Origin of the sequence: Candidatus Syntrophosphaera sp. (assembly GCA_019429425.1) — a bacterium.
Taxonomy (GTDB): domain Bacteria; phylum Cloacimonadota; class Cloacimonadia; order Cloacimonadales; family Cloacimonadaceae; genus Syntrophosphaera.
The window spans coordinates 1-44635 of record JAHYIU010000009.1 but is presented as its reverse complement, the minus strand read 5'-3'; the positions used below and the strand labels follow the sequence as shown (position 1 = coordinate 44635).

The 44635-nt window shown below is 55.0% G+C and carries 40 protein-coding genes and 1 riboswitch; of the genes, 15 read left to right on the top strand and 25 right to left on the bottom strand.

The genetic code is table 11. The features are described from left to right. Positions 1 to 798, top strand: a 798-nt coding sequence (locus tag K0B87_02065) for a T9SS type A sorting domain-containing protein (GenBank protein MBW6513522.1), incomplete at its 5' end; no start/stop codon positions are given. 168 nt (positions 799 to 966) lie between these two features. Here K0B87_02065 and K0B87_02060 read toward each other — a convergent pair. The 4 genes from K0B87_02060 to K0B87_02045 form a co-directional block, all read right to left on the bottom strand. Next, complete coding sequence (locus K0B87_02060) at positions 967 to 1182, bottom strand: hypothetical protein (GenBank protein ID MBW6513521.1); 216 nt, start codon at positions 1180 to 1182, stop codon at positions 967 to 969. 160 nt (positions 1183 to 1342) lie between these two features. Further along, on the bottom strand, positions 1343 to 2167 hold the full coding sequence (locus tag K0B87_02055; GenBank protein ID MBW6513520.1) for a hypothetical protein: 825 nt from the start codon (positions 2165 to 2167) through the stop codon (positions 1343 to 1345). Positions 2168 to 2350: 183 nt separating this feature from the next. Then, positions 2351 to 3820 (bottom strand): catalase, encoded by a 1470-nt coding sequence (locus K0B87_02050; GenBank protein MBW6513519.1) that lies wholly within the window; start codon positions 3818 to 3820, stop codon positions 2351 to 2353. A 1-nt stretch (position 3821) separates the two neighbouring features. Next, on the bottom strand, positions 3822 to 4328 hold the full coding sequence (locus tag K0B87_02045; GenBank protein ID MBW6513518.1) for a transcriptional repressor: 507 nt from the start codon (positions 4326 to 4328) through the stop codon (positions 3822 to 3824). Between the two features lie 191 nt (positions 4329 to 4519). Beyond that, positions 4520 to 4617, top strand: a riboswitch (TPP riboswitch). Positions 4618 to 4678: 61 nt separating this feature from the next. Here K0B87_02045 and K0B87_02040 point away from each other — a divergent pair. The 5 genes from K0B87_02040 to K0B87_02020 are packed head-to-tail and all read left to right on the top strand — an operon-like array spanning position 4679 to position 8706. Continuing rightward, positions 4679 to 5464: a sulfide-dependent adenosine diphosphate thiazole synthase gene (locus K0B87_02040; GenBank protein MBW6513517.1), complete on the top strand. Its 786-nt coding sequence runs from the start codon at positions 4679 to 4681 to the stop codon at positions 5462 to 5464. Continuing rightward, positions 5457 to 6110, top strand: coding sequence for a thiamine phosphate synthase (thiE, locus tag K0B87_02035; GenBank protein ID MBW6513516.1), 654 nt, complete (start codon positions 5457 to 5459; stop codon positions 6108 to 6110). The genes K0B87_02040 and thiE overlap by 8 nt, the downstream gene beginning before the upstream one ends. After that, entirely contained in the window at positions 6107 to 7393 is a 1287-nt protein-coding gene (thiC, locus tag K0B87_02030; protein ID MBW6513515.1) for a phosphomethylpyrimidine synthase ThiC, read from the top strand. The genes thiE and thiC overlap by 4 nt, the downstream gene beginning before the upstream one ends. Beyond that, the gene (locus K0B87_02025; protein ID MBW6513514.1) at positions 7380 to 8135 is read left to right on the top strand and encodes a bifunctional hydroxymethylpyrimidine kinase/phosphomethylpyrimidine kinase; all 756 of its coding nucleotides are present in this window, start codon (positions 7380 to 7382) and stop codon (positions 8133 to 8135) included. Before thiC ends, K0B87_02025 begins: the two co-directional genes overlap by 14 nt. A gap of 40 nt (positions 8136 to 8175) precedes the next feature. Continuing rightward, the gene (locus K0B87_02020) at positions 8176 to 8706 is read left to right on the top strand and encodes an NUDIX hydrolase (GenBank protein ID MBW6513513.1); all 531 of its coding nucleotides are present in this window, start codon (positions 8176 to 8178) and stop codon (positions 8704 to 8706) included. An 11-nt stretch (positions 8707 to 8717) separates the two neighbouring features. Here K0B87_02020 and K0B87_02015 read toward each other — a convergent pair whose 3' ends face one another. Next, positions 8718 to 10856 carry a hypothetical protein gene (locus tag K0B87_02015; GenBank protein MBW6513512.1) on the bottom strand — a complete coding sequence of 713 codons (2139 nt, stop codon included), beginning with the start codon at positions 10854 to 10856 and terminating at the stop codon, positions 8718 to 8720. A gap of 263 nt (positions 10857 to 11119) precedes the next feature. Between K0B87_02015 and K0B87_02010 the strand changes: the two genes are divergently transcribed. After that, positions 11120 to 12094, top strand: a complete 975-nt coding sequence (locus tag K0B87_02010) for a sel1 repeat family protein (protein ID MBW6513511.1) — start codon at positions 11120 to 11122, stop codon at positions 12092 to 12094. A gap of 20 nt (positions 12095 to 12114) precedes the next feature. On the opposite strand, the gene K0B87_02005 is transcribed toward K0B87_02010, so the two are convergent. From K0B87_02005 to K0B87_01950, 12 genes are all read right to left on the bottom strand, one after another. Next, positions 12115 to 12411, bottom strand: a complete 297-nt coding sequence (locus tag K0B87_02005) for an MGMT family protein (GenBank protein ID MBW6513510.1) — start codon at positions 12409 to 12411, stop codon at positions 12115 to 12117. Positions 12412 to 12417: 6 nt separating this feature from the next. After that, complete coding sequence (locus K0B87_02000) at positions 12418 to 13026, bottom strand: DUF975 family protein (GenBank protein MBW6513509.1); 609 nt, start codon at positions 13024 to 13026, stop codon at positions 12418 to 12420. A gap of 167 nt (positions 13027 to 13193) precedes the next feature. Further along, positions 13194 to 13895: a class I SAM-dependent methyltransferase gene (locus K0B87_01995; protein ID MBW6513508.1), complete on the bottom strand. Its 702-nt coding sequence runs from the start codon at positions 13893 to 13895 to the stop codon at positions 13194 to 13196. Between the two features lie 110 nt (positions 13896 to 14005). Continuing rightward, a complete protein-coding gene (locus K0B87_01990; GenBank protein ID MBW6513507.1) occupies positions 14006 to 15322 on the bottom strand; it encodes a T9SS type A sorting domain-containing protein in 1317 nt (438 codons plus the stop codon). Positions 15323 to 16186: 864 nt separating this feature from the next. Further along, positions 16187 to 17476, bottom strand: coding sequence for a bifunctional folylpolyglutamate synthase/dihydrofolate synthase (locus tag K0B87_01985; GenBank protein ID MBW6513506.1), 1290 nt, complete (start codon positions 17474 to 17476; stop codon positions 16187 to 16189). A 135-nt stretch (positions 17477 to 17611) separates the two neighbouring features. Beyond that, complete coding sequence (locus K0B87_01980) at positions 17612 to 18271, bottom strand: hypothetical protein (GenBank protein ID MBW6513505.1); 660 nt, start codon at positions 18269 to 18271, stop codon at positions 17612 to 17614. 54 nt (positions 18272 to 18325) lie between these two features. Further along, the gene (locus tag K0B87_01975) at positions 18326 to 18847 is read right to left on the bottom strand and encodes a transglycosylase SLT domain-containing protein (protein ID MBW6513504.1); all 522 of its coding nucleotides are present in this window, start codon (positions 18845 to 18847) and stop codon (positions 18326 to 18328) included. A gap of 7 nt (positions 18848 to 18854) precedes the next feature. Beyond that, positions 18855 to 19340 (bottom strand): ferritin family protein, encoded by a 486-nt coding sequence (locus K0B87_01970; protein ID MBW6513503.1) that lies wholly within the window; start codon positions 19338 to 19340, stop codon positions 18855 to 18857. Between the two features lie 113 nt (positions 19341 to 19453). Further along, positions 19454 to 20074, bottom strand: coding sequence for a helix-turn-helix domain-containing protein (locus K0B87_01965; protein ID MBW6513502.1), 621 nt, complete (start codon positions 20072 to 20074; stop codon positions 19454 to 19456). Continuing rightward, entirely contained in the window at positions 20062 to 20838 is a 777-nt protein-coding gene (dapF, locus tag K0B87_01960; GenBank protein ID MBW6513501.1) for a diaminopimelate epimerase, read from the bottom strand. Before dapF ends, K0B87_01965 begins: the two co-directional genes overlap by 13 nt. Beyond that, positions 20832 to 21572 carry a 4-hydroxy-tetrahydrodipicolinate reductase gene (gene dapB / locus K0B87_01955; protein ID MBW6513500.1) on the bottom strand — a complete coding sequence of 247 codons (741 nt, stop codon included), beginning with the start codon at positions 21570 to 21572 and terminating at the stop codon, positions 20832 to 20834. Before dapB ends, dapF begins: the two co-directional genes overlap by 7 nt. A 9-nt stretch (positions 21573 to 21581) precedes the next feature. Continuing rightward, complete coding sequence (locus K0B87_01950; GenBank protein ID MBW6513499.1) at positions 21582 to 22706, bottom strand: M20/M25/M40 family metallo-hydrolase; 1125 nt, start codon at positions 22704 to 22706, stop codon at positions 21582 to 21584. A gap of 188 nt (positions 22707 to 22894) precedes the next feature. On the opposite strand from K0B87_01950, the gene K0B87_01945 reads away from it, so the two are divergent. Together K0B87_01945 and K0B87_01940 are read left to right on the top strand one after the other, a co-directional pair. Continuing rightward, positions 22895 to 25327 carry an FAD-dependent oxidoreductase gene (locus tag K0B87_01945; GenBank protein ID MBW6513498.1) on the top strand — a complete coding sequence of 811 codons (2433 nt, stop codon included), beginning with the start codon at positions 22895 to 22897 and terminating at the stop codon, positions 25325 to 25327. Positions 25328 to 25459: 132 nt separating this feature from the next. Then, entirely contained in the window at positions 25460 to 26203 is a 744-nt protein-coding gene (locus K0B87_01940; protein MBW6513497.1) for a transporter substrate-binding domain-containing protein, read from the top strand. A gap of 705 nt (positions 26204 to 26908) precedes the next feature. On the opposite strand, the gene K0B87_01935 is transcribed toward K0B87_01940, so the two are convergent. The 4 genes from K0B87_01935 to K0B87_01920 all read right to left on the bottom strand — a co-directional run bounded on the left by K0B87_01935 (position 26909) and on the right by K0B87_01920 (position 29832). After that, entirely contained in the window at positions 26909 to 27520 is a 612-nt protein-coding gene (locus K0B87_01935; GenBank protein MBW6513496.1) for a hypothetical protein, read from the bottom strand. Positions 27521 to 27604: 84 nt separating this feature from the next. After that, on the bottom strand, positions 27605 to 28228 hold the full coding sequence (locus tag K0B87_01930; protein MBW6513495.1) for an iron-sulfur cluster assembly scaffold protein: 624 nt from the start codon (positions 28226 to 28228) through the stop codon (positions 27605 to 27607). Further along, on the bottom strand, positions 28229 to 29422 hold the full coding sequence (locus K0B87_01925) for a cysteine desulfurase (protein MBW6513494.1): 1194 nt from the start codon (positions 29420 to 29422) through the stop codon (positions 28229 to 28231). It abuts the gene before it with no gap. After that, a complete protein-coding gene (locus tag K0B87_01920; protein MBW6513493.1) occupies positions 29419 to 29832 on the bottom strand; it encodes an Rrf2 family transcriptional regulator in 414 nt (137 codons plus the stop codon). Before K0B87_01920 ends, K0B87_01925 begins: the two co-directional genes overlap by 4 nt. A gap of 130 nt (positions 29833 to 29962) precedes the next feature. Here K0B87_01920 and K0B87_01915 point away from each other — a divergent pair, with 130 nt between their 5' ends. From K0B87_01915 to K0B87_01890, 6 genes are all read left to right on the top strand, one after another. Further along, positions 29963 to 30739, top strand: coding sequence for an ABC transporter ATP-binding protein (locus K0B87_01915; protein MBW6513492.1), 777 nt, complete (start codon positions 29963 to 29965; stop codon positions 30737 to 30739). After that, complete coding sequence (locus K0B87_01910) at positions 30736 to 32883, top strand: TonB-dependent receptor (protein MBW6513491.1); 2148 nt, start codon at positions 30736 to 30738, stop codon at positions 32881 to 32883. The genes K0B87_01915 and K0B87_01910 overlap by 4 nt, the downstream gene beginning before the upstream one ends. A gap of 111 nt (positions 32884 to 32994) precedes the next feature. Further along, complete coding sequence (locus K0B87_01905) at positions 32995 to 34095, top strand: Nif3-like dinuclear metal center hexameric protein (protein MBW6513490.1); 1101 nt, start codon at positions 32995 to 32997, stop codon at positions 34093 to 34095. A gap of 928 nt (positions 34096 to 35023) precedes the next feature. Then, a complete protein-coding gene (locus tag K0B87_01900) occupies positions 35024 to 36313 on the top strand; it encodes a T9SS type A sorting domain-containing protein (GenBank protein ID MBW6513489.1) in 1290 nt (429 codons plus the stop codon). A 159-nt stretch (positions 36314 to 36472) separates the two neighbouring features. Beyond that, on the top strand, positions 36473 to 38974 hold the full coding sequence (locus K0B87_01895) for a glycogen/starch/alpha-glucan phosphorylase (protein ID MBW6513488.1): 2502 nt from the start codon (positions 36473 to 36475) through the stop codon (positions 38972 to 38974). Between the two features lie 18 nt (positions 38975 to 38992). After that, positions 38993 to 40639: a lamin tail domain-containing protein gene (locus tag K0B87_01890; protein ID MBW6513487.1), complete on the top strand. Its 1647-nt coding sequence runs from the start codon at positions 38993 to 38995 to the stop codon at positions 40637 to 40639. A gap of 329 nt (positions 40640 to 40968) precedes the next feature. Here K0B87_01890 and K0B87_01885 read toward each other — a convergent pair whose 3' ends face one another. From K0B87_01885 to K0B87_01870, 4 genes are all read right to left on the bottom strand, one after another. Further along, positions 40969 to 41913: an IS3 family transposase gene (locus tag K0B87_01885; protein ID MBW6513486.1), complete on the bottom strand. Its 945-nt coding sequence runs from the start codon at positions 41911 to 41913 to the stop codon at positions 40969 to 40971. A gap of 2 nt (positions 41914 to 41915) precedes the next feature. Continuing rightward, complete coding sequence (locus tag K0B87_01880; GenBank protein ID MBW6513485.1) at positions 41916 to 42311, bottom strand: hypothetical protein; 396 nt, start codon at positions 42309 to 42311, stop codon at positions 41916 to 41918. Between the two features lie 45 nt (positions 42312 to 42356). Further along, positions 42357 to 44063 carry an SBBP repeat-containing protein gene (locus K0B87_01875; GenBank protein MBW6513484.1) on the bottom strand — a complete coding sequence of 569 codons (1707 nt, stop codon included), beginning with the start codon at positions 44061 to 44063 and terminating at the stop codon, positions 42357 to 42359. A 15-nt stretch (positions 44064 to 44078) separates the two neighbouring features. Continuing rightward, on the bottom strand, positions 44079 to 44635 hold a 557-nt coding region (locus K0B87_01870), incomplete at its 5' end, for a phosphohydrolase (protein MBW6513483.1).

Genomic DNA, 44635 nt, shown 5'->3' with positions numbered 1-44635 from the left:
CTAAAGGTCTTTTTTGGGGGGGGGGTAGTCTTTGATAATATATGCGATGCAACTTACGGAGAATTTGACACTTATATTATTCTAAGACTCATCATGGGAGATTTTAACAATGATTCTTTCGATGATTTGGCTTATTTTGAAGGTAATGAATTTTGTATATGTTGGGGATCTGATACTGCTGATCTGGAGTTTGAACTATGGCACACAACACCCCCAACCAATATCCTGTCCACATACTATGCCAGATTCAATAATAGCAGTTACTTGTGTTATGGTGCCCCCCAACTCGAGATTTTCAATTTCTTCCGCTGGGATAATATGGATGGATTAGTATTGGATTATATAATCAATGAAGATTACAACCCTAACGCGTCAACACAATTATCTTACTTCTTGGGGGATGTTAATGGCGACGGACACGGCGAGATCCTTCTCTCAAACCGCACAAGCAGCCCGTTGGTATTCAAAGTGTTCACAACAGAATATAATGGTAATTCCACAGATGATAATGTCATTACCTGTCCTGTGCAGCTTTTTACCTATCCCAATCCTTTTAATCAAAGCCTTTCATTGACTTATGAATTGAAAGAGCCAGGCATGATCGGGATTTCTGTTTTCAACATCAAGGGACAATTAGTAGCAAAGCTTGATGATGGCCAAAGGGGGGCAGGGCAATACTCTGTCAACTGGAATGGTAAAGATAATAGGGGTAATAAGCTACCTTCAGGAGTCTATCTCATTAAGCTAAGACTTGGTGAGAGGATTATAACATGTAAAAAAGTAACGTTATGTTACTGAACAAAAAGGAGGAAAAAATGAGACGCATGATTATCTTTCTTGCTATCTGGGCATTGGGACTACTTCTATCAGCTTAAGGCTCAAGGTGATACCATTACCAAGAAGATGATCATGGTAAAATAGTATCAAATGGCAATAAAAAAGCCCGGGGAAATACCCCGGGCTTTTCTATTGGATAATGGTTCCAATAATTTGATCTATCCGAGCCTGAAGATCTAGGGTTAGCGCTAAAGCTGTAACCATCAGGCAATGATGGATGGGATCGGCAAGGGTTTTGCCCTTTCGGTCTTTAAGGTATTTATGCAGCACCTGATAACCGCCAATGTGATAGTTCCACAACTCCGGGGTGATGCCCTCAAAGTATTTATCTTGGTTGATCTGCACAGTCTGGCCCCCCTTATCATTACGGTGTCAATACGGACTCATTACGGACAAAGTCCGTAATGAGTCCGTATTGACACCGTAATGATAAGGGGGGCGATGGCTGGGCCGATAGATCGATTTGTGCCCGGAAGCCTCATTAAATCAGGCAAAAAGAGGATTTTCAGAAGCGATCGCCAGGTTTTGCGCCTGTCTGCGGATCCGGGGCCTCCATCGCGTTAGAACAGAAATGTTGCCTTGATAAAGGGCAGGGCGACAAAGCTTCCCAAATCGTAGCCCACAGGACGGAATCCGCCCAAGTCCCAACTGATCTTGGCCCCCTTGAAACGCAAACCGAGGCCAAAATCTGTGCGGTATCGCCTTCTCCGGCATACAGATAGAACTCTCCGATGGCGGCCACGCGCTTGGATAGGTCCGCAATACCGCCGAGGCCGAACACAAATCCTCCTTCGAGGATGTCTTCATACTCTCCAAAGGGCTTGCTAACCGAAAAATGCAGGCTGCGGTGGGGATCGCCGATGCTCAGCACATGGCCGATATTGGCAATCCGCACTTCCACATCCGGAGTGAATGACCCGTAAAAGGCGGCCTGGATGCCATCTTTGCGCAAGTAGTTGATCTTGCCCCCGAGGGTGAAGGAGCGGAGCAGGTCAAAAGTGATGGGAAAGACCGTTCCCGCGCTGAGGTGGATGCGGTCCGTGGGGGCATAGGTGTACTGTAGGATCAGCAACTCGAAACTGGTGAGGGCTGAAGTACCCCGGGGCATTGTATAGGCCGTGGGCATCACGAACAGGGCCTGGTCCGCGGATAGATATTGGGGATCGGCTTTGATGCTGTCTGCCTCTCCCTTTTGATACATATTCTGCACATACTCATCATCGCTGTCGATGTTTCCTTCAGCTTCCTGGACATCAGCTGGACCGGACTGAGCTGAAAGGAATGCCAGGCACAGCGTCAGAATGCTCAATACAAGACAGGTTTTAGACATTTGAACCTCCCCACCGGGTCAAGTTTAACCCGATAAGGAAACTCTAATCCCAAAAATACTTATAGCAACCATGATTACGACCAATCAATCCCCTGTTGCAGATCCCGAAACACAATGAAGAAAGGCCGGATGTGGCTTTTAATACCGGATCCGGCCTCGAGTAGGTTCTTAGAAGTTTGGCTGTCAGTCGATCTCCACCTCGCTCATCGGGATGCCGCTGGCTTTGGCGACCCCTTCGCCATAGGCGGGATCAACCTTGTAGCAATTTACTATGTGGCGGATCTTGATCTCCTTGGGCGCGTCGCCCATGTTGCGGGCCGTATTGTCATAGAGGGCCTGTTTCTGCTCCGCGTTCATCAGGTTGAAGAGGTCGCGGGTCTGGCTGTAGTAGTCGTTGTCGTCCGCGTGGAAATCATAGCGGTCAGCATCTCCTTCCAGCGGATAGGGCGGTTCCTTGAAATCGGGCTGGTCCTGCCATTCGCCATAGCTGTTGGGATCGTATCCTGTTGTGCTGCCGTAGTTTCCATCCAGGCGCAGGGCGCCGTCGCGGTGGAAACTATGCGCTTCAACGCGGGGTTTGTTGACAGGGATCTGATGGTGGTTGACTCCCAGGCGGTAGCGCTGCGCGTCGCCATAGGAGAAAAGGCGCGCCTGCAGCATGCGGTCTGGCGAATAGCCGATGCCGGGAACGATGTTGGCAGGGGTGAAAGCAGCCTGTTCCACATCCTGGAAGTAGTTCTCCGGATTGCGGTTAAGCTCCAGCACGCCGACCTCGATCAGGGGCCATTTCTTCTTGGTCCAGATCTTGGTAACGTCGAACGGATTGTAGGGCAGCTGTTTGGCCTCTTCCTCCGTCATTACCTGGATGGACAGGGTCCAGCGGGGAAAATCGCCTTTCTCGATGCTGTCGAAGAGATCGCGCTGATGGCTTTCGCGGTCTTTGCCAACCAGGGCCTCAGCTTCGGCGTCGGTGAGGTTTTTTATGCCCTGCTGGGTTTTGAAGTGGAATTTGACCCACACCCTGTGGTTTTCCTTGTCATACATGGCGAATGTGTGGCAGCCGTAACCGTTCATGTGCCTGTAGGACAAGGGTATGCCACGATCGCTCATCGTGATGGTGACCTGGTGGATCGCCTCGGGCAGGGAACTCCAGAAGTCCCAGTTGTTCCTGGCACTGCGCAGGTTGGTCTTGGGATCGCGCTTAACGGCGTGGTTCAATCCGGGAAACCTCAGCGGGTCGCGGAAAAAGAACACCGGAGTGTTGTTGCCCACGATGTCCCAGTTCCCTTCCTCGGTGTAAAACTTGACGGCAAAGCCGCGGATGTCGCGTTCCGCGTCGGCGGCGCCGCGTTCTCCGGCCACTGTGGAAAAGCGTACGAACAGTTCTGTCTTTTTTCCGATCTCGGAAAAGATCTTCGCTTTGGTGTATTTGCTGATGTCATGGGTGACGGTGAAGGTCCCGAAAGCGCCGGAGCCTTTCGCGTGCATGCGGCGTTCGGGAATGACCTCACGGTCGAAATGGGCCAGCTTTTCCACCAGCCATACGTCTTCCATCAAGAGCGGGCCGCGCTTTCCGGCAGTCTTGATGTCGTTGTTGTCCGCCACCGGGGCACCGGACACATGGGTGAGTTTTTTCTTCTTCGTGTCGTCCATGTTATGCTCCTTGTCTGGTTTTTGGTTGTTTATGTTTTGTTTGTCTGGATTTAGGGTCTGAGTTTTCCTGTTTTAGGCAGTCCGTGCAGATGCCCCGGACCTCCACATGCAGCGATTCCGCGCGGCCGAGGTCCAATGCTTGGGGCGGGAAGGATAGCGCGTCGAGTTCCGCGTTGGTGAAATCGCGCACCGCCCCGCAGCTCAGGCAGGTGAAATGATGGTGCTGATCGAGGTTGGCATCGAACCGCGCGTGTTCCCGCCAGGGATCGACGGTGCTGATCAAACCGAGATCGGCCAGCAGCCGGAGAGTGCGGTACACCGTGTCCAGAGAGATCATGGGAAAGCTGCGGCTCAGTTTGCGATGTATTTCCTCCGCGCCGGGATGTTCCTCACTGCCGGCCAGGATCTTAAATATCGCCAGGCGCTGGGGTGTGAGGCGTATTCCAGCACTTTTTGCAGCCTCTTTGAGTTGGTTAATGCGTTGATGCAAAACATGTTGGTTAATCATGGCAAATCCTATGTGATAATCATTATTATATAGGAAATACTAATGCATAGCGTCCCAGTGGCAAGAGTTTTTGGGCTGGAACCGTTCAGGCATTAACTGCAGCATGTCAGAAGACCGCAGGGCCTCGTTCAGTACTTTCATTCCCCCGGTCATTTTTCCGGTTGACAGGAAACTGGCCGGGTTAAAAATTGACCTTCATACAGGGGTGCTGGAGATGATCCGGCTGAGAAAATACCCTTCGAACCTGATCCGGATAATGCCGGCGTAGGAAAGCAAACAAGCTCGCGACCGACCTCTCTTCGAAGGAACTATCAATCTCACCCCCCTGAAAAGAATAAAGGGGTGATATCATGGAACACCAGATTTCCAGTGCCATCGCCAAGGGATGGTTTGACAAACTCGAAAGGCATCTTGCCTGCGACGTAGTGATCGTGGGAGCCGGACCCTCGGGACTGGTTTGCGCTTCCGAACTAGCCTCATCAGGAATCAACACCACCGTTATCGAAAGGAAACTCGCTCCGGGCGGAGGAATGTGGGGCGGAGCGATGTTCTTCAACCAGATCGTGATACCCTCCAAGGCCCTGCCGATCCTGGATCGGTATGGGATACGGCATCATGAGGCGGAAAACGGCCTCCACCTAGCGGACGCGGTTGAGGCAACCTCCGCTTTGATCTATAGGGCCGCTTCAGCCGGGGCCGCGATATTCACCGGGATTACTGCAGAAGACATCATAGTGGAGCAGAACCGCATCACGGGGGTGGTGATCAACTGGACCGCGGTAGCCAAAAACAAGATGCATGTGGATCCTCTGACCATTTCCGCCCAGGTCGTACTTGACGCGACCGGGCATTCCTGCGAGGTTGTGAGCATCCTCACCCAGAAAAACCACGTGGAACTGGAATATCCCTCTCGTTCGGTGGTCTACGAACGCTCGCTGAACGCGTCAGCCGGTGAACGGGCTTGCGTTGAATTCACCGGCCAGGTCTATCCGGGGCTCTTTGTCTGCGGCATGGCGGCCTGTGGGGTGAGCGGCAGCAACCGCATGGGGCCTATCTTTGGAGGCATGCTCCTATCCGGTATCAAGGCTGCGGAACTGATCCGCGGAAAGCTGCCCGAGGGGGAATCCCATGCGTGATTTCGGCCTCTATATCGTTGTCACCCAGCCTGTTATCGGCCATCTTCGTTTTACGGAGACCTGTGTCAAGGAGGAGGTCCCGATCCTGCAACTGAGGGAAAAGGACATGCCGGACCGGGAATTTCTGAAACTGGCACGCGGCATGAGAGAGATCATCCGCGGTTCCGGGACCTTGTTTTTCGTCAACGACAGGCCGGATATCGCCTTGCTGTCAGGGGCCGACGGTTTACACCTGGGACCTGAGGACCTGCCCTGGCAGGAAGTGGCAAAACTGATCAAGCCGGGTATGCTGCTCGGAGTATCCACTCACAGCCTGGAGCAGGCAAATCAACTGATGGCAGAGCGCCAGGCAGCAGCGGAAGGATTCAATCCCGACTACATGAGCTTCGGGCCGATCTTCTCCACCCCCGCCAAAGCTAAACCCGATCCCCCCGTGGGGACAGATAAGTTGGCTGAAGTTATTGCCCAGGCATCACTTCCCGTGGTCGCCATCGGTGGGATATTTCCAGAAAACCTTGGGGAAGTATTATCCTCCGGAGCCCGCAATATCTCTATGATTAGGCAATTTTCCCTTTGCCGGGACGAGGCTGAACTGGTGGACAATATCCGCATCATTAAAAGCATTCTGAAGGAGAACATATCATGACTCAGCTACAATCAGCCCAGGCAGGGGTCATAACGCCTCAACTGCTCGAGGTCGCCAGCCAGGAAAGCATCCAGGCAGAGAAATTGCTCGAACTGGTGGCCGCGGGAAAGGTGGTCATACCCTGCAATGTGAAACACAACCCACGTCCGACCGGGATCGGAAAACACCTTTCCACCAAGGTCAATGCCAATATCGGCACATCGGAACTGGACTGCGATTTCGGCAAAGAACTGGCCAAACTCAAGGCCGCGGAAAAATACGGAGCCCACAGCGTGATGGACCTTTCCACTGGTGGGGATCTGAATCGCATCCGCCGGGCCATGCTGGGGGAAACGGACCTGATCCTCGGCACGGTGCCCATCTACGCCGTCGCGACTGAACTGCAAAGGAAAAAGCTGGACATTACCAGCTTCGAGCCGGAAATGCTTTTTACTGAGATCGAACGCCAGGCCGAGCAGGGAGTTGATTTCATGACCGTTCACGCGGGAATCACCCAATGGTCCCTAAAACCTCATCTGAAAGGTAAAAGACTCCTGGGGATCGTGAGCCGGGGCGGCTCGCTCCTGAAAAGATGGATGCTCCATTCAGGCCAGGAAAATCCTCTCTATGAACAATATGACAGGCTTTTGGACATCTGCGCCAGATACGATGTCACGCTCAGCCTGGGAGACGGATTCCGCCCCGGGGCGATCGGCGATGCCACCGATCCCACCCAGATCTCGGAATTGCTGGTTCTGGGTGAATTGGTCGAACGCGCCTGGCAGCAAGGCGTCCAGGTGATGGTGGAGGGACCGGGGCACGTCCCGCTCAGGGATATCAAAGCCAATGTGGTCTTGGAAAAAAGGCTTTGCCGGGAGGCACCGTTCTACGTGCTGGGACCGCTCCCAACAGATTTTGCCTCCGGCTATGACCACATCAGCGGCGCGATCGGAGGTGCCATCGCGGCCTCGGCCGGCGCGGATTTCCTCTGCTACGTGACTCCCGCGGAACACCTCTGCCTCCCCGATCTGGAGGATGTCAAACAGGGTGTCATCGCCTCCCGCATCGCCGCCCATATCGCAGACATTGCCAAAGGCTGTCCCGGGGCCAAAGTGATCGATGACAGGATCGCCCAAGCCCGCAGGGACATGAACTGGAGCGAGGTTTTCCGGCTTAGCGTCGATCCGGAATTCGCACGGCAGCGCAAGGAAAGCACCTCATCCCAGGCAAACGATCATTGCAGCATGTGCGGTCTGCTGTGCGCGATCAGGACTGACCGGGAAAATCCCTGTGCGACCGAGTGAAATCCTGGCCATTTCCGCTCTGGACAGCTCCGGCGGGGCCGGGCTCAATCAGGATATCTGGGTTTGTTGCCTGTTCGGAAAGCAACTCCAGACATGTCTGACAGGGGTCACGATCCAGACCCCTGCAGGCGTAGTGGCCATCCATCCAGTCTGTGATACCCTTCTAAGTTCACAGATCGAGGGTGTCCTGAAAGATTCGGAATTTCGCCTGGTCAAGATCGGAGCTCTGTGCTCACCCACCCAGGTGGATGTTTTCCTCAAACTATTGCAGCGACCGAGGCCTTTCAAGGTCATCCTCGATCCGGTCCTTAAACCGAGCAGGGGATTGGAATTCATGGCAGACATAGATCTGGGGCGGTATATGAATCTGCTTGAGATAACTGATTTCATCTGTCCCAATCTAATCGAATTGGAAGCTCTCACTTCTACACGGCTGGACAACTTCAAATCAGCACTGAAGGCGGCGCGAAAACTGGCCATGGATGTTGGAATCAATGTTCTGCTCAAAGGTGGCCATGGAAAAGGCGAACCGATCAAGGAAGCCTTTGTCACTGCCGATAAAGTGGTCCTATCCACCCATCCCAGGCGGCCCTGGAAATACAGCCATGGCACGGGCTGCGCCTTTGCCTCCGCGTTCATGTGCTATCTGAGCGAAAATGTCCCTCCGGAAGAGGCTTTCCGGCTTGCCTCGCAATGGGTTGTGGATTTCTATGACCGCCTTAATGGTCTGCCGGAGATCTAAATGATTTGACAAATTTCTACCCGCGCCGAACTGTCAATTTATGGACAAACGCAAGATAAACTACTCGAATGTAAGGTTTTGCCTGCGCTGCGGCGGGCCCATGCAGATCAGAGCAGACCGCGAAGGCAAGATTCGCCCCGTCTGTCAGGCCTGCGGCTGGGTCTATTACAAGAATCCCATCCCAGCAGTGGCGGTTCTGGTCTTAAATGAACAAAACGAACTGCTGCTGGTGAAGCGCTTGTTTGAACCGAACGCGGGAGAATGGGCCCTGCCCAGCGGCTATATGGAGATCAATCTGAGCCCACAGGAGAACGCGATCGAGGAGATGCGCGAGGAAACAGGGCTGGAGGGTGAGGTCGACCACTTCATAGATTGGTACTTTGGCTACAGTCCGATCTATGAACGCGTGCTGAGCCTGGGTTTCAGGATGCGGATAAGAGGAGGAAAACTCCAGGCTGGGGATGACGCTTCGGAGGCAAAGTTCTTTCCTTTGGAAACACTACCGCGGGTCTGCTTTGCAGCGCACCGCAAGTTCATTCATCTGGAAACAGGGTTGGAACTGGAGTTTTAGCCCGTCCTTAATCACTTGCAGCACAGTGTCTTGAGCCAGCCCGTCCGACCGCTGGTGCTTACTTTCCAGAGCCAGACTCCGTTGGGCAAATCCGGGACTGCCAAAGAGTTTAGGTCGAGCACTATCTCTGGCCGCGCGGGGAAGTTCCATTCACCCACTTTCTGGCCCCGGAGGTTGAACAGGGTGATCTCTATACTGCCTTTGGGTTCGTCAATGCCGAAGCAGATCCGGTCAGTAAAGGGATTGGGCCAGGTCCGGACAAAACTGGGAACTGGGATTTGGAATTCTTCCTGCAGGGAAACCTGGCCGCCCGTGTAAACACTGATCCCGTCGTAATAATGGCCGATCCAAAGGCGGTTTGTGGCATCCACACACACATGTTTGCAGATATTGCTGGCCAGGCCGGAATTCTGCGAGCCGAAGACTGTCCAGGCTCCATCAGCATATCTGGCCAGTCCGCCATATTGGGTGGAGACCCACAAAGCACCCTCCAGTCCTGCGGCGAGGCCTGTGACGACATCATGCGGAAGGCTTGAATTATCCGTGTTGTAGACGGTCCACTCGTTTCCCGAGAGACAGGCCAAACCCTGACTGGTGCTGATCCAGTGGGCTCCGTTCAGATAGACCACTTCCGTGACCGCGTTCGAGGGTAGGCCGGAATTGCTGGTGTCATAAAGCGTCCAATTATCACCGGCGATCCTCACCAAACCCGATTCCGAGGCGGTATTGTAGGCTCCGACCCAAACCTGATCGAGTTCGTCCACACTCAGCGAGAGCAGGTAATTGGAGGGCAAAATGGAATTTGAGGTGTCCCAGGAAGTCCAGGTACCCCCATCCAGGCGGAACAATCCGTTGCGCTGGGTGGCGAGCCAAACCCGGTTCTGCGAATCGACTCCCACCGCGGCGGTCAGGTTGTTGGGCAGAGGTGAGTTGTCGGATGTGAATTGGGTGAATTCGTTGCCGTCATACTTGATCAGGCCGTCATAACGGGTTGCCAGCCAGAGGTTTCCACTCTGGTCCAAGGCCATATCCCAGATCTGATGGTAGGTCCCTGGAGTTTCCAAATAGCTCCAGTTTTCCCCGTCAAAGCGGTATAATCCGGCAAATCCGCCGATCCACTGGACTCCGTCGGCAGACTCGACCTGGCAGTACAAGGGGCTTGAAGGGAGGTTGCTATTGGAGGTGTTGATCACCTGCAAAACCCCACCCTGCAAGCGGTTCAGGCCCATGCTGCCGGGGAACCAGCTGGTGCTTTCGTCATCGAAGAAGATCTGATACACCGCGTTGGCGAGCATAGCGGAGTTTCCCGTGTTGTAATAATCCCAGTTCTGGCCGTCGAAGACGTTTAGGGCAGAATTGGTGCCGATCCAGACGCTGCCGTCCGGATGCAAGGCCAGGCTGTAAATGTCGGATCCCAGCAAGGGGGAATTGTTTGGGTGGTAATAGGTCCAGGTAGCATCGTCATAATAGTAAGCCCCAGCCGAGAAGGTGCCGATCCAGAGATGGTTGGCGGCGTCGAAGGCAATGGCGTTGACGGCGGTCCCGGGCAGGGCGGATTGGGGATGGTGGTAATAAGCACAGTCGTCCCCATCCCGGCAGACCAGCATTCCTGAAAGCGAAACCCAGTCGTAGGTGCTGAACCAGACCCGGCCAATGTTGTCCAGAGTCACGGATTCCGCATTGGGGGTGGTATTGGAGGTGTAATCCGTGTATTGGGTAAAGCTGGTTCCGTCAAAATGGACCAGGCCGCCCGCGTCGGTACCCAGCCAGATGTCATCGGCACCAGCGATGGCGAGGGAATTGATGGAGTTGTACATAAAGCCCAGGGGAAAGGACTGCCAGGTTTGGCCGTCGTATTTCCAGAGGGAAGTGTATTGTCCCCAGATCCAGATATTGCCAGCGGGATCGGCCTTCAGACCTCGGACATTGTTGAAGGGCAGGCCGGAATTCGCGTGGTTGAGATGGGTGAGACCCATAGTGTGGCGGTCGATCCGGACCAAACCTCCGCTGGTGGCGCACCAAAGCTGGTCTCCAACGCTGTCCACCGTGCGGGAAACTCGGCCGGGGGTGTAGTTCAACCAATCGGCGTATTGGGCGGACAGAGTGCAATAAGCTAGGAATAGCAAACAGAACAATGCTTCATTGCGCATCAAAGGTTCTCCTTCCGCGGCCCCATGAAAGGGCTGCCAGTCACTGTTAACCTATTTACCCCCCCCCGTTTTATGTCAAGCTATTCCCACACAAACTTGAGCGCGCCAGACAAGATTTCTTAGCCGAAGTTGCCCTAAATGAGACGATCAGTGCTTTTCCGCCAAGGTATACGAATACCAGGGTCTATTTTTCAAAACTTCCTTTTCTTTAGCTGGCATTTGATTATTATATATACAGCACCATTATAATGGGGAGGTGTAACATGCATTATATCATTCTATTAATGCTGTTTATTGTAAGCATGGAAATGCTGATGGGAGAACAGGTCTTCAACCGCGCCCTGATGCAGAAGGCAAAAAGCAACGACGCCGAGGCCCAGTACAATCTGGCGATGTGCTATGACACGGGATTGGGGGTTGGCAAGAGCAAGAAGGAAGCGCTCAAGTGGCTCCTTCTTTCCGCGGAAAAAAGGTATCCCCGGGCCCAGTACAACCTGGGATTGTTCTATTATCATGGTGACGGTGTCGAGCAGGACTATACCACGGCAGTGAAGTGGTTCAACTCCGCGGCGATTCAGGGAATGCCTGAAGCCCAGTACAGCCTGGGATTGTGTTATGCCCTGGGACAGGGCGTAGAGCAGGATTGTGGGATCGCCGTGCAGTGGTTCCGCCGTTCCGCGGAGCAGGGCTACACCAAGGCGCAGTACTGTTTGGGATGCTGCTACGACTTTGGCGAGGGGGTGGAGATCAACAAGGAGGAATCTGTCCGCTGGTACCGCCGCGCCGCCCAAGCCGGATACGCCAAGGCGCAGTACAGCTTGGCCTGCTGCTATGACTTTGGCGACGGAATGCCGCAGAACATTGAGGAAGCCTGTCGCTGGTACAGATCAGCCGCGGAGCAGGGCCACGCCGGAGCTCAATTCAACCTGGGAACCATCTACTACAACGGAGACGGGATGGAACGCGATCCTGCCGAAGCAGCGAAATGGTACCGGATGTCCGCGGAACAGGGTTTTGCCGATGCCCAGTACGTGCTCGGGAATTGCTACAACAATGGAGACGGCGTGGAACGCGACGATGCCGAGGCGATCTTCTGGTGGAAACTGGCCACCGCCAATGGACACGAATCCGCGGGCCACGCCTACGAAAAACTTAGCCGGGAACTCACAGAGGAAGAACTGGACCAGCTTCAGGCCAAAGCGGACAAATGGCAGGCCACTCATATGAGCCTGGATTAGGAGCGGACGGAAAGAAAGGATCAGACTCCGCAGCGCTCCAGATCCACCACCCGGGGTGACTTGAACCAAACTCCTTCCTGGAGGAGGAGTTCCTTTTGCAGCCTGCCGCCGGATTCGTCTGACAGGGCTATTTCGCCTGAGGAGCGCACGATCCGCCACCAGGGCAGGCCGTACTTTTCCGAGCAGCTGTGGAGTATCCGCGCCACCTGCCTTGCCCCGTTGGGGATCCCGGCCACTGCGGCGATCCTGGCATAGGTGGAAACCTGTCCTGACGGAACCGATTTCACCGCCTGGATGATGGCTGCGGTGCTGTTCATACGGGCCTAACTTGCGGGGATCGCCTCCTCGCCAAAGCTTTGCGCGGCCTCGCCTTTGATGCGCTGATAGAAGATCGCGCTGGCCATGGTGCAATAGGATGAAAGCAGCAGGAATCCCAGCCCGAAGGTGAGGACGCTGATCAGGAACCAGCCGATAAAGGAAAGCATCAGCATGAAATACTCGGTCTTATGCCCCTCCATCAGCTGCTTGCTTTTGCGCAGTGCATCCTGGGCCTCGATATTGGGGTCTTCCGCCATGATGAAAAAGGTCATGGAATAGCCGATGGCGGCGATGATCCCAGGCACGATCAGCAGCAGGCTCCACAAGAAGATGTATAATGACATTAGCAAATAGGCAACCAGGGTGCGGATGAAATCCTTGAACCCGTCGAACATCTCCTCCACCCGGAAATCCCCGCGGCGATAGAGTTTCAGGAAGATGGCGGAGATAGCCAGAGTGAACGGGCCTCCCGCGATCAGAGGCGCAATTCCGCCAATTCCCGTCATCCCCAAAATTGAATAGATCCCATACAAGATCAGCCAGATCAGGGCCAGATTCCACCATTTGTCTTTTAACAGTTCTCTCGCCTCCCGGCGAATTTCCTCATTGTTCATACTTCCTCCTCAGGAGTTTTTATTCTTTTTGCTGGGTTAACTTATGAGGATGCATCAATTTTCCAGTCGCCGCATCAGGGCATATCTTGTCTCAATTGTTGAATGGATACATTTTCACCGCAAGGCAGCCTGTCAAGAATAAACTGCCGCAAGGCAGGAGAATTCCATCACAGAGAGCAAAGAATTGCCAGATAGTTGTATTTGTCGCCGGTAATCCCGCAAATCCGGTCGCTGCCGCGCCAGAGCGGAAAAGGCAGCTGGCGGGTCAGCCGGTCCAGACGCAGATGGGACTGGAGTTTATGGGCAAAAAGTTCCGCCCGGAGCACTTTCATTCCGTTCTGGAGCACCAGGGCGGCCAGGGATTCCCGGTCGAAGCTGTGCAGATGGGCGTTGTGGGGAGTTTTTTGGTTGCAATGGATGCAGAGCGAATAGCGGATCTGTTCCTTGTAGGGAACCGTGAGCAGCAGCCTGCCGCCTGGTTTGAGCAGGTTTTTCCAGGCAGCCAAAGCGCGACCGGGATCGACCAAATGCTCCAATACTTCCAGTGCCACAACGAGGTCAAACTTTCCCTCGATGGCAGGGGGTTCCAAAGCGTCCGCCAGCCAGGTCTGGATCCGCCCGTCACTTTGTTTGATCCGGGCCAGATTCGCCTCGCTGAGGTCCATGGCGGTCACTTCCACGTCCCGGGAAGCTGCTTGCAAACTGAACCAGCCGTTTCCGCTGCCCACGTCCAAAACCCTCTCCCCTGGCTGGATCCGGGCCAAACGTAGGGTCATCCTGTCGCGTATGGCCTCGGTGGGGGTGAAATGGTAATCGGCCCAATAGTCAAATGTTTCCGCGTCAACGCGATAGTGTTCTTTATAATTCATCAAACCTCGCAAGCCCGCTTTCCGGGGACTTCAAAGCCCCGCGGTTTCAGGCCGGGCCTGATTAAATTATAAGCGGAAATACCGCCGGCGGTAACGTTTTCTTCCAGTCTCTATTTGAGCTTGAGGCACTTCGCGGTCTGGAAGTCCCGGCCGGAGCTGGCTTTGACGAGATAGATCCCCGCTCCAGCCTCATTACCGGCAGCGTCCAATCCGTCCCATTCCGTGGTTTGGCAGCCGGCGCAATTCCATTCCCGGATCTTTTGGCCTTTAAGGTTGTAGATCTGCACCCTGACAGGATCCTGCCCCTGGCTCCGCAGGCTGATGTTCAGCTTTCCGGAGAAGGGCGTCGGATACAGCCGCAGGGCCATTTCACCGGGTCCGGGAAGCACCGGATCCGCATTGGCCACATCCACAAAAGTCCATTCATACTGGTCCATCATGGTATTCACCCAGTTGCCGTTGTCCCATTCCCAGGTGAATTCCTGAAAGATCTCTTCAAAATAATAGTATAAATTAGTGAAACGCACGACCTCGACCCAATGATCCAAGTCCCACCAGGACAAGGTTTGCATGCTACAGAGGTCTTCTGCATTGTAGCTGTATTCATTACGTTCATTTTCCATCCAGCCCAGCCGCATCCAGTTGTATTCGGTCTCCTCCAGCGGCTTGGACGGATCGAGCATGTCCACGTCCTCGAAAGCGAACATCAGCGGCAGATATTGGGATATGTGGTGGATGAAAGTCAGGTTCGTGGAGGTGTCCGAGGAATGATAGCTCCGGACAAGCCGGTAATCGTTGATCCAACTGGTGGAATCCGCGGAAACCTGATCGATCTCCTCGATGATCCTGCCCTGGGTGTCGAACAGCATGTTTATCTTGCTGTAGGAATCGACCCCAGAACTACTATCCCAGCTCCAGGTATAGATGTTTTCGATCTGCGGGCCGTCATAGAGGACGTGAAAACGCGTTGAGGGTGACCACGTTTGGTCCACAAAGCTGAAGAAGTCCACATACATGTGGGTCAGCCAGTCCTGGTTGTTGTAGGTACTCGTAATGCGGACTCCGGGCACATACATATACCCTGTGTTATAGTACATGATGCCCTGCACGATGCGGCCCTGGGCGTTGTACTGATAACGGTTCACGGCCAGCTTGACCCATTCCTCCGCGCTGCTGTCGTATTCGAAGATCGAGATCGAATCCGGCATCGTCAGTTGGGTCCCGTAATCAAGCACGATCCGCATATAGGGATCATAAACGCTGCCGTAAACGTCGTTGGATGTGATCTGGGTTGGCACCCACATCCCGCGGCTGTCAGAAATAAAAGCCCTGGCCAGCTTGCTGGAGATGGCGGAGAGATCGAGATCCGCTCCCCATATGGCCAGCGGGAGCAGGATCAACAAAGAAAGGACCATGATCTTTTTCATAATATGCTCCTTTGTAATTGGCGACATTATTTACATATGCCAGTCCTCATGTCAAGGAATATTTTCACACCCGCCCCGGAGATTTTTACCCTTTCTGTCCTGCTCAAAGCCTGTTTTCGCCTCCATCTCTCTATAGTTATACCTAACATATATTTATGCCACTATTCGCCCTGCTTTCCCCCTTCCCGCCCCCCTTATCAATACGGTGTCAATACGGACTCATTACGGACAAAGTCCGTAGTGAGTCCGTATTGATAGCGTATTGATAAGGGGAGCCAAATGATCATTTTTTAGTGGGAATTGTATAGAGATTAGGAATTTTCAGATTTCTTTCAAAGTAAGTAGGTAAGCCCCGAAGGGAGCGACAGGTTATTGCGGTGGGTGCGGAACAATCGCTGTTGGTGCAACTACCTGGCTAAGATCCGTCGCCCTCCAGACTCAGGCAGTTGACAAACCCCGCCGCAGGTGGGGTGAAGGAACATAGGCGGTGGCTTTAGCCATCGCATTTTTAAGACCGACATGGCTGGAAAAACAGCCCCGCCCCTCCCCAAACACAGATCATATCTGTGTTTGGGGAGGGGCGGGGAATTACTGATAGAGACATTCAAACCCCGCAAATACCCGGGATAAATCCCCCCGCCTATTGTCCTGAACCGGTTAAAAACCGGTTTGTTAACAGACTGCGCCCTAAGGGTTTATCCGATGAAATGAGCTTGAGTAAGTATCAACGTTCGTGCACAAATAGGAGTCCCGGAGGGTGAGACAGAATAATCAGTCTCTGGCATGTTGCTGTGTCGCGCCCTCCGGGACTTAAAAAAGACCGGATGTCCGGTCCGAGGTGAAAACAAGACCTGCCAGGCAAGCTTATGGCTTGGAAGGATCAGGCTTGAAGCTGTTGAGGACCTCACCCACGGTATAGAGCGAACCGCCGCAGACGAGGATGTCCCGCTGCCCAAGCTCGCTGCGCGCGATCTGAAAGGCCTCCGCGACCGATCCCGCCGTAACGTAGGGCACGCCGTGCTTTTTGATCTGGGCGACCTGCTCTTCCAGGCTGGCGGCGCGGTCGGAGGTGTTTTGGGCCACGTAGACCCTTTCCGCTTTGCCGCAGAAAATTGCGATCATTTCTTTGTAATTCTTGTCTGCCAGGATGGAGATGAGGAAGCGGAAACGGCGGCTGGGATATAGTTTATGCAGGGTGGCCAGCAATGCTTGCACGCCCTGGACGTTGTGCGCGCCGTCGGCAATGATGAGCGGCTCAGAGCTCAAAACCTGCATCCTGCCTCGCCATTTGACATTCAAGAGAGCTTGTCTTATCTTGCGCGCCGAGACCTGCAGCCCGCGCCTTTTCGCGTGGAGCAGAAAGGCGGTGAGGGCCACGGCGACATTGGCGGCCTGGTGTTCGCCGATCAGGTTGGTGCGCAGGTTTTTATAGACGTGGCGCCCGAAACTGTAATCCAGCTCCAGACCTGTGATCCGCCTGGCCGCGATGCGCGCGTTAAAGTCTTTTCCGATGGCATAAAGAGGGGCCTGCAGTTCCCGGGCCCTGGCCATGATGACCTTTCGGGGGCCGGGTTCGATCCTGCCCAGCACGAGAGGTATCCCCGGCTTGGTGATGCCGGCTTTTTCAGCCGCGATCAGTTCCAGGGTGCCGCCCAGGGTCTTGACGTGGTCCAGGCCGATGGTGGTGATGGCGCAAACATCAGGATTGAAGAGGTTTGTGGCGTCGAGCCGGCCCCCCAGCCCAACCTCGATCACAGCGGTTTGGACCTGTTCCTCCTTGAACAATTGGAACGCGATGGCGGTGGTGATCTCAAAGAACGAGGCGTCCCACTTTTCAAACAGCTGCTCATAACGGTGAAAGGTCTCAAGGATCCGCTCGAAAGGCAGTTCCTGGCCATCGAGCCGGAAACGTTCCGTGTAATCGATCAGGTGGGGCGAGGTGTTCAGGCCGGTGTGCCATCCATGCGCCAGGCAGAGGGCCTCGAGGGTGGCGCAAACGCTTCCCTTGCCGTTGGTTCCGGCGATGTGGAATCCGCGCAGGGAGTTTTGGGGATCGCCCATCTCCTCAAGCAGGTTTCGCATCCGGTCCAGCTCGAGTTTCACGTTGCCGGAGTATTTGCGGTAGATGTGGTCCAGAAATTCCTGATATTGCATGCTGATCCTTGTTCGCGCTTATTTATCCGCGGTTCGCGGGCAGAGAAAAACCCCGCAAGAACGATGGCTTTTTGGCCAAGGTACCCTCAAGGCGCCATACCGTGCTTGCAGGGGTTTTTTAAAGACCGCGGGGTTTTAGAAGAATTCGTCTTCGGTGACCGGAGTTTCGCCGGTGACCTCGATCCTCATGCTCTTGTAGGCAGGATCGTCCATGCAGGCCTGAAATTCGGTCAGGGTGTTGTTCTTCCAGTAATCAAAATACTTCTGCATGAGCTCGGCTTTGAGCCGGGCGTTGTTTTTGGTGTTTTGGTCGATCTTGCCCAGGTCGTTGATCATCACGTTTTGCAGTTTGGAGATGCTCATGTTGTCATAGAAAGCCTTGTCCAGGATGTGTTTGGAAAACTGGCCGAGGTTCGGGCAGAGGGTCAGGATGCCGTTGTAATGCCGGGTTTCGCCCTCCATCACTTCGGTGACGTGCTTGCCGAAAACCTGGTAAGCGTCTTTGCTGCCTTGGGATTCGGGGCAGTATTTTTCCTCGGGAAGGTAGTAGGCCTTGCTGTCCGGTTTTCTGGAATTGCGCAGGACGTCCAGGTCCCCGGAGAAATCGGCCTGGCTGTCCAGCATATAGTCGTTTGCGGCCACCCAAATGTTTTTCATATTGGTGGTGCAGTCGTCCACGTTCTTTTCCGGATCGAGGTTAAACCTGCCGGAAAGGGCCAGGATGAAGATCAGGGCCAAGGCCAGGATGACGCTCACCACCCAGAAAAGTGTATTTCCCTGTTGTTTCTGCAACATGAGTAACTCCTGAAAGCTTAATGTTATCTAACTATTTCACGGTCTTGATTCCCGTCAAGCCTTTTTTGCGGCAGGCAGGATTTTATTGATGAAATGGTAGGTTTCCGGAACGTCGGAAAAGCGCTCGCGGTAATCCGCTTCCGGATCGATCTCGATGCCGCGCATGGCCCTGGCGACGTTGTTTTCGCCCCAATTGTAGGCTGCCAGGACCAGGCTCCAGTTGTCCGAGAATTGCTTTTGCAGATAGCGCAGATAACGGGCGGACATCCGCAGATTGTAGAAAGGCACGAAGAGCATGCCCCGCCTGTGTTTCACGTGGATGTATTGCGCGGTGGATTCCTTCACCTGGCCGAGCCCGATCGCGGCAGAAGGGGAAACGGCAAAGCTGCGGAAACGGCTTTCGGCATTGATCAGACGGTAGAAAATGCCGGGATCGAGTCCGTACCAGACCGCCACTCCGACCGTCATCAGCCGCACCGAGACGGGGTTGTAGACCAGGATCAGAAGCGCCAAAAGCAGGATCAGGGGAAGGTAGAATATCCTCCTGGCCCTGCCTTTGGATTTACGCGCGGGCATTTCGGGCTTAGGAAATGCTCTTCTTGTAATCGTTGAGTTTCAGGACGTGGGACACTTCCTCATTGATGATGCGCCTCAGGACTAGCAAGGCCCGGGGATTATTGATGCTGTCGCTGATGGCGTGGAAATAGAGCAGTGTGTCCTTTTCGAAGCTGATGGCCATGTCCAAAAGGCCGAAAATGTCCTTGGCCTCGGTGGCCTTGCGGATGGCGGAATCCTCGTCGTTGAAGATCCGGCTGTCCACGATCGTCTTCAGATATGCGGCCACCATCTCCCAATCTTGGGAAAGCTCGAGATTCTGCATGTCCGCGTCGTCCCTCAGGCTCAGAAAGGTCTTTTCGTGATTCAGTTCGGCGTCGCGCAAGTTTATCATCAAATCGCGGCTGGCGGGATCGAGGTCCGCCCTCTTGGTGGCTTCATGGTAATAGGCATAGCCGTTGCGCTCAATCTGCACGGCCATTTCAATGATCTCGTTAATTGAATATGCTGGCATTATTTCCTCCAGATTAGTTTGAATTTTTGGTTTTAAGATATTATGTTTAAAATCTGCCCATTGTCAAGCGAAAACTGTGAACGCTCTCTGGAAGAGGATTAACGCCCCTAAGGTCAATTCAGGGGCACGTTCACTTGGGAAGGTCCCAATATCTGCCCCAGATGATCGGTACTGTCCTGGACAGCTATGGTCTCCCGGATTGCGTTGGAAACCGGCGCGGAGCTTTGCCTGCCCAGCGCTTCGGAAATTTGCTTTTGCCGGTCCCGCATCGGATCAGGCTTTGGCTCCTGGTGTTCCTTGCTTACAACGACGGTCGTGTCCGCGGCTGAAGACTTGAAAATATCAGGCGTTTCCAGCCAACCCCGGGTATAGGCGTGCCAGAGGATGGTCCCCAAAACCACCACGAAGAGGATGATCCCGATCAGCCAAAGGAAGTTGGGTGAAAGCAGGATCTTCTTTTCCTTGACCACCTTCTTGGGCTTGAATTCCTTGTTGATCCGCTCGGGCAGCATCACCTTCAGCTCCGCCATCACCTCATTCAGGTCCGCTTCCAGATAGGCCGCGTATTTGTGGACCATCGCCCGCGCCAGGCCGGAAGGCCCCAGTTCGGAAAAGCGGTTGTCCTCCATCAGGCGGATCTGAAGCTCCCGCAACAGCAGGTCCTCCTGCACCTTCGCGTAGCTCAGGCCCTTGTCCTCACGCAATTTACGCAGCTGCGCGCCTAAATTTTCCATCTGTAGACTCCGCTATATACGTGCTCCACGCTTCCCGCCAGGATAAATTCCCCGTTGTCCTGGTATCTCACGCAAACATTTCCGCCGGGCATGTTTACCTTTACCTCGTTGTCCAGCAAGTCTTTGCCGATACCACAGAACACACTGGCCACCGCGCCGGTGCCACAAGCCTGGGTGGTGCCACAGCCCCTCTCCCAGATCCTAAGCTCGATCTCACCGCGCCCGATAACGCGAACAAACTGGGAATTGACTTCGCCGGGAAAGTCCGGATGCCGTTCCAAAACCGGTCCGTACTTGTATTCCTGGTCAACCAGGTTCTCCCAGAAGGAGACAAAATGCAGGTTGCCGACCCCCACCAAGCTGCCCCGCACCTCTGCGACGCGTTTGTCCGCGTAGAACAGGTCCGGTTTACCCATGTTCACTTCGACGCAATCGTTTGCGATGCTTGCAGTTTTGATCCCGTCGTCCGTGGCGATGCTAAGCTCTGTCCTGCCCGTGATTTCGTAAACCAGCCTGGAACAGCAGCGCAGGGCTGAACCGCACATCTCGGCCCGGCTTCCGTCGCTGTTGAAGATTGTCATCCGGGCATCTGCTTCCGGATCGTCCAGCAATAAGACCAAACCGTCGGCCCCGGCTCCTTTCCTGCGGTCACAAATGTCCATGGCCAGTGCTTCCAGAGAAAGCCGGCTTTCTTTCTGCCCGGTCAGCAGCAGGATGATAAAATCGTTGCCTTGGGCTTGCATCTTGCGGAAGGGGATCAGCATAGCAGGTCTTCCATCATCTGGTTGAAGCTGTGCAGGCCCTTGCGTATGGATATCCATTGCGCAGCCTGCAGCGCCCCAACGGCAAAACAGGCCCGGGAACGCACTCTATGGGTGAGTTCGAGGCTGTCGGTGTTGCTGTCGAAGATCACGTTGTGGGTGCCTGGCACCGCTCCCCCGCGCAGGCTGGCGAAATGCAGCTCGTCGCGCTGGATGCGCCTTTCGAGCTTGTCAAAGACCGCGGTTTCCTTTCTGCTGCTTTCCGCGATGATCGCGTTGGCCAGTTGGATCGCCGTCCCGGAAGGGCTGTCGGCCTTCTGGTTGTGATGCATTTCCCAGCCGCAGACATCGTAATCGGGAAACTTGTCGCAGACCGAGGTAGCGAAATGGACTATGCGGGTGAAAAGATTCATGCCGATGGAAAAATTCGCGCCCCAGAGCATGCCGATCCTGTTCCGTTCCACCAGTTCCTGAACCTCGGAGAGATATTTGTTCCAGCCGGTGGTGCCAACAACCAGGTTTTTCCCGGCTGAGGCGACCTTGCGGATGTTGTCCATGACGGCATCCGGATGGCTGAAATCGAGGCAGACCTCAGCCAGATTGGAAGCTGTAATCTCCTTCTCGCAGCCTTCCTGCGTGGGATCGATGATGGAAAGCACCTGGCAGCCGTGCGCTTCGGCCAGGCTGTGGATCATCCGGCCCATCTTACCATAGCCGAGTAAAGTTATCTGTAACATACTTTTACCTCACAAAGCGGAGTAGACGCTGATCAGGGCGGCGATGAAAGCCGCTCCGCGCCTCAGTTCTTCGACCTCGATGTCCTCTTCCACGGTGTGCACCTTGTTCATCCCGGTGCCGCAGATGATCATGGGAAGACCGGCCGCGTTGATTATGTTGGCATCGCTGCCGCCTCCGCCCACGGTCACTTTCTCCCTGATGCCCAGGCTTTTCAGGGCGTCCAGGGCTACCTGCACGACCGGCTCTCCTTCCTGAATGCGGAAGGATTGGTATTCAGTATGCGCATCCCAGACAAAGGCGGCGCTGCCAAAATCGTATTTGTGCCGATTGACCGTGCTTTCCACGGCATGGCGGATATCCTGAGTCACCTGGTCCAGTTTGACCGGATTGTGGCTGCGGGCTTCACCTTGGACCACAACGCTGTTGGGAACGATGTTGGTGGCCGTCCCGCCGCTGATGATGCCGATGTTGCAGGTCGTTTCATGGTCGATGCGGCCCAAGGGCATTGCGGATATGGCCTCGCTGGCGATCCGGATGGCGTTGATGCCTTTCTCCGGCTCGACTCCGGCGTGCGCCTCCTTGCCGGTGACCGTAATCCTGATCGAGTTCTGGGCTGGCGCGCCAACCACCAGATCGCCGACCCGATGGGCATCCAGGGCATATCCGAAGGCGGCCTGGAGCTTGCTTTTGTCAAAATGCTTGGCACCCAGCAGCCCGATCTCCTCTGAAACGGTGATCAAAACTTCGATCGGGGCGTGGTCCATCCCCTCGTCCAGAAAAGCCTTGATGCCCAGGATGATCTCCGCGATACCGGATTTGTCGTCTCCGCCCAGAACGGTCTTCCCGTCCGTGTGGATGCGCCCCTCTGTGATGGAAGCCTTGATCCCTTTGCCCGGTTTGACAGTATCCGCGTGGGCGCAGAAGAGGACCGGCTTTTTGTCCTTGCGGCCTGGAAACAAGGCGTGGATATTGCCCGCGTTGCCGCCGCTTGTTTTGTGGCAGTCATCCTCTTCGACCACGGCTCCGAGGGCTTTCAGGTCCGCTATCAGGCGGTCGACCATGGCCCGCTCGTCCCTGGATTCGCTGTCTATGGCGAGCAGTTCGAGGAAATACTGGACTACATCAGTGTTCATGCGAGTCTCCATTTATCCTTTTCTTTCGCGCAAGCTATTTTGGCGGGGGGTTTTTGTCAAAGCAATTTATCCGCGCAGGCTTGCTATCCTGTCCCCAGGTGGAGCGCCAAGTTTTTCATTGACGGATACGGGTATTTTGGGGAAAAGGATGGCATTGCCTAACTTTTTGCCAGACAAGGAGAACGGATATGATCCTGACCGATGCCCAGTTGCTGAGCGAGATCGCGCGCTGCGAATTCTGCGCCGAGAAACCCTGCAAGACAGCCTGCCCCTGCGATTGCTCGCCCGCGGATTTCATCATGGCTGCGGCTCAGGGACGCCCTTCCGATTTTAAGCGCGCGGCGGGTATCATCCTGTCCAGCAATCCTTTGGGAGGGATCTGCGGCAGTGTTTGCCCGGATTACCACTGCGTTCAGGCCTGTTCCAGAGAGACTTTCGACACTCCCATCCGCATCCCGGAAGTGCAGGCCGCGATCGTGCGCAAGGCCCGCGAACTTGGCCAGGTGCCGGAATTTGCCCCGGTGGCCCAAAACGGCAGAAAGGTCGCCATCGCGGGTGGCGGGCCGGCAGGCGTCGGAGCGGCCGTAAGCCTTATCCAGCTTGGCTATGAGGTCGATATCATCGATCCCGAGCCCTTGGGCGGCCAGGTCAATCTGATCCCTTCCGAACGCTTGGACAGAGGCGTGCTCTTGTCCGACCTGCTCTATCTGACCGAGGTTTTCAAGATCAGTCATATCAAGGAAAAAGTGAACAGCGCGGCCGAACTCCTAAGCAGTGGATATGACGCCGTGATCCTGGCCGGAGGTCTGAATGATCCCATCCGCTTGAACATTCCCGGCGACGAGACCGCCCTCTACGGCATGGACATCCTGAAAAACCCAGGCTGCTATCTCTTTGAAGGAAAACGGATTGCTCTCGTTGGTGGCGCCATCGCAGCCGACCAGGCCCTCACGGCCAAACTGCGCGGCGCCGCGCACGCTGAAATGATCACCCTGGAAGCCTGGCACGAAATGCCCCTCACGGAAGACGAAAAGCAAGGACTGGTCGAAGCTGGCGTCGCGTTCAGCCCCCGCACCCGCATCGCGGAGGTCGTCAACGAGGCCGGCCACACAATCGGGATCAAAACCAAACGTGTCGAACTGCCACCCGGCGAAGCCTTCCATCCCTCCAGGATCCAGGATGAGCCAGGCTCTACAGAACTTTACCGGCCTTTTGACATGGTGGTGATCTCCGTGGGAAACCGCCCCGCCTTCAAGGAAACAGGCCAAAACATCTATCACTGCGGGGATATGGCCAACGGCCCCACCACGGTCGTGGAAGCTGTTGCTTCCGGCAAAAACACAGCCCTGAAAGTCGATTCAGACTTGCGCGGCACGGCTTTTGAGACTCCACCCAAACCAGTTAAAAGCTGCCTGCCAGTTTTCGGCTGGAACAAGCATCCCGTGCCCTTGGAGGCCGATTTCTTCGCCCGCCGCATCGATTCACCCTTCCTGCTTTCCGCCGCGCCGCCAACGGACGGCTATGAGCAGATGAAACTGGCCTACGAAGCCGGCTGGGCAGGCGGGATCATGAAAACCGCCTTCGACGGCCTGGAGATCCACATCCCGGGCGAATACATGTGGGTTTGGGGCGGCAAAACCTTCGCCAATTGCGACAACGTTTCGGACCATCCCCTGGACCGCGTTTGCGAAGAAATACCCCGGCTGATCCAGGAATTTCCGGATAAACTGACCATGGCCTCGACCGGCGGGCCCGTCACCGGAGACGACGAAGCGGACAAAGCCGTCTGGCAAGCCAACACCCGGAAGTTGGAAAAAGCAGGCGCCATGGGCATCGAATACAGCCTGTCCTGTCCCCAGGGCGGAGACGGCACCCATGGCGACATTGTGGCCCAGGATCCAGCCCTGACGGCCAAGATCATCGCTTGGGTGATGGAAACCAGCGCTCCGGAGATCCCCAAACTATTCAAGCTGACCGGCGCCGTGACTGCGATTTATCCCATCATCACGGCGGCTAAAGAGGTTCTGGACAAGTATCCAGATAAGAAAGCAGGCATCACCCTGGCCAACACCTTTCCCTGCCTGGGTTTCAGGGATAAGGAAGGCGCCAAATGGGACGAGGGCGTGATCGTGGGCATGAGCGGCGAAGGTGTCCTTCCCATCAGCTATCTGAGCCTCGCCCGGGTGTGCGGAATGGGCGTGACGGTCTCCGGAAACGGCGGCGCCATGAACTATCTGGACGCGGCCAATTTCCTGGCCCTGGGCGCTTCCACGGTCCAATTCTGCACCATCGCGGAAAAATATGGCTATGGCATCATCGACGAACTCAAGCTGGGCCTGTCGCATCTTCTGGAGGCCAGAAAACTCAGATCAGTAAAGGAACTCATCGGGATCGCCCAGCCCCATCCGATCACCGAATTCATGGACCTGCCCCCCAAAACAAAATCCAGCAATCTCACCCGCGAACTCTGCGTCCATTGCGGAAACTGCACCCGCTGCCCCTATCTGGCCATCACTTTGGATGAGGAACTTTATCCCGTGATCGACAAGGACAAATGCGTCGGCTGCTCGCTCTGCACCAAGCTTTGCTTCGCCGGCGCGTTGCAGATGAACAAGGATTGAAACCGGGACAATTGTTCTTTTGTAGGCATCAAGAAAGCACCAAGCTCTGATGTTTTTCCGGAAATGATGAAATATTTCTTGACAAGCCAGCGTACCACCAAATTAGTAACGAAAACTTACAAGGAGTGAGCAATGAAAAAGTTATGCTTTGTGCTGGTCGTGGCACTCGCGCTGTTTGGCCTGGCCTGCAGCCGCAAGGAAACTCCCCTGACCATCCTCACCGAAGATTATCCTCCCCTCAGCTTTATGGAAAACGATATGGTCACCGGTTACGGGGCCGAGGTGGTGGGAGCGATCCAAGAGATCCTGAAAACCAATTTTGTGCCTCAATTGCTGGAATGGGACGATGCGTACGAGAGAGCGCTCAATGAGCCCAATGTGGTGCTGTTCACCATGGAAAAAACACCCGAGCGGGCTGACAAATTCCATTTCATTGGCCCCCTGGGCGCCCACACCGCAAGCTTCTATGCCCTGGCCGAAAGCGACCTGCAACTGCCCAATCTGGAAGCTGCCAAGGAGGTGAAGATCATTGCCACAACCAAGAAGTGGTTCACCGAGCAGTATTTGCTGGAACAAGGATTCACCAATCTGGTGAGCACCGACACACCCCAGCAAAACATCACGATGCTGCTCGAAAAGAAAGCCGACCTCTCTGTGTTCACGAATGTCACTTATCCCCTCCTGGCCAAGTCCGCGGGTATAGATCCCGATGCCCTGAAACCCATTTTTGACGTGATGAGCACCGAATACTACATCACCATCTCCAAAGCCACAGATCCCGCCGTAGTGGCAAAATGGCAGGAAGCTTTCGCCCAGCTCCAGCAGGACGGTTCCCTGCAAAAGATAAAGGACAAGTGGTTCCCTCCCGCGGAGTGAACTGAACTGTACAGAACTGAGTCCTTTCCTTACTCTTGGCATAAGTCCAGGACAGAAGGATGGATTGTTGTCACACCGAGCCAGCTTATCGGCTGGCTGGGAAGCAGCATATCATGAAAAACATGGCTTGGCCTCGATTGCTTCTGCGTTTTGCTTATTAAGGAAGAGTGACCCAGCCCTCGCCCTCCTTATCAATACGCTATCAATACGGACTCATTACGGACTTTGTCCGTAATGAGTCCGTATTGACACCGTATTGATAAGGGGAGCCAGATGGGTGGAGAAAGGCGATATGTTGTGATAAGATATTGCTAAATAAGCAAATACGCATATGGTTAATGTGTTTGGGAACGAGTGGTTTTGAAGGGTTTTTTGGGGTTTGGAGTTTTGAGTTCGAAGTCCAAGCTTCATCCTGGAGTCGAGCGAGGAACGAGCATGGACTCCAGAAAATCGCTGACTGATACAAAAGGCTCTCTTTCAAATCGAGTGGGTGATCTCTTCCACCCGTCTGAAGTCTGCCGGAGTTTCCGGCCTCAGTTTGATGTTCATTTCCTTCATGTTGGTTCTCCAAGTCAGGTACAAAAAGCGCTCAGTAGCTTTGCGGCTCTCTGAATATGTCAAAAAGCAAAAAGGGGAGGCAAACTCCCCTTTAGAAACGTTTGTGGTTTTGGTCCGGATTGTTCTGGCTCCGCCAGACTCCGGCTTTTAGAAAGACTTTTCCAGCTTGGCCAGGTCTATCAATTCGGCAAAGGTTTTCAGGATCTCCGGATCTTCGATATCGTCGCCTTCGACCATGACGGTGATATTGTTTCCCACCTGGATGGTCAGGGTGCCGGATTTGTTGCCTTTGTCGTAATCCTGATTGCCGGTGTAGCCGCCAACGCGGATGGTTTTACCAGATCCGCCCATGCCGCCAAACATTTTTGCCATGCCCATCAGTCCGCCGGTCTGGCCCAAAACACCTCCGACCGTGATGCTGAGGTCGATGTCCATGTCATCTTTGCTGTAACTGGCATTGGCGATGATGGAATTGGCGCTGCCAACAATCGCTCCGGCCTGTCCCATAGATTGGGATTCCTTGCTGTTCTGTGTGAAGCCGGCCGGGGCGTCGGGGATGTATTTTTCCAGTTGTTCGGCCAGGATCTCGCTGATCTTGGCCAGCGCGAAATTGATCTCATCCTGGGCTTTGACCAGGTTGTCCTGATTGAGCATGGCTTTGGCGTTGTCCAAGCTCTGCAGGGCTTCTTGCTTGGGCGATTGGGCCATCAGTCCGAGGACCGCCAGAAGCAGGATGGCTATGCTGAAAAATTTCTTCATTGTTTCTCTCCTTACTCGGTTTCTTGTCATAATTTATTGTCTCTGGCTTCGTGTCAAGCAAAAAGACTGCGCCAGAGGAATGGATCAGGGAAAATTGATCTGGATGTTCTTGACCTCAGGATATTTCTCCAGATGCTCGCGGATCTCCTCGGCCACGTTTTCCCGCCACTGGTCAAAGCTCATCATGTTCAGGTCGATCAGCACCTCGCCATCCGTGAAGCCGACGTATTTCACCATCTTGAGGGCCACGATGTCCTCGCCCACCTGGGGATAGATGATCTTCTTGAGCTCTTCCAGGATGGTTTCCTTGCTGAAATTGGGCACTTCCTTGAGCCCGTGGGCGATCTCGTAGTTGGAGATGGCGGTTTGCAAAGTGTCCGCCGCAAGCACGGAGCAGTGTACTTTCACGGGTGGAAGGCCATCCAGGGCTTCCATGGCGTCGCGCCAGGTGAGCTTTTTCGCCTCTTCGAGGGTCTTGCCCTTGGCCAGATCGGTGATTATCGAGGCTGTGGCGATGTTTGAGGCGCAGCCGTAGGAAAGGAAGCTGATGTCCTCGATGACCTGGGATTCTGGGTTGACCTTGAGAAAGACCGAAACCTGGTCGCCGCAGGCCGGGCTGCCTTCGGTGGCGCTGGCATCAGGGTTTTCCAACTGGCCGACGTTGTGGGGGTGCATGAAGTGGTCCAGGACCTTCTGTGAATATTGCATTTATTTCTCCGTTTTGTGGGTTGCTTGGTAAAGGGGGCTGCGCGCGCGCAGGGAAGCAGTGATCTCCGCCAGTTTTTCCACCGCGAGGTCGATGTCCTCCCGGGTGTTGTAGCGGGAGAGGGTAAACTTCATCGAGCCATGCGATTGCACGTGGTTTTTGCCCATGGCCATCAGCACATAGTTGGGCTTGAGGCCCTGCGAGGCGCAGGCGGAACCGGTGGCAACCGTGATCCCCTGCAGGTCCAGCATCATGGTGATGGCCTCGCCCTCGATGTAGGCGATGGAAACGTTGATGTTGTGCGGAGCCCGTTTTTCGCCCCGCGGCCCGTTCAGTTCGATCTCGGGAATGCCCTCTTCCAGCCTATTCAGAAGGTGGTCTGAAAGTTCCCGGAGCTGGCGGGTCGTGGCATTCAGATCCTGGAAAGTGATCTCCGCCGCTTTGGCGAAGCCGGCAATCAGGGCCATGCTGATGCCGCCGGTCTGTAAAGGATCAACGCGGTTTATCCCATGGACGACCTGGGCCAGTTTGGTGCCTTTTTTCACGTAGAGGGCACCTACGCCCTGGGGGCCGTGGATTTTGTGGGCTGAAACGCTCAGGTTGTCGATCCCGAGCTCTTTTACGTCCAAAGGCATTTTGCCATAGGCCTGCCCGGCATCGGCGTGCCAGAAGATCTTATGGCCGGCGGATTCCAGCACCCGGCGGTATTCATCCAGCGGCTGGATCGTTCCCACCACATGGTTCACGATCGTGGTCATAAAGAGGATTGTGTCTTCCCGGACCGCCTCTTTGAGCCGGGCCGCGCTCACAAAACCTTCGGGATCGGGCTCCAGATAGCTTACCTCAAAGCCGCGGTTTTGAAAGTAGGCCGCGTTGGTGAGCAGGTCCGGATAATCGACAACGGAGACGATGATGTGCTTGCCCTGTCCGGAATTCGCTCCCAGCAAGCCTTTGATGGCAATGTTGTTGGCCAGGGTGCCGCCGGACGTGAAATGGATCTCGTCCGCCGAGGCGTTCAGAGTCTTGGCCAGAGTGGCCCGAAATCCCGCCAGGGCATTGTTGGCAGCTTCCCCGGTACTGATGAAGGTTCCGGGAAACCAGAATCGCTCGCTGAAATAGGGCAGCATTGCTTCCAGGACAGCAGGGTCCAGAGGGGTCGTGATACAATTGTCCATATAGATCTGGCGCTGGCTCATTTCTTCTCCTTGGCGGGAATTTTGCCGATCTTGTCCAGAGTGTAGGTCCGGAATAGCTTGCGCTGTTTTTCTGCCAGGTCCCTGAACACAGGCTTGAGGACGCATTTGGTGCCCAGGCAATACTGCTTGTCCATGCCGCAATTCAGTTCCATGGCATGGTCGTCCACGGCCTCCATGATGTCGTAGAGGCTGATCTTTTCCGCCGGTCGGGCCAGAATGTAGCCGCCCTTGGAACCCGCGCTGCTGCTGATCAGGCCGGCGTTCTTCAGCGAACTGAGCAGATGCTCCACGTATTTCTTGGGCAAACTCTGCAATTTGCAGATCATATGCGCGGAAATGCTGCCTGCCTCGCTGGCATGTATCTCCAGCAAGGCACGCAAGGCATATTCGGTGCGTGTGTTTACTGCCATTTTGTTTCCTCTTAATGTTTCTCTAATCATATAGTAATTTACTATGCTTTCTGCGCAAGAAAAATCTGCCCCTGCTCAGACCGGTGTTGACAGAAATATGCCCCGCCAGAAAATATGCCTAAGGTGTATGATGATACAAGTAAGCAAACTTTCCTGTGCCTATGACGCGGATTTGGTCCTGCGGGAGTTGGATTTGACCCTGCCCGGGGCGGAATTCACCGTCCTGGTGGGTCCCAACGGAGCGGGCAAATCCACCTTGGTCTACGCGCTGCTGGGCTTCCTCAAAGGGCGTGCGGGCGAGATCCGGCTTTACGACAGGCCCCTGGGCAGCTATAAAAGGCCGGAGCTGGCGCGCCTGATTGCCTTTGTACCGCAGGAAAGCGTGTTCCAGTTCGATTACACGGTGCGAGACATTGTCCTGATGGGGCGCTATCCCTATCTGGGCCTGATGCAGAGCTGGCTGCAGGAGGATTTCGATGCCGTGGACGGGGTTTTGGAGCAGCTTGAGTTGGCAAGCCTTGCCCAAAGGTTCTATTCCCAACTCAGCGGCGGAGAGAAACAGCGGGTCCTGATCGCCCGCGCTTTGGCCCAGGATACCAGGTATATCTTTCTGGACGAAACTCTTTCCCAACTGGATATCAACCACCAGGTGGAGATCATGGAAATCTTAGGCAGGATCAGCTCCGGGAGCCAAAAAGGCATTCTGCTGATCTCCCACAACCTCAATCTGGGCGCCAATTTTGCCGACAAAATGGTGTTTCTGGCCAAGGGCCGGATCCTGGGCAGCGGATCGCCGGAGGAAATGATGCGCCCGGATCTGCTCAGTTCCCTTTTCGGCGTGAGCCTGCAAACCATGCTCAATCCAGCCAGCGGCAAGCCCAACCTGCTCTATCCGGGCAGAATATGATCAAGGTGCTGCCGGTCTTTCTTGTCCTGGCCGCCATCTGGATTTCAGGCTGGGGAACGACCACCCGGCTGGGTAAGATCATCGACGAGGCCGGAAACCCGGTCCCGGGAGCGGTTGTCTCGGACGGCCAGAACCAGGTTTTCAGCGCCAATGACGGCACTTTTTACTTTTATACCAGCGCTGATTCCCTTATTGTACAAAGGCTCGGATACCTGCCCCGCCGCGTCGCTTTTTCCAATATGATCAAACCCATTGTCCTGAAGGCGGAGCCGATCGTCCTGCCCAAGGTCATCGTTTCCGAAACGGCTCTGGACCTCTTTTCCGCCGCCCCAGACAGGATCAGCCTGCCCATCGATCCAGACCGCCATTATTACTCCGCCGGAGAGATCCTTTCCTCGGCACCCTCCATACACAGCAACGACGTTCTGCTCAAAGGCGAAAGCCAAAGCGTCTCCATCCTGGGAAACCTGGCCCGCCACAGCCTGATCGTGCTGGACGGGATTCCGCTCAACCCGGATGGCGGGAGTTTCGACCTCTCACTGCTCGAGGCGGACAACATCGCCAGCATCGAACTGATCAGGAACAACGCCTCGGTTTACGGAGGCGCCTCGGCCATCGGCGGGATCGTGCAGATCACCTCCAAACAGGGCTCAACCCGAAGCGGGGAGAGGTTTTTGCTGGGCACGGAACTCGGTTCTTTTGGCTATGCCAAAAACAGCTTTTCCTTTGAAACGGCGCAGTCAGACTGGAACCTGCGCTTTAGTGCCAGCAACCTGAATACGGACAACGACTTCCCCTATCGGGTCCGGGAATGGTGGACCGCCGACAGCCTCGCCGTCAGGGCAAACAACGCCAAACGCCAGAACTCCCTTTCCGCCAGCTATTCCAGGCGTTTTGACGAACTGAGGTTCTCCCTCCAGTCTGATCTTAGCTCTTTCCACAGGCAATTGCCGGGAACGGTCAATTTTGCTGACGTCTATCTAAACGCCTGGCTGGAAGGTTTCGCCAACCGCAACCGGCTGGCCCTGGACGCGCCATTTGGGGGATTGGAGACCAGGCTGCTCCTCTGGCTGAATCTTGACGGAACCTTATATGACAACACCCGTGCCCCGCTTCCGGTTTTTGTTTCCAAATATCGGCAGAAACTGGCCAACCTCGGATTGCGCCTCAGTTTGGGGCGCGAAACGCATCTTTTTAAGAGTCTTAAATGGAATTCCGGACTTGCAGCCGAAGCAGGCACTGAGCACTACCAAAACCTCGACCTTTTGATGCCGGACAAGGACCTGGACCACTACTCCCGTTTCGCCAATGCCAGCCTGAAAAACAGCCTGGTGCTCGATCTGGGCGATCTCATCTGGACCAATTCCGCAGCCCTGCGCCATGACCATGCGGATCTCGAGGATAATCTCAGCTGGCGCCTGGAAAGCGGTTTGCGCCATATCGGCTTTGTGGAAACCATCCTCGGTGCGACCCTGGGTACCTCATTTTCCCTCCCTTCGCCTTATGACCTCTATTGGAAGGGCGATTCCCAGGCCTTGGGCAATCCGGACCTGGCCAGCGAAACCTCTCGGGGCTGGCAGCTTTGGCTGGAAAACAGACTCGGCGCCTTTAGCCTCAGGACCTCGTACCACCACAACGATATTGACAACCTCATCCAATGGCGCCAGATCCAGATGTTCGGAAATGTCTGGAAACCTCTCAACATAGGTAGAGCGCGTATCCGCAACCTCGAAGTGGAGGCCGGGCTGACCCCATGGGAATGGCTTTCTTTTTCCTCCTCAGCGCTTTATACCCAGGCCCTGGATCTCAGTTCCCTGCCCGCGGACTCCGCTCCACGCCTGATGTACACCCCAGAGCTGAACTATTCCCTACGCCTGGAACTGAACTGGGCCAACTTCAATTTCTGGAGCCGCTACGCCTTCACCGGAGAGCAATTCACCACCCCGGACAACCTCGCGGACCCCCTTCCTTCCTACTCTTTGCTGGATCTGGGCTTCTCCTTCCCCCTTTCCGTAATGGACTGGAAGATCACTCCCCACTTCAGCATGCGCAACCTCCTCAACGCGAGCTACGAGGTCTATGCTTACGTGCCCCAGCCCGGGATCTCTTTCTATGGCGGGCTCAGCCTGCAGTTTTCGGACTGAGGCACAGCTTTCCTGAGCTACGCGCGGCAAGATTTAGCTTGACGGATCAGTTGGATATCCGGCGGATTGGATTCATCAGAAAATACGCGAGCATCCACAGTGAGGTGACATATGCTGATCTCTGAATTAATGGCATACATTGAGGAGTTTGCCCCTCTCACCCTGGCCCTGGATTGGGACAATGTGGGCCTGCTGGTGGGCGATCCGAAGCGTCCTGTGAACAAGGTCCTGATCAGCCTGGACGTGACTCCCAACGCTGTCAGCAAGGCCCTGCAGATTGGTGCGGACCTGATCCTTTCCCATCATCCGCTGATCTTCAGGCCTCTGAACAGGATCACCGATCCCTTGCTGCTCCAATTGATCGAAAACAAGATTAGCGTGATCAGCCTGCATACCAATCTGGATGTGGCTCCGGGAGGGGTGAACAATGCCCTGGCCGAGGCTCTGGGACTTCAGATCATTGACCATCTGACTGCTGAACAGGGCGGAAAGTGGTATCATCTCTGCGTCACAGTGCCGGCGGATCACTTGAATGCCGTGTCCACGGCCGCCTTCCAGGCCGGGGCAGGAAAGATCGGCAACTATTCCTCTTGTTCCACGCGGCATGGAATCACAGGCACTTTCAAGCCCCAACCAGGCGCGAAGCCTTATCTTGAGCAGCCGGACGCGCTGGGACTGACCAAAGTCGCGGAGGAGGAACTGGAGTTCATGGTTGACGAAGCTTCCCTAACCAAGGTCCTTGATGTCATAAAAAACAGCCATCCCTATGAGACTCCTCTAGTCTATTTTTTCCCCGTGGCCACTCCCAATCCTGCCTACGGATTGGGTTTGGTGGGCAAATTCTCTCCGGATCTGAGCTTGACGGAAATAGCCCGCCTGGTCTCAGAACGCCTGAAATGCCGGCGTCCCCGGCTTTGGACAGCCGGCCTGAGCCCCCAAACCAAAGTGGAAAGAATCGCCGTCTGCGGCGGGGCGGGAGCCTCCATCCTGAAGAGCGCCGGGCAGAAAGCCAACCTCGTTATCACTGGAGACATCGGCTATCATAACCTGCTCGATTCCCGCATTCCCATCATCGACGCCGGCCATTTCTACACCGAGTACCCCGTTCTGGAATACCTCCGCAACCGCCTCCAGACCAAAGATATCGCCTGCGAGGTCCTGCCCCTGGAGGAGCACGAATACCATATGAATCTGCTGGAACAGGGTTTCTGAGCAGGTCTCTCCCGTATTGAGATCATGACCTGTTTACCCGATGGAATGGCGCTAAAAAGGCTCTTTTACCAAGCGAGTGGTCGATGGTCTCTCCAAATCCTGCAAGTATGATGTATCGGACTGCCTAAATCCTTTCGGCAGAGGCATCAAGGCTGTCGTCAGAAGAGGTTTTTACACACTGAGGCAAAGCGGAATTTATCACCCGTCTAAGCTGCGAATGAAATTCGGCTCACTTGGGAATATAGCCCTGTTTGACTTCTGATCTGCTCCTTCTATCTGCTGAATGACCAGTGTTCATCAATGCTTTTTTTAATTGACAACCACCAATATGTTCACCTTGTCGCTCTCGTGATCATTACGCTATCATTACGGACTCACTACGGACTTTGTCCGTAATGAGTCCGTATTGACACCGTATTGATAAGGGGAGCCAGAGTGGATTTTTCCAGTGGTAATGTTGGAACTGTCCTTCAGATCTACTGGTTGTCGGGCTAGGCAAATCCGGATTGAACAGGCAGCGGAAGCCAAGATCGGTTTGTGGGGGCAGCGAGGCTTCCTTCAGAAGCGGTCTTTGACTGCTGTAGCAAACAGATGTACCACCCCATCAAGTCAGGCCCTCTTTAGGTTGGAATAGGGCCACAATAAATAGCTTGACACGAAACAAGATTCGCCTCATTATAGCATCAAACTATTGTAAAGTAACTTAAAGTGTTGTGAGAGTGAAACTCTGGGGGTTTTTTACATCCCAGTGTTTGATAGCCTCGGCAATAGCCGGTTAATACTTACAGTGATGAAATTTCCGCCCTGAAGGCAGAAAAAGTGAAAATAAATCGGATTTGGAACAATACCTGCTCTGAGATGGGACACCTAAAGTCAAGGTCCCTGAAAACTGACCAAGATAGCAGGAAAAAATGGAAATGAGGTAAACATGAAAAGATCTTACCTGTTACTGCTGCTGCTGGCGCTGGTTTATCTGTTGCCTGCGCAAACCCAGCCGCTTACCCTCACTTCTCCGAATGGCGGAGAAGTCTGGGCAACCGGCTCGACCTATGACATCACCTGGACCCACACGAACCTGACCGGAAACGTCAACCTGATGCTGGTGGGCGGAAATGCCCATCCCGCGCACATGCTGATCGCCGAAGACATCCCTGTGGACGCCGGCATTTACGGCTGGACCATACCGGCCACCGTCATTCCAGGAACTTACTATCGCGTGCGCATCACCCATCCCACTGACAACAACCATCTCATCTCCGATGTCAGCGACGCTCCTTTCACCATCACAGGCGACACGCCACCACCTCCGCCGCCTCCACCGCCGCCAGTTGGGGCTCTTGAACTCACAGCCCCCAATGGTGGAGAGATCTGGGAAGCCGGCCTCACCTATGCCATAACCTGGACCTCCGAGGACTTGACCGGAAACGTGACTCTGGCCCTGATCGGCGGACGCCAGCATGGCCCGGGAATGTTTCTGATAGCCGAGGATATCCCCGTGACCGACGGATCCTTTACCTGGACCGTGCCTGCCACAGTGCGCCCCTCGGACCGCTACCGGGTCCATATCTACATGGGCGTCTGCCCCGATGTGATCGCCTCTGACCTCAGCGACGCTCCTTTCTCCATCATTGGCGACCCGCTGCCCCCAGATCCTTCCGTGATCACGGTCACAGCTCCCAATGGCGGCGAAATCTGGGAAAAGGGAAGCACCTACACGATCACCTGGACCGACCTGGAATACATCGACACGGTGAAGATCTTCCTGATCCGCGGCGGCAACCAGCACCAGCACCGGTTCCTGATCAACGCCGAAGCCCCCAACACCGGATCCTATGAGTGGCTGATCCCGCCTGCGGTCCAGCCCGGCGAAAGCTACAAGATCCAGGTTGTCCGCCCCGAAGCGGGAATGGACGTCAGCGACGGTTTCTTCACCATCCTGGAGCCCCAGGTGAATGTGAAGGCCAGCCCCAATCCCACCGTCAAAGGCACCACGATCAGCTTTGAGCTGAAAGCCCCGGCCAGCGCCACAGTGCGCATCTACAACGCCAGGGGACAGGCCATCCGCACTCTGGTCCAGGACCAGATGCTGAGCGGAACGCAAAGCATCAACTGGGACGGAAACGACCAGCAGGGACGCAAAGTATCCAACGGCGTTTATTTCGCCCGGATCAGCGCGCCAGCCCTCAACGCCTCCCAAAAGATCATCGTCATCAAGTAAGTTTACACACGGTAAACCAAATGTACGGGCGGGACTTGACTGTCCCGCCCATTTTTGGTATGTTGGGCCCGGACCGTTCCGCAAAGAACATTTCCCCTTGACAGCAAAACGGCTCTCTGATGTTTGTTAGGGCATTGTAAAAGACGAATTGAGGACCTGATGAAAGAAGGTTTCATACCCAAAAACGATTTCCATTCCATCTTCTTCTCCGACAAGGCGGAACAATGCAGCGACGACCTGAGGTCGCTGTTTCTGAGGCATCTGGAATATTCCCTGGTCAAAGACACCACCAACGTGCAACCCTGGGACGTCTACTATGCCCTCAGCCTCAGCCTGCGCGACCGACTCATCCAGAGATGGCTGCGCACCCAGTATGAATACCGCAAGCAGGATGTGAAGAAGGTCTTTTACCTGTCCATGGAATTCCTGATCGGCCGGCTTTTGGGCAACACCCTGATCAACCTGGGCGAATATGACAACAGCTTTGACCTGCTGAAGGAGCTGGGTTATTCCTTGGAGGACATCGCCGAACTGGAACCCGACATGGGGCTGGGCAATGGCGGTTTGGGACGCCTGGCGGCTTGTTTTCTGGATTCCCTGGCCACTCAGGCCTATCCGGCCTATGGTTATGGCATCCGTTACGAATTTGGCATCTTCAAGCAGGGCATCGTCCAAGGCTACCAGGTCGAAGAACCCGACCACTGGCTGAAAAAGGGCTGCCCCTGGGAAATCCAGCGTCCAGAGATCAGCTATCGCGTGCGCTTCGGCGGAAAGGTCATCAGCGAGGAACTGCCGGACGGGCGGACCCTCCACCGCTGGGTGGACACCACCGATGTGAACGCGGTCGCCTGGGACATCCCCATCCCCGGCTATAAGGTTGACAATGTGAACAACCTCCGCCTCTGGCAAGCCACCGCCACGGATGAGTTTGATTTTGATTATTTCAACAGTGGCGATTACGTCCGCGCCGTCGAAAAGAAGAACATCAGCGAAAACATCTCCAAGGTCCTCTATCCCAACGACAACATGCACTTGGGCAAGATGCTCCGCCTCCGCCAGGAATATTTCTTCGTCAGCGCCACCCTCCAGGACATCTTTCGCGCCTGGAAGCAGGACCACGACAGCTTCAGCGAACTCCCAGCCAAGATCGCCATCCAACTCAACGACACCCATCCCGCTCTGGCCATCCCGGAAATGCTGCGCATCCTCATTGACGAGGAAAACCTCTCTTTCGACGAGGCCTGGGATATCACCAAACACTGTTTCAGCTATACCAACCATACCATCCTCCCCGAAGCCCTGGAAAAATGGAGCGTCAAGCTCTTCGAGGAATTGCTGCCCCGCCACCTGATGCTGATCTATCAGATCAACAACCACGTCTTGGCCGAAGTCAACCGCCTCTACCCCAGCAACATCGTCAAGCTCAGCAACCTCAGCGTGATCGAGGAAGGCCCGGAAAAGAAGCTGCGCATGGCCCAGCTCTGCCTGCATGGCTCCCACGCCGTGAACGGGGTGGCCGAACTCCACACCCAGATAATCAAGGAACGCATCTTCCCGGATTTCGCCCAGATGTATCCCGACCATTTTCAGAACAAGACCAACGGCATCACCCCCCGCCTCTGGCTGCGGGCTTGCAATCCCCAGCTCGCCAGCCTGATCACGGAGCACATCGGCGAAAGCTGGGTGGCCAACCTGGAATATATCAGCGGGATCGAGAACTACTGCGACGACCCGGAATTCCTCGAGACCTTTTTGGAGATCAAGCAGATCAACAAACGCGCCCTGAGCAAACACATCTTCCGCGAAACCGGGATCCGCACCAAAGCGGACAGCATTTTCGACGTCCAGATCAAGCGCCTCCACGAATACAAACGCCAGCTCCTCAACGTTTTGGCCACCATTGCCCGCTATCAGAGCATCAAGGCGGATCCTTCCGCAGACCACGTTCCCCGCACCGTCATCTTTGCCGGCAAGGCCGCCCCTGGCTATTTTCTGGCCAAACGCCTCATCAAGCTCATCAACAACCTCGGTGTGGTGGTCAACCGCGATCCGGCCGTGGCCGACCGCCTCAAGGTGGTTTTCCTGCCCAACTACTCTGTCTCATTGGCCACCAAAATCATCCCCGCAGCCGATCTTTCCCAGCAGATCTCCACCGCCGGCTTTGAGGCCAGTGGCACCGGAAACATGAAGCTGGCCCTCAATGGAGCCCTCACCCTCGGCACCATGGATGGCGCCAACGTCGAAATGGCCGAGGAGATCGGGGCCGAGAACATGTTCATCTTCGGCCTCGATGCCACCCAGGTCAGCGCTCTCAAACAGGAGGGCTACAACCCCCGCGAATTCTACAATTCCGATCCCGAGCTGCGCGCCGCCATCGACGCCATCTCCTCCAACCTGTTCTCGCCCCGGGAATTGGATATCTTCGCCCCGATCGTCAGGTCGCTCCTGGATGACGGCGACCCCTACTGCATTTTGGCCGATTTCCGATCCTATGTGGATGCCTCGCGCCAGGTCGATGAACTCTATCGCGATCCCCAGGCCTGGGCCCGCAAGGCCGTGATCAACATAGCCAGGATGGGCAAATTCTCCGCCGACCGCGCCATCCGCGAATACGCGGCCGATATCTGGAACATCGATCCCGTCCTTTTGGACCTGCATTAATGCTGGGAGGCTGATCTGATGAAGGCTGGCGGCTGGCGGACCTGTTTTTGGGCCCTGGCTTTGTCCATCTTGTCCGGATTTCCCGTCCTGTGCGCCGCCAATGTGGTCATCAACGAGGTCTGCTACGATCCCAGAGGCGCCGACACAGGCCACGAATGGATCGAACTCTTCAATGCCGGCAGCGCCGACGAAAACCTGGAGGGAGCCCTGATCCTGCGCGGTGGCAGCAGTTTCAGCCTTGTCTTCGAGATCCCCCATTTCATCCTGCGCCCGGGCCGCTATATCCTGATCGGCGAAGCACAGGTCGCCAACGCCATCTTCATCACCCCCCTGGCCTTTCAGAACGGGGGCGCGGAGACCGACGGCATCCGCTATGTCAGCCCGGATGGGCTGTACACGGACACAGTGCTCTACGATTCACCCAACACCAACGGCCTGCCGGACGACACAGGAATGGCGGGAACCTCGTTTGCTCCAGACGTTGCGGAGGGATGGAGTTTGGCTCGCCGCTGGGACGGTTTGGACACGGATGACTGCGAAGCGGATTTCATTGCCGAGCCTGATCCCACGCCTGGCCTGCCCAATAGAACCCGCGCGGATTACGCTTTGCAAGATGCCCAGGCCTGGCAGGATGGAAGTTCCTGGCAGTTCGGCGTTTGGGTCAAAAACCTGGATTGGACTGGACCGCCTGTTCTGGCCGGACTGAGGTTCCTCTTGGATGGGCTGCAGATATCTGAGCAGGAGGTTATCGCTCTCACCTGCGGGGATTCGCTTCGCTATGTCGAACAAATTCCGGTTACGGATGGCCAAAACCACCTTGTGGAGGCCATCCTGGACCTGCCTGACGATCCCAATCCAGTCAACAACCACCTTTCTCTGGCTCTGCTGGGGGAAAACCTGGCCAACCCTGTCTTCAACGAGATCATGTACGATCCAGCCACCGGCAACCAAGAATGGATCGAACTTTGGGTGGCCGATTCTGAAGGCCGCTCGGATTATCGCATCCGGGACGCGGCCAACAACCAGTTCAGCTTTTCCCTGCCTGCCTCCGGAGGTTTTTTCGTGCTCTGTTCCTCAGCCGCGCAGTTGCTCGCTGGCTATCCGGACTGCCCTGCCTCCGCGGCGATCGAGGTCAGCGGCTGGGCGCCCCTCAATAACGATGGCGATTCTCTCTGGATCTATGATTCGGAGGATGCCTGCATCGACCAGATGAGCTACAGCGGGGTTTCCACTCAGCGGAACATATCCCTCGAAAGGCAGGTCAATTCTGTCGATGAGGTTTTCTGGCGCTACAGCCTTGATCCCTCCGGAGCCACACCCGGCCGCGCGAACAGCCAATCCGCCCCCGTGCCAGATTTCTCCGGCACTTTCAATCTGGTGGGAAGCCCCTTCAATGCCAAAGCCGGGGAAAGCGTCAGCCTGTTTTACCAGCTCGAGAACGAACAAAGCCGCGTGAACTGCCGGATCTTCGACCGCGCCGGGCACCGCGTGCGGATCCTGGCCGACGGCCTGCTAATCCCTTCCGAAGGTTCCCTTTCTTGGGACGGCAGGGACACCGAAGGCCACTTCGCAAGCCGGGGACTGTATTTCATCCTTTGGGAATCGTGCCCCACTTCCGGCGGCAAAACCTTGCGCCGCCAGTTTTCCGCCGCCGTTTACGACTGACCGTAAGCCAGGCCAGGCCAGTATAAAAACGCTTACTGCTTCACCTGTCAAAGTTAGACGGGCATATTTTTGACCCAATTTGGAATCCCAGGCCCCGGGAAGGAATTCTTTTTCCTCTCTATATCACTACCAAATCAACATGGAATCTATGTTATCTTAACCTTCTCCACTTTTCCCCGCTTCATAAAATCACTCCTCGCCCTCTTTATCAATACGGTGTTAATACGGACTCAATACGGACAAAGTCCGTAATGAGTCCGTATTGACACCGTATTGATCAGGGGGGCCAAAGCCAAATTCAGGAGTTTCCTGATTTGAGTTGACACCTCTCATTTTTGAGTTGTTTTGTTCTTGTCAAGGTTATTCTTCTTTATCTTGACTGCCAATGACTTGGCATAGGTTCTTGCCACCCGGCCGGCCGGGTGGCAAGAACCCGGTTTTACCTCTGGGTTTCTGCTTTTTTTCGCTGTGTAACGTGTTAACACACAATAAGGTATCCGCTTCCCCAGGCTACTGTGTTTGTGCGCTGTATTATACTGGTTGATTATCTCCCTGATTTCTGCTTTCGCTTCCTCTTTCGTTTTATATCTGATCCGGAGGCCCATAGTATACTTGAGTGTTTTATTCAAACTTTCAATGTAGGCATTGTCATAGCAGTGGTTGTTTCCTGTGTTGCTCAGTTGGATCCCATATTCCAGGACAGTGTTTTTTACTGCATGGTTTACGAACTCTGAACCCCGGTCCGTGTGCAGAATGGTCTGATATTTGAGTCTGAGCCGCGCTTTCAAAGCCATGCTTTCTTCCAGCGCCTCTACCACTGGCCAGGCTTTGCAGGTATCGCAGATCTGATATGAAGTGACATATCGGCTGACAAGATCTTCCATAAGCAGCAATTGCAAGGGGCCTTCGTCAGTTTTGATCTCGGTATAGTCGGCAAACAGTACTTCAAACACTCGCCTGAATGTCCTGTTCTTGATCAGATTTGACGCTGCCTGAGATTTGTATGGCTTGGTCTTCCAGGCCCGGCTACTGGAGTTTAGGGTATACCTGTTCCTGTTCACCAGGCGATAGAACCGGTCCCGGGGAATATGGACCCCTTCATCGGAAAGCTCTCTACGGACCTGGCTGCCAGACAGGCCTGACTTTTCCAATAGCTTATCTTCTATGGCCTGCTTGTATTGCTGTTCTGTGTTCTCCTTGCTCAGATCACGATGCAGATAGGTCTTGTAGAGGTTCTGACGGCTCATGCCAAGGCTTTCGCTGATCAGGCTCATGTTCACAGCTTTCCCTTGTCCTTTAAATTCTGCCTGAGTTTGGGTGACAGCTGTCGCAACAGACTTTTTTTTTGCTCACTATCCATGACCAGGTAGGCATTCTCAAGCAAGGTCTCAAGATAATACACTGTCTCCTCCAAGCGGCGAAACTCGAGGTCAACGCATTCAGGAATGTTTACCCTGGGAGCCCCCACACGTCGCTTCAAACGTCTCGGTGCCCTTTTCAATCCACGCTTTTCCATATACTCCCTCACCCAAGCCCGAACCATCGTAACATCATTAATACCTTCTTCATAACTCACCTTGGTGGCGCTGTGCCCTTCTCGCACAACTTGCATGACCACATAATCATAGTACTTATGACTGTAACTAACTCCATTGTAGATATGGCGTTGCATATTTCTCTCCTGTTATTGTGTCAACCAATTTCAGGAAAGCCAAATTCAGGGTGGCCTGAGCAGAGTTATTTTCCTGACGCCAGCCTGGTGTCCGTCAGCCTTCAGACGGGCCAGGTAAATTCCATTGGGACAAAGCTTTCCGCGTGCGTCACAACCATCCCAGGCAAGGCTGTGGGTTCCGGGACCGAAACTTCTCCGGGCGATTGTTTTCACCAGCTGGCCCTTCAGGTTGTAGATCCCCAATTCCAGTTCCGCGCCGCGCTCCAGGCTGCAGTTTATAGTGGTCAGAAAATTGAAAGGATTGGGACGCGGGCCGAATAGCCGGAAATCCCCAACTTCGGGCATGGAGGGATCGCTGATGCCGGTTTCTCCAGTGTCGATCTTGGCCACAAAAACGTCCCTGGTGGGATAACCGTAATCGTTCAAGACGCTTTCCAGCACTGTTTGCCCGAAGGAAACAGTCCCGATGAAGCTGCCCGTCAGACACAGATACCCCGCAGGGTCGAGCAGGATGCCGCGGCCATATTCAGATTCAGTTCCGCCCGCTGTCAGCACCCAAAGCCAGTTCCCCTGAAGATCCAAACAGGCGGCAAAAACATCTCTGCCGCCGTTGCTGACCAGTCCGTGAGGCCCAAAATCCGCGTCGCCGGAGAAAACGCCGGCCAGAAAGACCTGATCCCCGATCGCCAGGGAAAATCCCTCATCCAGATCGTTTCCGCCGGCGCGAATCGCCCAGATCCAGTTTCCGTCCGGATCGAGCTTGGCGACGAAAATGTCGTTCCCACCTCGGGACCGCTGGTTTATCTGGCCAAAGGAGATGGTCCCGCCGAAGTATCCGCTCAGATAGAGATTTCCCGCATTATCCGCTGCGATGCCATAAGCTTCCGACTGGCCCTGTCCGTCTGCCTGCGTCGCCCAGAGCCAGTTTCCCGCGGGCCCCAGCTTCGCGGCGAAGGCGGAAGCACCTTCCGAACTGCTGAGAACCATGGTCCCGAAAGTGGCGGTGTCACGAAAAAAACCTGCCAGACAGACGTTTCCCGAACCGTCTACCGCTATTGAATAGCCCATTTCATCATTCATTCCGCCTGCGCTAGCCGCCCAAGGCCAGGTTCCCTGGCTGTCCAGTTTGGCCGCGAAGATATCGATATTGCCCAGGGAACTGAGGACATGGGGACCAAAATTGACGGTCGAACAAAAATACCCGGTCAGATACAGACCGCCGTTCGTATCCGCGGCTATGGCATGTCCGACGTCCGCGCCGGTGCCCCCCACCTGACGGACCCAAAACCAGTTACCGCTGGAATCCAGCCTGGCCGCGAAGATGTCGGAACTGCCAGCGCTGGTATAGGTTAAGTTTCCGAAAGTTAAGGTTTGTTCGAATGAGCCGGTGATATAGACGTTATCTTCCGCGTCCAGAGCGATCCCGTAGGCAAAATCGTTGCCCGGGCCGGCAGCTTTTGTAGCCCAAAGCCAGTTGCCTTCAGGATCGAGTTTGGCCACAAATACATCCCAGGCCTGCACGCCAACCAGCGTGGTTCCTCCAAATACAGCAGTGCCGAAGAAGATCCCCGTCACATAGATGTTTCCGCTGCTGTCCCGGGCCAGCGACATACCGGTTTCAAACTGGCTGCCTCCAGCACTCACCGCCCACTCCCATTGGGGATCCAACGCGGATAGGAAACCCATCGCAAGCAACATCAGCAATACCAGGGCCAGGCTTGTAACTCTTTGCCGGGTTTGGATTTCAGTCATGGCGTCTTCTGGTCTTTAGAGGTATCTGAGCATCTCGCGGTCGGCAACTCCGGCGTAAAGCTCGATGTAGGGCTTCACGGGGCTGATGTGGATCTTGGGGAAAAAGACCTCCTCAACCTGGAAAAAGCCGACTGAGGCGCTCATCTCCACCGTGATGGCGATCGGTTTTTCCGTGCCCTTTTCGATGCGGACCTTTTGGATGGCGCCGGCTGAGGTGCGGTGGATATCCCCGATGCGAGGCTCGTTGGAAAGAATGGTGGGAATGCGGGCGCGGCCTTTTTCCATGTCGCTGCCGTCGCCGATGAGCACCAAACCCGCTTCCAGAGAGTTGATCCGGGTGTTGGCCATGTGCCCGAAAATGCCTTCGATGGCGATGGAGCGGATGGCGGTTTTAGTCATGTACTCATCTAGTGGAAGGATGGCGTCCAACACTTTGTCGATGAATGGCGAGGCAAGTTGGATGGAGATGATCTCGTGGGAATGGCGGGTCACGGACATACCCAGATCGTGCAAAAGAGTGCCGAAAAGCACCGCGGTGAGAGAATCCTCGGCTGTTCCGGCCTCCTCTTTTT

What these genes read in the sequence shown, in the direction of transcription:
- K0B87_01915 (MBW6513492.1), top strand. Translation starts at nt 29,963, where the DNA reads ATGATACAAGTAAGCAAACTTTCCTGTGCCTATGACGCGGATTTGGTC.
- K0B87_02000 (MBW6513509.1), bottom strand. Translation starts at nt 13,026, where the DNA reads ATGAACAATGAGGAAATTCGCCGGGAGGCGAGAGAACTGTTAAAAGAC.
- K0B87_01925 (MBW6513494.1), bottom strand. Translation starts at nt 29,422, where the DNA reads ATGAGCCAGCGCCAGATCTATATGGACAATTGTATCACGACCCCTCTG.
- K0B87_01995 (MBW6513508.1), bottom strand. Translation starts at nt 13,895, where the DNA reads ATGAATTATAAAGAACACTATCGCGTTGACGCGGAAACATTTGACTAT.
- K0B87_02040 (MBW6513517.1), top strand. Translation starts at nt 4,679, where the DNA reads ATGGAACACCAGATTTCCAGTGCCATCGCCAAGGGATGGTTTGACAAA.
- K0B87_01990 (MBW6513507.1), bottom strand. Translation starts at nt 15,322, where the DNA reads ATGAAAAAGATCATGGTCCTTTCTTTGTTGATCCTGCTCCCGCTGGCC.
- K0B87_01895 (MBW6513488.1), top strand. Translation starts at nt 36,473, where the DNA reads ATGAAAGAAGGTTTCATACCCAAAAACGATTTCCATTCCATCTTCTTC.
- K0B87_01880 (MBW6513485.1), bottom strand. Translation starts at nt 42,311, where the DNA reads ATGCAACGCCATATCTACAATGGAGTTAGTTACAGTCATAAGTACTAT.
- K0B87_01885 (MBW6513486.1), bottom strand. Translation starts at nt 41,913, where the DNA reads ATGAGCCTGATCAGCGAAAGCCTTGGCATGAGCCGTCAGAACCTCTAC.
- K0B87_02055 (MBW6513520.1), bottom strand. Translation starts at nt 2,167, where the DNA reads ATGTCTAAAACCTGTCTTGTATTGAGCATTCTGACGCTGTGCCTGGCA.
- K0B87_01940 (MBW6513497.1), top strand. Translation starts at nt 25,460, where the DNA reads ATGAAAAAGTTATGCTTTGTGCTGGTCGTGGCACTCGCGCTGTTTGGC.
- K0B87_01970 (MBW6513503.1), bottom strand. Translation starts at nt 19,340, where the DNA reads ATGCCAGCATATTCAATTAACGAGATCATTGAAATGGCCGTGCAGATT.
- K0B87_02020 (MBW6513513.1), top strand. Translation starts at nt 8,176, where the DNA reads ATGGACAAACGCAAGATAAACTACTCGAATGTAAGGTTTTGCCTGCGC.
- dapB (MBW6513500.1), bottom strand. Translation starts at nt 21,572, where the DNA reads ATGTTACAGATAACTTTACTCGGCTATGGTAAGATGGGCCGGATGATC.
- K0B87_02045 (MBW6513518.1), bottom strand. Translation starts at nt 4,328, where the DNA reads ATGATTAACCAACATGTTTTGCATCAACGCATTAACCAACTCAAAGAG.
- thiC (MBW6513515.1), top strand. Translation starts at nt 6,107, where the DNA reads ATGACTCAGCTACAATCAGCCCAGGCAGGGGTCATAACGCCTCAACTG.
- K0B87_01900 (MBW6513489.1), top strand. Translation starts at nt 35,024, where the DNA reads ATGAAAAGATCTTACCTGTTACTGCTGCTGCTGGCGCTGGTTTATCTG.
- K0B87_01920 (MBW6513493.1), bottom strand. Translation starts at nt 29,832, where the DNA reads ATGGCAGTAAACACACGCACCGAATATGCCTTGCGTGCCTTGCTGGAG.
- K0B87_01985 (MBW6513506.1), bottom strand. Translation starts at nt 17,476, where the DNA reads ATGCAATATCAGGAATTTCTGGACCACATCTACCGCAAATACTCCGGC.
- thiE (MBW6513516.1), top strand. Translation starts at nt 5,457, where the DNA reads ATGCGTGATTTCGGCCTCTATATCGTTGTCACCCAGCCTGTTATCGGC.
- dapF (MBW6513501.1), bottom strand. Translation starts at nt 20,838, where the DNA reads ATGCTGATCCCCTTCCGCAAGATGCAAGCCCAAGGCAACGATTTTATC.
- K0B87_02010 (MBW6513511.1), top strand. Translation starts at nt 11,120, where the DNA reads ATGCATTATATCATTCTATTAATGCTGTTTATTGTAAGCATGGAAATG.
- K0B87_02005 (MBW6513510.1), bottom strand. Translation starts at nt 12,411, where the DNA reads ATGAACAGCACCGCAGCCATCATCCAGGCGGTGAAATCGGTTCCGTCA.
- K0B87_01965 (MBW6513502.1), bottom strand. Translation starts at nt 20,074, where the DNA reads ATGGAAAATTTAGGCGCGCAGCTGCGTAAATTGCGTGAGGACAAGGGC.
- K0B87_01905 (MBW6513490.1), top strand. Translation starts at nt 32,995, where the DNA reads ATGCTGATCTCTGAATTAATGGCATACATTGAGGAGTTTGCCCCTCTC.
- K0B87_02015 (MBW6513512.1), bottom strand. Translation starts at nt 10,856, where the DNA reads ATGCGCAATGAAGCATTGTTCTGTTTGCTATTCCTAGCTTATTGCACT.
- K0B87_01930 (MBW6513495.1), bottom strand. Translation starts at nt 28,228, where the DNA reads ATGCAATATTCACAGAAGGTCCTGGACCACTTCATGCACCCCCACAAC.
- K0B87_01935 (MBW6513496.1), bottom strand. Translation starts at nt 27,520, where the DNA reads ATGAAGAAATTTTTCAGCATAGCCATCCTGCTTCTGGCGGTCCTCGGA.
- K0B87_01890 (MBW6513487.1), top strand. Translation starts at nt 38,993, where the DNA reads ATGAAGGCTGGCGGCTGGCGGACCTGTTTTTGGGCCCTGGCTTTGTCC.
- K0B87_01875 (MBW6513484.1), bottom strand. Translation starts at nt 44,063, where the DNA reads ATGACTGAAATCCAAACCCGGCAAAGAGTTACAAGCCTGGCCCTGGTA.
- K0B87_01975 (MBW6513504.1), bottom strand. Translation starts at nt 18,847, where the DNA reads ATGCCCGCGCGTAAATCCAAAGGCAGGGCCAGGAGGATATTCTACCTT.
- K0B87_02050 (MBW6513519.1), bottom strand. Translation starts at nt 3,820, where the DNA reads ATGGACGACACGAAGAAGAAAAAACTCACCCATGTGTCCGGTGCCCCG.
- K0B87_01980 (MBW6513505.1), bottom strand. Translation starts at nt 18,271, where the DNA reads ATGTTGCAGAAACAACAGGGAAATACACTTTTCTGGGTGGTGAGCGTC.
- K0B87_01910 (MBW6513491.1), top strand. Translation starts at nt 30,736, where the DNA reads ATGATCAAGGTGCTGCCGGTCTTTCTTGTCCTGGCCGCCATCTGGATT.
- K0B87_01945 (MBW6513498.1), top strand. Translation starts at nt 22,895, where the DNA reads ATGATCCTGACCGATGCCCAGTTGCTGAGCGAGATCGCGCGCTGCGAA.
- K0B87_01950 (MBW6513499.1), bottom strand. Translation starts at nt 22,706, where the DNA reads ATGAACACTGATGTAGTCCAGTATTTCCTCGAACTGCTCGCCATAGAC.